Source organism: Pantoea sp. Fr+CA_20 (assembly GCF_024520835.1).
Classification (GTDB): Bacteria; Pseudomonadota; Gammaproteobacteria; order Enterobacterales; family Enterobacteriaceae; genus Pantoea; species Pantoea allii.
Genome location: NZ_JALNPN010000024.1, coordinates 1 through 55,973, shown reverse-complemented (window position 1 = coordinate 55,973; position 55,973 = coordinate 1). Strand labels below are relative to the sequence as shown.

The following is a 55,973-nucleotide window of genomic DNA, read 5'->3' as shown; positions in this document are numbered from 1 at the left end:
TGATTTTTTTATCCGCTAATTGTTGAAGGTAATGAGCAGTAATACCGGCATCCGTGATAATGGTATCAACCTTATCCAGGCTGCAAACAACATTCGGACTTTTGCGACCAAACTTGGATGAGTCAGCTAACACAATAATCTTGTCAGCAGCCGCGCACATCGATGTGCTGACGGCATGAACTTCATTAAAGGTGGTGATCCCCATATCCAAATCAATGCCATCGGCGCCAATAAATAACTTATCAAAGTTAAAAGAGCGGAATGCTGACTCGGCAAGCCCTCCATGAAATGAAGCTGACTTTTTTCTTAACGTTCCGCCAGGCATTAAAATGGTCTGATCGCCGTCTAATTCCATCAGCGCATTCACAATGTGTAGGCTGTTTGTCATAACAGTAATGTTATTGAACGGCTTCAGATGCCTGACCATTTGGAGCACTGTGCTGCCGGTATCAAGGATCAGCGAATCACCATCGTTAACCAGTTGTACGGCCGATTCAGCAATGCGCCTTTTCCTGTCACTGTTAATATGTGTTTTATGGTCGATAGGTTGATCGCCTTCTTCATGGCTCAGAATGACGCCACCGTGAATACGAATAACCTCACTGCGCTTCTCCATCTCGGTCAAATCTTTACGAATAGTGGTGCCTGTTGCTTTAAAATGTTCGATCAGATCGCTAATTGTGGTTTTGCCATTTTTTTGTAGATAGGCAAGGATGGCTTCCTGTCTTTGTCGCGGTTTCATTGGTAAAGCCTTATCTGAAAGGTGTTTTTTATCAAAATTAAAGCAGTGCTGTAATTTTCATCCTGCTTTCAATTTAACACATTACTCTTTCATTGATATGGCGGAAAGTAAGGCTTTTTGACACGTTTCACGCTCAGGAAAAATTTTTTTCGCATCTATATCATTAAGATAACAGCCATTTAACAAAGGTAGCGCGCGTGGACGGGCAAAAACGGTGAAACCTTTCATAATGACAGCCGATATGATTCGTCCTTTTGTATCTACAGCGAGTGCGATAATAACGCGTGGTTCAACATTGAAGCGGGTAGATGCTGAACGCCCAATTCCGACTCTGCCTTGCTGAAATAAGCCCTCTAACATGCGGTTAAAGCTTCGTAGCTGATACCAGCCAAACAGCGTATGTGCCAGCCATGCTAAAAGTGCTACAGCAATTATCCCGCTACTCATCGTCTTCTCCTGAGCGATGCCAGCTAATCATGATCGGGTCGATCAGAACATCACCTGACCGCCCGTGATGTTGATAGACTGTCCAGTGCAATACGAGGATTTATCACTGGCATAAAACAACAAGACATTCAGGACATCCTGATACTCGCATCCGCGTTTGAGTGGCACTTTCGCAATATAACTGGCTTCAACTTCGTCGGGCGAGATGCCCAATTTTTTTGCATACTGGGGGAGCAGAGATTGAAACATCGGCGACTTGAGCAAATTACCCAGCATCAGTGAATGTACCGTGATGCCATAATCCGCTAAATCAAGTGCCAGGGACTGTGTTAATCCTACCCCGCCAAATTTAGCAGCACTATAGCCCGAATTATGTTTACTGCCTGTTTTACCCGACTTTGAATTAATCTGAATAATGCGGCCTGGAATATTATCGCGAATCATCAGCCTGGCAAATTCACGCGCGCAAAGAAAATAACCTACGAGATTGACCTGCAAAGATACTTCAAAATCTTTTAACGCAAAATCAGTGACGAAGGAGGCTTTTGCCATGCCGGCACTATAAATCATCACATTGACCTGTTTAAAGATCGTATCGATATTGCCAGCAAGCTCAATAACACTTTTCTCATCTGTCGCATCAACCTCAAAACCCACGGCCAGATCAGCGCCATATTCGGCGTTAATTTCTGAGGCAACTTTTCTGGCGTTTTCACCCTTCAAATCTGCTACGGCAACGCGGTAGCCCGCTTCGGCCAATCCTTTCGCCAGAAACGCACCCAGCGTTTGCCCTCCACCGATTACAACAGCAACTTCAGACATAACAGGCTCCTAAGCAAAGAGTTTGACGGATGTTTCAGGGGTGATCCTTTCGGGCGCTTTTCCACTGACATGGATTGAGCCAGGTAATTGCGCTATTGACTGCCCATCGAAAACGACGGTGATATGTCCCAGCTCGCGTAGGTTCTCAATCGCGACCTCACCGATAGCGGTCACTGGATAACACCTTTCTCCCAGCTGTAGGGTTGAACCCGTTACAGGATGTCCCATCAGCATGCCATGCTGATGAATAAAGCAATAATCCTGAATATCGGCTGGTGCGCCTTCCCGAAATAAAATCATCATGTTTTCAAGCAGCGCATCGTGGGCATTTATTCCAACTTTGATTATTTCAGTTTCAAAGTGCGTCATGACTTTTCTCCAGAAGGTTAACGTTCAGTGATAAATAAAAGCAGAGACGGCCCAGGCAATCAGCACAGTCGGTGCACCGGTCAGAAAACGGCCTACCAGTACAGAAGGAACCCCCACGCGCACGGTGTCCTGTTTCGCCTCCGCCAGCGATAAACCGACAGGAATAAAATCCGCAGCAGCTTGTGCATTGATGGCAAACAGGGCAGGCAGGGCAAGATGGGGTGGAATATGACCCAGCCCGATCTGAACGCCAATAAGTACACCGATAACCTGGGCAATCACCGCCCCCGGTCCTAAGAACGGCGACAGTAGCGGGAACGAACAAATTAACGCCAACGTGATTAATCCAAGCGGATTGGTGGCTAGTGGGGTCAGCCCGTGGGCAATCATATCCCCCAAACCTGAGGCCATGATGATTCCAATGATGGCAGCAACGAATGCCATAAAAGGGAGAATAGTCTTGAGTACGGTATCGATTGTATCGCGGCCGGCCTGGAAAAATTCGGCAACGATGGTCCCCATTCCCGTGCCGATTTTTGCCAGTAAACCGTCGCTTTGCTCGGTGATTTTTTTACTCGGATCGTAATCTTTACCCGTACCTGAATCACACGGTGCCAGGGCAGCAAATTTTGCGTCATGCTCGTTTACCCGCTCTTTACTGTCATGCTGCTCTTCATTGACGATGCTTATATTCTCAGGCTTAACGCCAGAGACATAAATGTTCTCCAGAATATATTGCGCCAGCGGTCCGGATTTCCCCGTGGCATGGATATTCACAGTGGGAATACCTCGTTTGGGATAAAGACCACAACGTAGCGTGCCACCACAATCGATGATTGCCAGGCCAATCTCATCAGCGGGTGGTTCACCTTGTTTAAAACCATCTACGGCTTCCCAACCTGTGATTTCGCTGAGCCTGTCCACAATTGACGGTCGGGTGCCTGCTGTGATGTAAACAATTTTTTTCCCGGGTGTTATATCAAGTTGTAAAGGGCCGCCCCAACCACTGCTTCCTTTTTCGATACGGATTTGTGTCGTCATTTTATTTTCCGCCTTTATTAAAGCTGAACGTTTTTGTCGAGCTTAATGCCCATCTTTTTTTCAAACAGGCTGGTGGTGAGATCGGTAATCCAGCCCCGAAAAAAATTAGTAAAAAGTCCAACCAGAAAATAGCTAACAGCAAGGGGACCTAAGGGCAAACCTAAGGTTGTCAGGCCACTGGCAACGCCTAAATAAACAAAAAGTTCGCCTGGATTAACATGAGGAAATAATCCATTCATGGAATGGCAACTGTACGAAGAGGCCGCGTAGTATCCTGGCTTGTATTTTTCGGGCATAAATCGCCCCAGGCTGAGTGTCATAGGGTTACAAAAAACGAAGGTGCCGATAAGCGGTAAAAGCAGATAGCGTGAAACAGGATTGCCCGCACATTTTTGTGCCAGTCGCTCAATTCGATGTTGCCCTACGAATCTGATCAACGCGTTCATTACGACTAATAAACTAATTAACAAAGGTAAAATTCCTGTCACCATGCCGACAAAAACTTCACCTCCTTTCTGGAACAGTCCAATAAACCATTCCGCACCAAAGGTGATTGCATCAATCATGTTGCCACTCCTTTAAGGTTGCCTGGATTTTCGCGCTTGCTACGCCTTAACTCGCAAAAAATATAATCGTTTTGAAGGGTTAAATATTTTATATAGATCACAAATAAATTATTTAACTTTCAATTTGAACTATTTTTTGTTTTGAAGTGAATATTTTTTGCTGGGGGCATCGCATTCTTTATTTGCCGTTGCGACAGGGTTAGCTGACTCTGTAAAGGTTTATGCTTATGATTTTTAAGTTTTTTATACCTACTGAGTTTCAGCTGGCAAAGACAGGATCAATGCGAACGCGGAGCGTTTCTACGAAAGAGGAAGGGCTGATAGGCATCAAGATAGCGTGTTGAGACGCGGATGCAGGATAGGGCACTCAATGCTGAATAGAAAAACCAGTCAAAATCATTCCTCATCAATGCAGTCCGGTGGTCTGCGGCCCAACGAAAAACGACTCTACGTAGAGTCGTTTTATGGGGTTACTGTACAGCCACAGGGCTTGTGGACAGGCCGCTATTCCTTCTGCATCACCGCTGCACCAGAAGCCATTGAGCGATCTTTCTCAACGGTCTGCTTTTCGCGTGCCACCATCCAGTAGCCACCGGCAGCCAGCGCCACACCAATAAACCAGCTAAAGTTGGCCACCTGATGCAGGGCAGGGATAAAACTGATCACCAGGCAGATTGCGACCGCAGGCAATAATGCACCAATGGCTTTTGGATTAAATCCACCGCGATACCAGTAGCGCCCTTTTGGCGTGTCATCGAACAGGTCATCAACATAAACGCGGCCGCCTTTAATCAGATAAAAATCCGCTAATAAAATGCCAAACAGTGGGCCGATAAAAGAGCCCAATACATCCAGTGTGTAGTGAATCAGTTCCGGCGACTGGAAAAGATTCCAGGGCGTTAACAGCACCGAACCTACTGCCGCAATCATTCCACCTGTACGGAAGCTAATTTTCTGCGGTGAGCAGTTTGAAAAATCGAAAGCGGGTGACACAAAGTTCGCAACAATGTTGATACCAATCGTGGCGGTAATCATCGTCAACAGGCCAATTGCCACGGCTAAATCACTCCCCACCATGCTGACGGTTTCGATTGGATCGGTGATCATTTTACCAAACAGCGACTGTGTGCCGGAGACAATCACCACGGTAACGATGGAGAACAGCAGAAAGTTGAACGGCAGCCCCCAGCGATTACCCCGACGAATGTCGCCCATGCTTTTGCTGTAACGCGAGAAATCGCCAAAATTCAGCAGCGGACCTGAGAAGTAAGAGACAACCAGCGCCGTGGCGGTAATCATTTGCCAGGTCTGTTCACCTGCCGTCAGTTGTTTGCTGGCAAGCGTAAACGAAATACCGTCGAAACCTGTTTTGTATACAATCCAGCCGGCCAATGCCAGCATCACCACGTAAACTGCAGGACCGGCAATATCAATAAAGCGTTTGATCGCGCTCATGCCGTGCCAGAACACCATGGCCTGGAGAATCCACATCACCCCAAAGCAGCACCATCCCAACTGAGACAGGCCAAGCCAGTGGCTGTGTGTCAGACTTTCGAGCGCAGGATAAAACTTTAACAGCACCAACATCAGCGCATTGGCCGCCAGCCAGGTCTGAATGCCGTACCAGGCGAAAGCAATCAATCCGCGAATCACCGCCGGAATATTGGCGCCAAAGACACCAAATGCCTGACGGCAAATAACCGCATAAGGCACGCCCGCCATTTGACTCGGCTTAGCCACCAGGTTGGCGCAAAGCTGCACGATACAGATCCCTGCCAGCAGACACAGCAGCACCTGCCAACTGGTCAGCCCGAGCGTAAAGAAGCTTGCCGCTACCACATATCCACCCATGCTGTGTACGTCCGACATCCAAAACGAAAAGATGTTGTACCACGACCAGTTTTGATTGCGGGTGGGCGCCAGGTCTGCATTACATAGCCTTGGACTGTACTTTGCTTCGGCTTCAGAGGCCGATGTGTTACCCACCGTTGAATGATTTGGCATGAAACCTGCTCCTCTCAAAGACATGAATAAATGACCCTATGTGTAAACGTTGCAGGATCCAGGCCAAATTTGATTTTTGTATACAATATTTATTTTTAACGTATACGATAAGTTACGCAAAGATGTTTACCGGAGCGGGTAATGAAGAGTGAAACAGGCCAGAGAACGGCGGCCGATCTGCATGATAAAGATGAGCCAATCTATCAGGCGTTGATGAACGCCATTGTCGAACATCAGTTGCCACCCGGAAGTAAATTACCGGAAGAGGCGCTTTCAGACGTATTCGGTGTCAGCCGCACAGGCATTCGAAAAGTGTTGCAGCGCCTTGCTGCGGTGCAAATGGTGACGCTTACGCCCAAACGTGGTGCACATGTCGCGACGCCCGGAGTGGAGGAAGCGCGTGACATTTTCCGAACCCGCAGTCTACTCGAATGCGCCAACCTTCCTGCCGTACTGGAACATATGCAGGCACCTCACCTTGCCGCGTTGGCTGCGCTGGTTGAGCAGGAAAAGGCGGCCATCGAACAGCATGACGGCCCTGCGGCAATTCGTCTGTCGGCGGCGTTTCATATCCAGCTGCAGGCTATTTCCGGCAATCAGGTGTTAACCGATCTCGTTACGCGACTGACCCAACGATCTTCCCTGGTCATTGCCGCCTGGGGCGCTCCCTGGCAGCGCGGTTGCCGCTGTGATGATCATGAGCAACTGTTAAAACGTTTACGAGATAAGGCGTTAGTACCGCTAACCAGCTCGATGCAGCACCACTTTGAACATATTGTTTCCAGCCTGCACTTTGAACGCGGGGGCGAAACGTTGCCGGATTTCACCCGGTTATTTTCGGGTCATAAAGGAGCCTTATCATGAGCCTGATTCAGGTAATTAATCCCAATACCAGCCAGGCGATGACGGAAACCATCGGTCAGGCGGCGCGCGCGGTGGCAGCGCCCGGCACGGAAATTCTGGCCGTCTGTCCTACACAGGGCGTGCCTTCCATTGAAGGGCATTTCGACGAAGCGATCGCGGCGATTGGCGTGCTGGAACAGATTAAGCTCGGCAAAGCGCAGGGCGTCAGTGGCCACGTCATTGCCTGCTTCGGCGATCCGGGGTTGCTTGCGGCACGCGAACTGGCCAGCGGGCCGGTGATTGGTATTGCGGAAGCGGCCATGCACACCGCAACCTTACTGGCGACGCGCTTCTCCATTGTCACCACTTTGCCCCGAACGTTGGTGATCGCCCGTCATTTGCTCCAGCAGTATGGCTTTACTCATCATTGTGCAGGCTTACATGCCATCGATTTGCCGGTGCTGGCATTAGAAGATGGAAGCGGGCTGGCACAGGAGAAAGTGCGTCAGCGTTGCCTCCAGGCGAAGCAGGAAGACGGCAGTGGTGCGATTGTTTTAGGCTGCGGCGGTATGGCAACGCTGGCGGCGTCGCTCACCCAGGAGTTGGGGATGCCGGTGATCGATGGCGTCAGTGCAGCAGTAAAAATGGTGGAATCGCTGGTGGCGCTAGGGTTTGGCACCAGCAAACAGGGCGATTTGGCTTATCCTTTACATAAACCACTCTCTGGTGCCTTTCAGCACCTAAACTAAGCAGATGTTCCCGTTCACCGACAGGATGCACGTTATGACTGAAAGCCAGGATAAGAAAACCTACAGCTTCAATAAAAATTACCCGCGCGATTTGATCGGTTATGGCGCTAATCCTCCTCATGCGGCCTGGCCGAAGAAAGCCCGTGTCGCGGTGCAGTTTGTACTTAACTACGAGGAAGGGGCCGAGAACAGCGTATTACATGGCGACACAGGTTCAGAACAGTTCCTGTCTGACATTATCGGTGCAGCCAGCTATCCCGATCGGCATATGTCGATGGAATCACTGTACGAGTACGGTTCCCGTGCCGGTTTTTGGCGTATTCATAACGAATTTCAGAAACGGGGTTTGCCCCTCACCGTTTTTGGTGTGGCGATGGCGCTGGCGCGTCATCCGGAAATCGTTGACGCGATAAAACAGGCCAATTACGACGTGGTCAGTCATGGCTGGCGCTGGATTCATTACCAGGGCATGGATGCCAAAACCGAACGCCAGCATATGCAGCAGGCGGTAGATGTCTTGTCCGATCTGTTTGGCAAAGCACCGACGGGCTGGTACACCGGCCGTGACAGCCCCAATACGCGCCGTTTAGTGGTTGAGCAGGGTGGATTTAGCTACGACAGTGACTACTACGGTGACGATCTGCCGTTCTGGACCCAGGTGACCTGCCAGGACGGCACGGTAAAACCGCATCTGATCATTCCTTACACTCTGGAATGCAACGATATGCGATTTGCCTCGCCACAGGGATTCAACACCGCAGAGCAGTTCTTTACCTATTTGCGTGACACGTTTGACGTGCTGTATGAAGAGGGCGAAACCTCACCCAAAATGATGTCGGTTGGGATGCACTGTCGCCTGTTGGGCCGTCCGGGCAAATTTCGCGCGTTGCAAAATTTTCTTGATCATATCCAACAGCATAAAGAGGTGTGGATCTGTACCCGGCAGCAGATTGCCGATCACTGGAAGAAAACGCACCCCGCGCCAGAGGCGTAACCTCCTTCGGGCGGTAAGCGCGTGACGGCAAAAGAGCGCCGGCGCGCGCTGCCGCTGTTTCTGGCGTTGTTGCCCGCGAGACAGCTACGCAGGCAACCACTCAGTCACACAGGGCGGGATCGGCCTCAATCATCAGTTGCTTCATCTCTTCGAAATGACGGAGAGAGAAGTCGGGAATGCTTTCCCAGTCGCGGGCGGTTTTTTCCGCGACTTCATCACTCAGCACTTTTAAAGGTTGCCCGGTAGACCAGGCGGTGACCAAAATCTGGCAGGCGCGCTCCAGCGTCCAGATGTCATCAAAGGCCTCGCCAATCGTCTGGGCGGTCACCATGACACCGTGATTCCCCATTAACAGACGACGTTTATCGGTCAACAGGCTGGCCAGTCGTGCGCCTTCCTCTTTGGTATCGGCCATGCCGCCGTATAACGTATCCACCGCGAGACGGTTAAAGTAGCGCGCACTGTTTTGATCAACCGGCGGAATGTGTGGCTGTGCCAGACAGGCGACGCTGGTGGTGTAAACCGGATGCAGATGCATCACGACGCGCGTTTCTGGCAGTCGCTGATGAATTTGCCCATGGATAGACCAGGCGGTGGCATCAACATCCTCCTGGTCTGCACAGGATGGGTCCTCTGCATTGAGCAGCAGCAGATCGCTGGCACGAAGGCGTGAAAAGTGTTTCCACTTTGGGTTCATCAGAAACTGCTTACCATCCGGCGAGACAGCGGCACTGAAATGATTCGCTACCGCCTCATGCATGCCGAGATAGGCAATAATGCGGAAGGCCGCAGCCAAATCGATACGCGTTTGTTCTTCGAAAGAAAGTGCCATATTACCTCCTGAAAATGAACGCGTGCCCGGCACGCGTTTGAGATTAAGGCTGTGGCATCAAGGTTTTGAGATCGTCTGCTGTCGGCGCTTCAAAATGGTATTTTTTCAGCAGCGCGGCATACTCTGGCGTTTTACGGTAGGTTTCCAGCGCGGCGACCAGGGCCTGTTTCACTTCTGTATTGTCCTTCTTCACGCCGAACCCGTTTAACACCGGGTAGATGAGCGTTGTGGAGGAAATCTGAATGCGGTTGCCCAGCTTTTGAACGACGCCACGCGCGACCGCTGCATCGGTGATCTGCGCTTCGACTGCGTGGGAGAGCATCGCCTGCGTCGTCTGCGGATCGGTAGCATATTCGCTGATCGCGATAGGCGGCTTACCGTTTTTCACACAGTAATCGTCAGACAGTTTATGTAACTGCTGTAACCAGGAGGTGGCGCCCATCGAGCCAATTTTATGACCGCAGAATGCTTCGGGGGTTTTGGGCTGATAATCACTGCCCTTCAGCGACAGAATAGCTTCGCCGCTCTTCAGATAGGGAATCATATCGATCACCTTCATGCGGTCGGCGGTGATATACATTGACGAGTTAGTGATATCGAACCGGTTACTCTGCAAGCCGGTAATCAGGTTAGGAAAGCGGGTATCAATGTTCACGGCCTGACGGCCCATCACGTTTGCCAGGCCATCAAGAAACTCAATGTCGAAGCCGGCGGGCTTGTTATCCTTCATATATTCATATGGAAAGAAGGTCATATCCGATCCGGCGATGATTTTACCTGGTTGTAAAAAAGCTGAGGCGTTAAATGACGCCAGCACAGCGCCTGCAGCAAGCAGACTTAATACACATGTTTTCATCGTTATTATCTCTCTGTTAGGCGCTATCAGACGTTGGCAAGATCTTGACCGGCCTGCTGAACAAAGAACGACGCACCCCGCGGTTTCTGCGGCAGGCGAAGTTCATTTGCGGTGCTGCGGACCAGGCCGCTCTCGTGACCATAGACCAGCGTTCCGGCATCCGGACTGGGTAACGGGTTTTCACCGAATGGCAGCGCATCTTCCGCCGCGTACACGGCGATAAACAGTGTGCGCGGCCAGGCGGTTTCATTGGGGCTGGAGGCGTGCAGCAGCCGTGTATGCATAAAACACACGGAACCGGAAGGACCAAAGCAGGCAGTAGGCTGCTGACACTGTTCTTTCACCACCGCAGAATCGACAGCACCGGTAAAGCGTCCGTCCTGCCAGTGTGAATAAAGTGGCCCCTGATGGCTGCCCGGCACCACGTTTAACGGGCCATTTTCCGGCGTGACCTCACTGACCATCAGCAGCGCGGTCACAATATCGTCGTTGCTGTGCGGGGTGAACAGAAAATCCTGGTGCCACTCCACTTTGGTTGCGGTATGAGGCAGCTTCGAGTTGATCTTACTGTGATGATAACGTGTGCCGCTGCCACCAATTAATTGCCCGGCAATATGCGCCATACGTGACTGCAGGGCCGCATAGCGATAGGCGGCAGAGATGTCGTTCGGTGAGCTCACACGGCGTAATGAAGGGTGATCGGCACTGTGATCGCTCTCAATGTCGAAACGCGGACGGCCATCCTGCGTATCGCCCCAGGGCGCACTCTGGCTGCGGCTTTCCTCAACCCACTGATCAAAATCGTGTTGCAGCGCTGCGATTTCATCGCTTGTCAGGACATGTTCAACTACCAGAAATCCTTGCTGGTGATACTGATCTATCTGCCATTGTTCAATCATGGTCGTGCCCTCGTGATTAATACATCGTTACGCCAGCGAGACATCCTTCAGAAAAGCTTCCACGCGCGGATGCTGGCCATCGCGTAGCACTTGTGGCGCGTCGTCACACACGACGCGTCCTTTTTCCATAAAGACAATTCGATCAGAGACTTTGAAGGCGAAGTTCATCTCATGGGTCACGATCACCATGGTGATGCCTTCGCTTGCCAGGGCTTCAATGACCTGAAGCACTTCATTCACTTTTTCAGGGTCGAGCGCTGACGTCGGTTCGTCGAACAGCATGATTTGGGGACGCATCATCAAGGCGCGTGCAATAGCGACGCGTTGCTGCTGCCCCCCGGAGAGCTGATGAGGGTATTTCCACGCATGTTCCAGCATCCCGACCTTGAAAAGCAGTGCAGCCGCCTGCTGCTTTAAGGTCTGTGTGGGCGCAAGCTTGTGATAGCGTGGTGCCAGCAGCAGGTTATCCATGACGTTGAGGTGGCTGAACAAATTAAAGCTCTGAAAGACCATCCCAATATTGAGGCGGTGTTCCTTATGCTCAATGAAGCGTGGCTTTCGTTGTTCTCCTTGCTGACTGAGATGAATAAAGGGTTTTCCGTTAATACGGATTTCGCCGTTATCGATCTGCTCCAGACCATTAAGCAGGCGAATCAGCGTCGTTTTTCCTGAGCCTGAAGGCCCGATCACGGAAACCACCTCACCAGGATGAATCTGCAGGTTAACGGCACCCAGCACTTCAACATTGTTGTAAGCCTTATGAAGACGCATTGCCTGCAACGCTGGCCCGCCGGTGTGCAGCGCCTGGCGTACAGGATTCACCGCAGCGCATTGTGCAAGTTCAAACAGGTGCGCATCGGGTTTGCCGGACGGTTGACGCTGCGTCACGTCCAGATAGCGTTCCAGCTGTTTTAACAGGAAGTCAAAGACGGTCACGATCAGCACGTAATAGAAGGCCACGGCAGCCATGGTTTCCATGACCAGAAAGTTTTGCGAATAAAGCCGTTGGCCGACCATCAAAATTTCGGTGAGTGAGATAACAGAGACCAGCGACGTCAGCTTCACGATTGCGATGTATTCATTTGCCAGCGCCGGTAACGCCACACGCAAGGCCTGCGGGATAATAATGCGCCACTGAATACCGGCATAGCGCAATCCCAATGCCCGGGCGGCCTCGCTCTGGCCCTTAGGAATCGACAGCAGCCCACCACGGTGGATCTCCGCGATGTAGGCACTCTCACAAATGGTCAGCGCAATAAACCCGGCCCAGAAGGGATCGCTCAATACCGTCGACGTGGCGGGCAGTGCCTGAGGAAGGTTATAAACAAAGATCAGCAGCACCAGTAACGGCAGGCTGCGAAAGAGCCAGATATAAAAGCGGGCGGGTAGCGTCAATAAGGGATGACGCGACTGCTTGGTCAGCGCCAGGATAAATCCCGCGATAATGCTCATTCCCCAGGTCAGCAGGCTCAGTTTGATGACGGTCCATGTCGCCAGCCAGAAATTAGCGTCGCTAAACAGACTGAACATATAGTTCCAGTTAAATGTCATGGGCTTGCTCGCATTAAACAGAAAAGGGTTAATCATTTCATTCTGTAATTCACTATGGCGGCATGATGGGAACGATAGCAATTAGTAATTTCTTTGGTTCTGATTTTAAAAAAACTATCCAACTCTACTCTCACTTTTAAACGGCGTATTTTGAATGTCACAGGGTAATAATTAGCGTATTGCTTTCATTTTTGCGCTTATTTAGGGCAGCGCGCTGATCATTAGGACGCAACGTGAGAGTTATTGGTGCAATTTCTTTTTTTGACGTTCGCGATCTGTCGAAGATAAAAAAACAGGGTGGCGATATTTTTGAAAAAAAGGCGCTCAGGTCGACTGAGCATGTTGTGGCACAGCATTTGCACCAGTGCTTAGTCCAAAACGAAGCAGTGCTTCTCGCTGACCATAAAAAAAAGAGGTAACGCCATGAGTCGCTTTACACTTAAACAGCTCCGATATTTCGTCGCCGTGGTAGAGACGGAAAGCATTGCTGAAGCCTCGCGTCAGTTGCATATCGCCCAGCCCTCCATCTCTGTCTCGATTAAAAATCTGGAGGACGCCTTCGATCAGCAACTGTTGATTCGCCATCATGCCCAGGGGGTTTCCCTGACGCCCGGAGGCCGTCGTTTTTATGAAAAAGCCCAAGAACTTTTACGCCTGACACACGAGTTTGAGCAAAATTCACGGGCAGATAACACACTGATTTCGGGAACGATTACGGTGGGTTGCTTTGAATCTGCCGCGCCTCTGTATATGCCAAAACTGATTGCCGGATTTAAAAAACACTATCCGGATATCACCATTGAACTTTACGATGGCGAGCAGCATGAACTGATGCACGGACTCCATCGCGGACGTTTTGACCTGGCTTTCCTGTACGATCTTGAACTGGACAACACGATACAAAAAGCGGCGCTGAACGCCCCGCATAAACCCTATGCGCTCTTACCGGTAAACCATCCGCTGGCACAACAATCCCTCGTCACGTTGCGTGAGCTGAGTCAGGAACCAATGATTTTGCTGGATGCTGTCCCCAGCAGGAATTACTTCATCAATATTTTCAAAAGCAAAGGTTATCATCCGCAGGTTGCCTACAGTTCGCCCTCAATTGAAATGGTACGTTGCATGGTGGGGCAGGGGTTAGGCTTTTCAGTACTGGTCACCCGACCTTACACGGATATGACGTATGACGGTAAAAAACTTGCGCAGATTGATATTGAGGATGATATGGAAGCCTCTACGTTAATCATGGCCTGGTTAAGTCATAATGAACCCACGCGTCCGACAAAACTTTTTATGGACTATTGCCAGAATAGTGCCCTGGGACCAATGACCTGAAAAAGGCCGCGCATATCGCCTGCTATTCGGTAAGAAAATGAAATGTATTTATGGCGGAAGGCATCGATAAATTTTACGGTTTATTCGTTGAGTGGCTTTAATAATCAGGTGTGCATCCTCTGCTTATTAATTTCTTATTCAGATATTAGCTTTATAATATTTTACCCATTCATCTGCCTCAAATAGTCTTGGCGCTAGCGCGTGTCAGGAACACGTCATTGAAACGGCGGGCTTGAGGATGATGGAATGACAATAACAGAGCAAGAAACAGACACCCTGGTGATTGGGGCAGGACAGGCTGGCATCGCCATGAGCGAGCATCTGGGGCGGCTCGGCATTCCGCATTGTGTCCTGGAAAAACATCGTATTGCTGAGGCGTGGCGGACGCGCCGCTGGGATTCTCTGGTTGCCAACGGTCCCGCCTGGCACGACCGGTTTCCCGGCATGACGTTTCCGGGCCAGAACCCGGACAGCTTTGTCTCTAAAGAACAGATTGCTGACTATTTTGACGCGTATGCACGGCACATTGACGCGCCTGTCAAAACGGGCGTCGAGGTCCTGAGCGTAGTGCCTCGTGTCGGGCGCAGCGGTTTCGACGTCTCTACCTCTGAAGGCCCGATTGTTGCACAGCGCGTGGTCGTTGCCACCGGTCCCTTCCAGAAGCCCATCATTCCCGCCATTGCGCCCACTGATGCGCGATTCACCCAGTTGCATTCAGCGGACTATCGTAATCCACAACAACTGCCTGAAGGCGGCGTGCTGGTTATCGGCGCGGGCTCATCAGGAGTGCAGATTGCCGATGAGCTTCAGCGTGCAGGAAAAGACGTCTGGCTCTCGGTTGGGCCGCACGATCGGCCACCTCGACGCTATCGCAACCGGGACTTTTGCTGGTGGTTAGGTGTGCTAGGTCTGTGGGATGCGGCAGCCGGTCAACCCGGTAAAGAACACGTCACCATTGCCGTCAGCGGTGCGCGCGGCGGTCATACAGTCGACTTTCGCAGGCTGGCGCAACAGGGCATCAACCTGGTCGGGGTGACGGAACGCTTTTCAGGCGATGAGGTGACTTTCAAGCCCGATCTGGCGCAAAACATTGCCTCAGGTGATGAAAACTATTTATCCCTGCTTGACGCGGCAGATGCCTGGGTTGAGCGCCATGGGCTGGATTTGCCCGAAGATCCTGGCGCGCGCGTGTTTCTGCCCGATCCGGAAAGTGTCTCGCACCCTGTGCAGTCACTCAATCTCGTCCACGCAGGGATCACCACCCTCATCTGGGCGACGGGCTACGCCACCGACTACGCCTGGCTGAAGGTTAATGCCTTTGACGAGAAGAACAGACCGGTCCATCAACGCGGCGTCTCCACCGAGTCCGGGCTCTATTTTCTCGGGCTACCCTGGCAGTCACGCCGGGGCTCCTCGTTTATCTGGGGCGTGTGGCATGACGCAAAATATGTCGCCGACCACATCGCTATCCAACGTCAGTATCAGGATTACCGTGCCGCTTCAGAAAATTGAACCAGGAGATTGTCGTTATGCCGACTCATACTCGTATTCGGATGTTTAATACCAAAGAAACCTATCCCAATCAAACGCTGGACAACGATCTCTGCCAGGCCGTACGTGCAGGTAACACCGTGTATCTGCGCGGTCAGGTTGGCACCGACTTCGACGGTAATCTGGTGGGCCTGGGCGATCCGGCTGCCCAGGCGGCGCAGGCGATGAAAAATGTGCAGCAACTGCTGGAAGAGGCAGGAAGCGATCTGTCGCATATCGTCAAAACCACCACCTATATTACCGATCCGCGTTATCGCGAGCCGGTTTACCGGGAAGTAGGAAAGTGGCTTAAAGGCGTCTTCCCTGTCTCTACGGGCCTGGTGATTTCGGCGCTCGCACAGCCGCAGTGGCTGATGGAAATTGATGTCATTGCGGTGATTCCGGATGACTGGAAACAGGGAGCGATGCAATGACCTTATCGGTAACGGCACGTTGTGAAGAAACCGGTCAACTCGGTATTGCCATCAGCTCATCCAGCATAGCCGTGGGGGCGCGCTGTCCCTGGCTGCAGGCGGGCGTGGGCGCGGTAGCGAGCCAGAACATTACGCTGCCTTCTCTGGGGCAGCAGATTCTGGTGCATCTGGATCAGGGCAGGGATCTGAACGTGGCGCTCAAGCTGGCGCTGGCTGACGACAGATTCAGTGATTACCGTCAGGTCGCCGCGATCGATATTCAGGGCAATACGGCGTTTTTCAGTGGCAGCAAGACGCTGGGCATCGGGAGCGTGACTGAAGGCAAAAACTGTATCGCCGCAGGCAATATGCTGGCGGATAAAGGCGTGACGGCAGCAATGTGTGCGGCTTATGACGCGGCCTCCGGTGAACTGGCCAGTCGGCTTCTTGCTGCCCTCCAGGCTGGCGTGGCGGCGGGCGGGGAGGCCGGACCGTTACATTCTGCCGCGCTCAAACTGGTGGACGACTATACCTGGCCGCTGGTGGATCTGCGCATTGACTGGACTGAGCATGATCCTGTCGGGCAACTGACGCAACTGTGGCTTGCCTATGAACCGCAGATGGAAGCCTATGTCACGCGCGCACTGGACCCGCGTGAAGCGCCAGCCTATGGCGTTCCCGGCGATGAATGAGGATTTACGTGCGCTTCTGGCCTCACTGCTGGCCTTTGACACAACCAGCCGGGCGTCAAACCTGGCACTGATTCAGTTTATTGACGACTACCTGCCGGTCAGAGGCGTTAAGACGCAGTGGCTGCATGATGACAGCGCTAAAAAAGCCAATCATTTGACGACATTGGCGTGGCGACCCTGGTTTGTGGGCCAGGAAGCATGGCGCAGGGACATAAAGCGGATGAGTTTGTCAGTATCGAACGGCTGGAACGTTGTATGACGATGTTGAACAACCTGCGGCAGTGGATGGCGTTAACGCCCACGAACTCAACCGGGTAAGCCATGCGGGGCGGATCGCACCGCATGGCCAGATTATCGGCCCATCCCGTTTTTACAGCCGGCCATAAAAAGTCATGCGCGCGGTCTCTGATAACGCAATGCCGGGCGCGGTGTTATAGGCCAGCACCGCCAGCATACGTGTCACGTCGCCTTCGGTGGGCGTGACGCGATGCAGGGAATTACGCCCGCGAAACAGCACTAAATCCCCGGCTTCAATCGCCAGCTCATCGACCGGCTGCTGTTCATCCAGCACCGCGGCTACGCCCGCATAATTCATCTCACCCGCATCGGCATTCCGCAGGTCTTTCACATACTGAAACCGTCCACCACCCACCGGTTTCTGCACCAGCAACGTGATGGCAAACGAAGAGTTATCAAAATGCCAACCCAGTTCTTTGCCGTGCGGCGCGTAGTGAAGGTTAATGGAAGACAAGGGATCGGCGTACGGATACAACGCTTCTTCTTCAAGCACCTCACACAAAAAAGACTGAAAAAGTGCATCGTCGTAAAGCTGACGCAAAGGGGAATCCGGCGCGATCACATCGTCAGTAATGCACCCTTTGGTGCTACTGACTTCGCGGTTGCGAGGATGCGTATCGCTGAAGTCTGGGTCCGCTTTCATCAGATAGACGTTATGCTTACTTTGGGTATGGTAAGCACGATGGCGTTGCGCATCACCTTCTGCGACGATGGCTTGTAGGGCGGCGGGCTGCAAAAAATCAGGCAGCACCAGTGCACCTTGCTGGTTAAGTTGCGTCCGACAGTGTTGACGCCAGTCATGACTGGACAGAGGATGTAAGTCAGTACGTACCAGAGCTTCAGGCATCGTTTGCTTCCCGCGTTTCAAGAGTGAGATATCACTTTAACGGGGTCCGATCGTACTGAATACCAATAAATATTTAAGACCCTGATAAGGAAGCCTTAATGCCCACGCCGTCGTCGCGCCTGCCTAAAATCAACGTTATTCAGTCATTTAAGGTGGCTGCGGAAACCGGCAGCCTGACGAAGGCGGCAGCGCAGTTGGCGTTAACGCCAGCCGCAGTCAGTCAGCAAATTCGTCAGCTTGAAGAGCATCTTGGATGTGCGCTGTTTTTACGCACCCAGCACGGCGTGATGCTGACGGATATCGGCAAGCAATATCTTCGCTATGTGTCAGAGGCTTTCGATATTCTGCAACTGGGGCAACGAAACATCGGGCGCAAGGACACCGCCGCTCAGCTTACGCTGTATGCGCTTCCCGCGCTGGCGTCAAAATGGTTATTACCGCATCTTCACCACTGGCGCGAGCGCTGCCCACATGTCGGTCTCTCTCTACATGGCACGCACGCCGAAGTGGACTTCAGTAAAACCCCGGCGGATTTTGTCATCTGTTTTGGTGAAGACGCCTGTCCCAAGCTGAACAAACAGTATCTGTTTCACGATGAGGTATTCCCGGTCGCCAGCCCCGCGCTGGTCAACGCGTTTTCTGCAGCACATATCCTCAACGAGGCGCCACTGATTCATCTCGACTGGGGAAAAGAAGGGCGTTTTCTGCCTGACTGGCCAGCCTGGTTTGAGGCAAAAGGCATGGCCGAACCCAGGGCTCAGCCGGGTTTGACGTTTAACCTGACCTCACTGGCGATTGATGCGGCGGTCGCCGGAGCGGGACTGCTGTTGGGACAACGCCAGATGATTGCCCAGGAACTGGCGCGGGGCGCGCTGGTGGTCATTGATGGGTTATGTTTACCGCTCAGTAAGCCCTATTACCTTGCCTGGCCTAATCGCACTGGCAACCAGGAAGGAAGCGAGGAGATGATCGCCTGGTTGCGCGAACGCGCTGCAGGGGAATAAAGCGCATTCGGCTGGCGGTGATCAGTCGTTGCAGCGTTGTGCGCGGGCAGTCACAGCCTGGGCGATCTTAGATAAAGCGAGGCATCCTTGCCTCTGGCGCTACGGGGAGTTTAACGCGGCTTGCTTAACTCATCAGGCTGACCTGGGCCGCGACGATGCGCCAGCCTGCGGGGAATTTCACCCAGGTTTGTTGCTGACGACCAATTTTTTCAGTGCCTGCGCGGGTGAATTCGGTACTGCATACCGCAAAAGCATCGCCAAAGGTCGTGATCACGGTATTCTGCAATGTGCGATCCAGTCCCGCCGAAGGGCGGGCGGCGCGGAAAGCGCGAATCTCATCAATGCCGTATAAATTCTCTCCGGCACCCAGACGCACCGTCCGTGCATCGTGCCAGAACAGCTCATCCAGAACGGCAATATCGTTGCCTGTTAGCGCCTGTTCATAGCGGTAGAAAGCGGCGGTTACGGCGTCCAGCACGTCAGTGCGATTAATCTCTTCGGTGTTCATGAGGCTCCAGCCACGTTGGTGGGAGAAAATGTCAGACCTTGCTGTTCAAGGGCAAAAGCCGCCCGCAATACCGCCTGTTCGTTAAACGGCGCGCCGATTAACTGTATGCCAATCGGCAAGCCGCTTGCCGTTGCCAGCGGAACAGTACAGACGGGCAGGCCGAGAAAAGAGATCGGCTGGGTTAACATGCCCATGCTGGCCTTGGTCGGCAAGTTTTGTCCGTTAATGGCAATCGTCTCCTGACCAATCAGCGGGGCACTGCAGGGTGTGGCAGGGGCAATCAGCACATCAAACCGATCAAATAACGGCAGTATTTGCTGTTGGAAATGACGGCGGAAGCGTTGTGCCTGCACATACCAGGCACCGGGCAGCATCGCGCCCGCCAGCAGGCGTTCACGGGAATGCGGTTCAAACTGTTCGGGGTGCTGACGTAGCGCGGGCAGATAGTGGTTGCCGCCTTCCGAAGCGGTCATGATAAAGGCGGCTGAGCGAGCCAGTTCCGCTTCCGCCATGATCACCTCTTCGTGAGCCTGCAACGCTTTGGCGGTCTGCATCTGGGCGGTGCGCGCATCATCATTACACCACGTTGAAAAGAAACCACCCAGCACGGCACAGCGTAAATCCTGCGCGCCCTGTTCCAGCAAAGGCAAGGATGCAGCCTGCGGCTGATCTGCCTGGAAGGCATCCGCACTGTCCTTACCCTGCAACAGATCGTAGATCAGCGCCAGATCGTCCACCCGACGCGCAAAGGGGCCGATATGATCCAGACTGGCGACAAACGGATGGCTGCCGCTGCGGGACAGACGACCAAAGGTCGGCTTCAGCCCAACGATCCCGCACAGCGAAGCCGGCACGCGGATCGAGCCATTGGTATCCGTGCCCAGCGAGAAATGCACCAGCCCGGCCGCCACGGCTGCCGCCGAACCGCCGGATGAGCCACCGGCGATGCGCGCCAGATCGTGCGGATTGCGCGTCGCGCCATAATGGCTGTTTTCTGTGGTAAAGCCGTAAGCATAGGCATCCATATTGACCATGCCGGAAAGCAGTGCGCCCGCCTGCTGAAGTCGCGTCACGGCAAAGGCATCCTGCTGCGCGGCGGGGCGCTGGCTGAATAATGCGGCCCCTGCCAGCGTCGAATAGCCCTGCACATCAAACAGGTTTTTTACCGCATAGGGAATGCCCGCCAGCGGCGGTAATTTTTCACCGCGCAGTCGCTGTTGGTCGACCGCGTCCGCTTCCTGCCTCATCCGCGTTGCAGTGATATCCGTCCAGGCATTAAGCTGCGGATTCTGTTTCTCTATTGCCGTTAGCGTCTGCTCTGCCACTTCACGGGCACTGATATCCCCGCGCTGAATCGCCTGTTGAAGTGCCTGAATGGAAACCTCGTCCAGTTTCATGCGTGGTACACTCCCGCCACTTCCAGCCGATCGTCTAGCGGATAAGCCATTAGCGGTGCCGCCATAGCGGCAATACGCGTCATCTGGATCAGCAGTGCTGCACGGCGTGCCTCATCCAGCTCCAGATTCAGGATCTGCTCCATCTGGGCGATATAAGCCGCCCACTCAATATCATTCATCATTTACTCCTGTCAGAAACCAGCGGCGCTGCCGTTGCTGCGTGGATCGCTTGCGCCTTCGAACATACCGTTGTTGTGACGAACAATGGCCCCCGCATGGCCGACGGCCTCACTGAATGCCGGAAGGGATTCCACCTCATGGCCTAGCTGGCGTAACTGCTCCAGCGTCTCAGGTGCAAAACGGCTCTCCAGCTTCAGGGAGTCAGAGGTCTGTCCCCACGTACGGCCCAACAGCCAACGGGGTGCACTCACTGCCTGCTGAAGCGGCATTCCCTGTATCACATGTCGGGTAAAAATCGCTGCCTGGGTTTGAGGCTGTCCGTCACCGCCCATCGAGCCATAGACCATTGTACGACCGTCTTTCAGGCGCGCAGCGGCAGGATTGAGCGTGTGGAAAGGCTGTTTGCCGGGTGCCAGCGCCAGCAGATGATCGGGATCGAGGCTGAAAGCCGCCCCACGGTTTTGCCAGACGATCCCGGTGCCGGGCAGAACCACGCCACTGCCAAATTCATGATAAATACTTTGGATAAAGGAGACGGAAAGCCCGCTACTGTCCATCACGCCCATCCAGACGGTATCGCCAGGCCCACGACCGGTTCCCCACGGCGCAGCGCGGTGATCGTCAATCTGGCTGGCGATCGTGGCGAGCAGATCGCTGTCGAGCAGGGCCTGCAGATCTTCAACCACATGACGGGGATCGGTGATGTGCCGATCGCGCAGAGCAAAGGCTTTTTTTGTGGCTTCAACGATGCGATGAATGGTTTGCGCTTCATCGGCATTGGCCATATCCAGATGATCGGTAATGCCCAGGATCGCCAGAGAAACCAGCCCCTGTGTCGGCGGCGTGATATTCCAGATATCCCCTTCGCTATGGCTGACATGCAGCGGCGTGACCCGGCGGGCACGTTGCTCCTGTAAATCGGCCAGGGTGACAGGAATACCCAGATTAACCATTTCGCCTGCCAGATGATGCGCCAGCGTGCCGCGATAAAAGCTTTCCAGCCCTTCTTCACTCAGCAGACTCAGCGTGCGGGCCAGATCGGGTTGGGTAAAACGACTGCCTTCCGCCGGGACATCGCCATCGGGCAAAAACAGGGCGGAAAAGCCGGGTTGATGCTGTAACTCTTCACGCTTGCTGCGAGTCGCCGCCGCCTGTGAGGCCGTAACCGGAATGCCATCTGCCGCATAACGCACGGCGTCACGCAGCAATCGTGGCAGAGACAGGGATGTACCGCCGAGCTCTGCTGACAGCGTTAACGCCTCGTGCCAGCCGCTCACCGTGCCTGCCACGGTCAATGCCGCTTTGGGCCCGCGGTGTGGAATCTGTGTTTCACCCTGATAGAAGTCGATGGTTGCGAGAGAACCGGCTCTGCCGCTGGCGTCGATAGCGATCGGGTCGCCTTTGCCCGGCATAATCAGCCAGAAGCCATCGCCACCCAAGCCGTTCATATGCGGATACACGACAGCGATCGTGGCGGCGGCGGCGACCATTGCCTCAATCGCATTGCCGCCGTCGCGTAGCACTGCCAGCGCACTTTCACTGGCCAGATGATGAGGCGTTACCGCCATGCCCAGCGGGGCCATATTGCTCTGAATCATGCTCTTCTCATTGTGTTATTCAGGGTACAGAGCAAATAACTAAGCAAGAGCCGTTCCAGTTTTTATCACCGCAACGTCTCTGGACAGGTTTACCTGGCCCAAATTATGCTAGCTTCTGTCAAACCCCGCGGTTGAAACAAAAGTTACAGGACCTGAATGAAACAGCTTGATGAAAGGCTCAAAACGCATTATCCCCAGCTTTCGCCGCAAGAGCAGCGCATTGCCGATTTTATCTTTGACCATTTCGACGATCTGATTAGCTATAACAGTGCCGAGCTGGCGCGCCTGAGCGGCGTGTCAAAAGCCACGGTCAGTCGGCTGTTCAGGCGGCTCGGTTATGACAAATACAAAGATATGCGTGATGAGTTGCGCACCCTGCGCCAGAGCGGTATGCCGCTGACGGATAACCGGGATGCGGTGCAGGGCAATACCTTACTGTCGCGCCATTACAAGCAAGAGATGGCCAATCTTACACAGTGGGTGAACAGCATCGATGCCCAGCAGTTTACTGAAGTCATTGCCCAGCTGGCACAGGCTAAACGTATCTATATCGTTGGTATGCGTAACGCCTATCCGGTGGCGCTGCACCTGCGCCAGCAGCTGATACAGACGCGTTCGCAGGTGCATATTCTGCCCCAGCCGGGACAGACGCTGGCCGAAGATCTGGTGGATATTACGCCCGAGGATATGGTGGTCGTCATCGCTTTTCGACGGCGCACCCGCATTATCCAACCGCTGATGCAGCAGCTGCAAAGCGCGGGAATCCCTGTGCTGGCGCTGTGTGAGCCCCAGGCGCAGAGCGTGATTTCCCTGGCGCGCTGGCAGTTTTGCGCCCCGCTGGACAGCGTTTCAGCCTTTGACAGCTACGCATCGGCCATGAGCCTGGTGAACCTGCTTGCCAATGCCTTGCTGCATGAACTGCTGTCAGACGGACGCCAGCGCATCCATCATATCGCCGATCTTTATCACCAGCTTGACGAGCTGGAGCACCGTTAACAGGCACCATTTTGGTGCTTTGCCCCTTTTTGGACCGTCTCCCGAGGCCGCTCGGGATCTGCCCCATCACCACTAATGCCTTCTCTTCGCCCTTCATCCGCTTTTTTAATCGTGCAACCGCGTTGGCACATTAGTTGCAGAATGCCAGCTATAAGAATCTTTTGTTTCACATAATCTCACCGGGGTGCATAATGAAAAAAGTTTTGATGGCGGTCGCAGCAGCGGCAGTACTGATGGTGCAGGCGGGCAACGTGCTGGCCGATCAACTGCAGGATATCCAGAAACGCGGCGTACTGCGGGTGGCGATTCCCCAGGATTTTCCACCGTTTGGCTCAGTAGGGACCGATCTGCAACCTCAGGGCTATGACATCGACATGGCAAAGTATCTGGCTAAACAGATGAAACTTAAGTTGCAGCTGGTGCCGGTCAGCAGCGCGAACCGCGTGCCTTATCTGCAAACAGATAAAGTCGATTTAGTCATCTCCAGCATGGGGAAAAATCCCGAACGCGAAAAAGTGATTGATTTTAGCCGGGCTTATGCGCCGTTCTTCCTGGGCGTTTTTGGTCCCAAAGGCGAACATCTGAAAGATGCGGCGGCGCTGAGCGGTAAATCTGTCGGCGTCACCCGTGGCGCAGTAGAAGATATGGTACTGAGCGAAGTGGCCCCTAAGGATGCGCAGGTGAAACGTTACGAAGATAACAACACCACCTTATCTGCCTATCTCTCTGGTCAGGTGCAGTATGTGGCAACGGGTAACCTGGTGGTTGCCGCCATTACGCGTCAGAACCCGGCTAAAGCCCCTGTTGCGCAGTTCATGCTGAAAGACTCACCGTGCTATATCGGGCTGAAGAAAGACGAACCTGCGCTGAAAGACAAAGTGAATACGCTGATTGACCAGGCGATCAAAGACGGCACGCTGAATAAATTATCCCAAGAGTGGCTGAAAGCGCCGCTGCCAGCCAACCTGGGCGCATAAGGACGGAGCAATGACCGGGCAACTTAATTTCCCTGCATTGTGGCCGTACTGGCCGGAGTTGCTCTCCGGCCTGTGGGTGACGATCCAGTTAACCGTGCTGGCCACGGTCGGCGGCGTCAGCATCGGTATCATCGGCGCGGCGCTTCGCAGTGGTAAACCCAGTTGGCCAAGTCGCCTGTGGGGCCTTTATGTTGAACTGATACGCAACACGCCGTTTGTGGTGCAGCTGTTTTTTATTGTGTTCGGCTTGCCCAATCTGGGGCTGAAGCTGACAGCCGGTGAAGCGGCCTTGCTGGCCATGTTGGTCAACCTTGGTGCCTACAGTACAGAAATCATCCGTGCCGGTATTCAGGTCACGCCAAAAGGGCAGTGGGAAGCCGGACGGGTGCTGGGCCTGACGCGCAGCCAGACGTTTCTGCGTGTGGTGTTGCCACCGTCGCTGCAGCGAATTTATCCGGCGCTGGTGAGTCAGTGCATCATTGTGATGCTGGGATCGTCGGTCGTCTCGCAGGTCTCTTACGAGGAGCTGACGTTCGCCGCCAACCTGATTCAGTCGCGCACCTTTTTGAGTTTTGAAGTCTATTCGGTGACCACGTTGATCTACCTGGCGTTGTCGATTGTGATGCGTCAGCTGTTGCTGGCGATTGGCCGCAAATGGCTGGGAGTGCAGGCATGATGACAACCTTTACTGACTGGGACATCCTGCGCAATCTGCTGCTGGCAGCACGCTGGACGATCGCCCTGTCGCTGGTGGCCTTTTTAGGCGGCACGCTCGTCACGTTACCTCTGCTGTTTTTACGCCTGTTAAAGCGTAAATGGCTGACGCGGGTGATTCGTGCCTATACCGAACTGTTTCAGGGCACGCCGCTGCTGATGCAGCTGTTTTTGGCTTTTTTTGGCGTAGGGCTGTTCGGCATTGACGTGGCACCCTGGACCGCTGCATCGCTGGCGCTGACCTTCTATACCAGCGCATTTTTGCTGGATATCTGGCACGGCAGTATTCAGGCCCTGCCCAAAGGACAGTGGGAAGCATCACGCTGCCTCGGGCTTGGTTTTGGCCAGACGCTGACGCGGGTGATCGCGCCGCAGGCGATTCGCATTGCTATCGCTCCGACGGTGGGATTTGCGGTGCAGGTGATTAAAGGCACGGCCCTCGCGTCGATTATCGGGTTTGTCGAGCTGACCAAGGCCGGCACCATTCTGAATAACGTGACCTATCAGCCTTTTAAAGTCTTTGGGCTGGTCGCACTGGGCTACTTCCTGCTGTGTTATCCGCTGTCGCGTTACAGCCAGTATCTGGAGAAAAAATTTAATGCCGCTCATCACCATTAATCAGGTCCAGAAGTATTACGGCACCAACCATGTTCTTAAAGGCGTGGATCTGGATATCGATATGGGAGAAGTGATCTCCATTATCGGCCGCAGCGGTTCAGGTAAAAGTACGTTGTTGCGCTGCATGAACGGGCTGGAAGGCTATCAGGATGGCAGCATTAAACTGGGCGGCATGACGATTACCGACCGTGATTCTCAGGCGCGGGAAATCAGTCGTTCAGTGGGCATGGTGTTTCAGAACTTCAACCTGTTCCCGCATATGACGGCGCTGGAAAACGTCATGCTGGCACCGCGTCGGGTACTGAAAAAAAGCCAGGCGGAGTGCCGGGAACTGGCGGCCCGTATGCTGGAAAAAGTGGGGCTGGGCGAGCGACTGGATTATTACCCTTCGAGTTTGTCTGGCGGTCAGCAGCAGCGCGTTGCCATTGCCCGCGCGCTGGCCATGGAACCCCGCGTATTACTGTGTGATGAGATTACTTCTGCGCTGGACCCTGAACTGGTCGGCGAAGTGCTGAAAGTGCTGGAGCAGCTTGCCGCAGAAGGCATGACCTTGATTCTCGTCACCCATGAAATGAACTTCGCCCGCGACGTGGGCGATCGTGTGGTCTTTATGCATCAGGGGCGCGTCTGGGAGCAGGGCGACAGTAAAACGTTGTTCGCCTCTCCGCAGACGGCGGAGCTAAAGCAGTTTATTTCCTCTGTGCGTCTTTGAGTGCTTAACAAGGAATTCACTATGGATATCTCTCAATTTCCACAAATTAATCCCCCTCAGCGTCTGTTAATGGGGCCTGGCCCCATCAATGCCGATCCGCGCGTGCTGCGTGCGATGTCGAGCCAACTGCTCGGACAGTACGATCCGGCGATGACGCACTATATGAATGAAGTGATGGCGCTGTATCGCGGCGTGTTTCGCACGGAAAACCGCTGGACGCTGCTGATCGACGGTACTTCCCGCGCCGGTATTGAGGCGATTCTGCTGTCGACAATTCGCCCCGGCGATAAAGTGCTGGTGCCGGTGTTTGGGCGTTTCGGCCATCTGCTGTGCGAAATTGCCCGCCGCTGCCGTGCCGAGGTGCACACGATTGACGTTCCATGGGGCGAGGTCTTCACGCCGGATCAGGTCGAAGACGCCATCAAAAAAGTCAAACCGCGCTTGTTGCTGACCGTGCAGGGCGACACCTCCACCACCATGCTGCAGCCGCTGGCTGAGCTGGGCGCAATCTGCAAAAAATATGGCGTGCTGTTTTACACCGATGCCACCGCGTCGCTGGCGGGAAATGCGCTGGAAACCGATGCATGGGGACTGGATGCCGTGTCCGCAGGTATGCAGAAGTGCCTGGGCGGTCCGTCGGGTACCTCGCCCGTCACCCTGAGCGATGAAATGGCGGCGGTGATCCGCAAGCGTAAATGCGTGGAGCAGGGGATTCGCACCGACGCGCATCAGGATGGCGACGACGAGATGATCTACTCCAACTATTTCGATCTCGGCATGATCATGGATTACTGGGGCCCGGAACGGCTCAATCACCATACTGAAGCCACCAGCGCGCTGTTTGGCGCGCGCGAATGTGCGCGTCTGATCCTGCAGGAAGGCCTGGATAACGGTATTGCGCGCCACAAACTGCACGGCGAAGCCATGCTGAAAGGCATTCAGGGGATGGGGCTGGAAACCTTTGGCGATCTCAGTAACAAGATGAGTAACGTTTTAGGCGTGGTGATTCCACAGGGCGTCAATGGCGATCAGGTCCGTAAACTGATGCTGGAGGATTTCGGCATTGAAATCGGTACTTCTTTTGGCCCGCTGCACGGCAAAGTCTGGCGCATTGGCACCATGGGTTACAACGCCCGTAAAGACTGCGTGATGCAAACCCTGGCGGCGCTGGAAATGGTGCTGGCGCACGTGGGCTACCGTGCGCCACAGGGTGCCGGTTCGCAGGCCGCCTGGGATCACTACGGGAGCCATGCATGATGATGAATGCCAGCGAGGCTCAGATTGCCGCCCGGCGTATCATGGCGCGCTGTGACGCGCTGGCTGAGATCAGCGAAAGCGATCAGGGGCTGACTCGGGTTTACCTGTCACCAGAGCACCTGCGAGCCAATGCGCGCGTCGGCGAATGGATGCAGGCCGCCGGCATGACGGTCTGGCAGGATGCCGTCGGCAATATTTGCGGTCGTTATGAGGCCGCGCAGCCCGGTGCCCCGGCGCTGTTATTGGGCTCGCACCTGGACACGGTCCGCAATGCGGGCCGCTACGACGGGATGCTGGGCGTACTGAGCGCCATCGAAACCGTGCAGTGGCTGAGCGATCATCAGTGTCGCCTGCCGCTGGCGATTGAAGTGATCGGCTTCGGTGATGAAGAGGGCACGCGTTTTGGCATCACCTTACTTGGCAGTCGTGGTATTACCGGCACCTGGCCCGACAGCTGGCCAACGCATCCGGATGGCAACGGCATTACCGTTTCTCAGGCGATGCGCGATGTGGGGCTGGATGCTGCCCAGATCCCGCGTGCTGCGCGTGCCGTCAGCGATATCGTGGCCTATCTGGAGTTGCACATCGAGCAGGGACCTTGCCTGGAGCAGGACGATCTCGCGCTGGGCGTTGTCACGGCGATCAACGGTGCCCGCCGCCTGAACTGCAGCTTTACGGGCGAAGCCGGACATGCCGGTACGGTGCCGATGAACCACCGTAAAGATGCCCTGGCGGCGGCGGCAGAATGGATGGTATTTATTGAACACACGACGCGCGAACAACCGGGGCAGCTAGTGGCAACGGTAGGCACGCTTAACTGTGCACCGGGCGCGGTTAACGTTATTCCGGGCGAGGTGAACCTGTCGCTCGATGTGCGTGGGCCGGAGGACGCGCCGCTTGAGTCGCTGCTGTCCACGTTACTGACCCAGGCGGAAGCCATTGCGCTGCGTCGGGGTTTGACCTTTACGTCTCATGAATATTACCGCATTGCGGCGACAGCCTGCGATGCGAGGTTACAGCAGGCGCTGAGCCACGCGATTGAAACTGTACAGGGGCGCAGTCTGGCACTGCCCAGCGGCGCAGGCCATGATGCTATCGCGATTGCGGAACGCTGGCCGGTAGGGATGCTGTTTGTGCGCAACCATCGCGGCATTAGCCATCATCCGGCGGAATCGGTGAAGGAAGCCGATGTCGGCTCAGCCGTTCAGGCTTATTTGCAGGCCGTTTGCCACCTTGCGGAGCAGCACTAAATGGATCTCGTCACCTTTAATCAGTTACCCGACGCCGCCGCTCAGCTTGCGCTGTCGCACTGCGTCGCGATTCCACGCTGGCAGCAGGCGATGGTGGCGGCTCGCCCCTTTCACAGCCTTGAGGCATTGATTGCCGAAGCACAACGGCTGACAGCTGACTGGCAGACAGAAGACCTCAATTTTGCCCTGTCGGCGCATCCGCGAATCGGTGACAAGGTGCAGGGCAACGGTATAGAGAAATGTTTATCGCGCAGTGAACAAGCCGCCATGCACCAGGCGGACGACGGGCTGCAGCAGGCAATGCTGCGGGGAAATCAGGCTTATGAGGCGCGTTTTAATCGGGTATTTCTGATCCGGGCAAAAGGGCGCAGCGCGCAAAACCTGCTGGACGAACTCACACGGCGGCTGGACAACGACCACGAAACCGAGCAGCAAGAAGCGCTGGAACAGCTGCGTGAGATCACCCTGCTACGGCTTAAGGAGAGTTTTTCATGAGCACAATCAGCACCCATATTCTGGATACCGCGCTGGGGAAACCCGCGGCTGACGTGGCAATCTTGCTGGAACAGAGCACGGCACAAGGCTGGTCAACTTATGCCAGCGGCGTCACCGACGGCGATGGTCGCCTCAAGGACTTGACGCCAGAGCCGATCGCGCCAGGCCATTACCGCCTGACGGCGGCGATTGGCGACTACTTTCGCGTGACCGGACGGGATGCGCTGTACGTCAGTGCGCAAATCGATTTCGTGATTGCTGCAAGCGGCAGCCATTACCATCTGCCATTTTTAATCTCGCCCTGGAGCTGGTCTACCTATCGCGGCAGCTGACGGGGTTATCAGGCGCGGCACTTTTCCGCTGCGCTTGAGAGCTACTGGCTATCAAAACCTTCGGCCCATCCGAATATATTCTTGCTAACACCAGGGTTATCTTAAGGATGACAATGTGAAGGCAACGGAGCCGATAATGAGCACGCCAAAAGATAATGATGTAGCCGCTTCAGGAAAATGTCCCTTTCATCACGGTAAATCGGAAGAAGAAAGCGTTCTGGCTCGCGGAGCCGGTAGTGGCACCAGCAATCGCGACTGGTGGCCAAATATGCTGCGCGTGGACCTGCTGAACCAGCATTCCAATCGTTCAAATCCCCTCGGCGAAGACTTTAACTATCGCGAAGAATTCAGCAAGCTGGACTATGCTGCGCTGAAAGCCGACATCCGGGCGTTGCTCACCGACTCCCAATCCTGGTGGCCTGCCGACTGGGGCACCTACATTGGCTTGTTTATCCGTATGGCCTGGCACAGTGCCGGTACTTACCGCACCATCGACGGCCGTGGGGGTTCAGGTCGTGGTCAACAGCGCTTTGCCCCGCTGAACTCCTGGCCAGATAACGTCAGCCTTGATAAAGCCCGTCGCCTGTTGTGGCCGGTGAAACAGAAATACGGCCAGAAAATCTCCTGGGCCGACCTCTATATCCTCGCCGGCAACGTCTCGCTGGAAAACTCAGGTTTCCGTACCTTCGGTTTTGGTGCCGGTCGCGAAGACGTCTGGGAACCGGATATGGACGTGGACTGGGGTCATGAAACCGAGTGGCTGGCACATCGCCATCCAGAAAGCCTGGCGAATGCGCCACTGGGCGCCACAGAAATGGGCCTGATTTATGTCAACCCGGAAGGCCCCAATGCCAGTGGCGATCCGGCCTCTGCCGCGCCTGCTATTCGCGCCACCTTCGGCAACATGGGTATGAACGATGAAGAGATCGTCGCGCTGATTGCGGGTGGTCACACCCTGGGTAAAACCCACGGTGCCGCCGCTGCGAGCCACGTGGGCGTCGATCCTGAAGCCTCACCTATCGAAGCGCAGGGCTTTGGCTGGAGCAATAACCATGGTAGCGGCGTGGGGGCAGATGCGATTACCTCGGGTCTTGAAGTGGTCTGGACGCAGACACCAACCCAGTGGAGCAACTACTTCTTCGAGAACCTGTTCAAATACGAATGGGTAAAAACGCACAGCCCGGCCGGTGCTATTCAGTATGAAGCAGTCAATGCCGACGACATTATTCCGGACCCGTTCGATCCGGCGAAAAAGCGCAAGCCGACCATGCTGGTGACGGATCTGACGTTACGTTTCGACCCAGAGTTCGAGAAGATTTCTCGCCGTTTCCTGAACGATCCGCAGTCCTTTAACGAAGCCTTTGCCCGCGCCTGGTTCAAATTGACCCACCGTGATATGGGGCCAAAAGCGCGCTACATCGGTCCTGAAGTGCCAAAGGAAGATTTACTGTGGCAGGACCCGTTACCGCAGCCTACGCATCAGCCGACGCCAGGCGATATCAGCGAACTGAAAGCGAAAATCGCTGCGTCGGGCCTGACGGTCAGCCAGCTGGTGTCTGTTGCCTGGGCGTCTGCATCGACCTTCCGTGGCGGTGACAAACGTGGTGGTGCTAACGGTGCCCGTCTGGCGCTGGCACCACAGAATAGCTGGGCGGTAAACGCCAGCGTGGTTAACGACGTATTACCTAAACTGCAGCAGATTCAGCAGGAATCCGGTAAGGCTTCGCTGGCTGATGTGATCGTACTGGCGGGCAGCGTCGGTATCGAAATGGCCGCAGCCGCAGCAGGCGTTGCCGCACAGGTGCCGTTTATCCCAGGCCGTGTGGATGCACGTCAGGATCAAACCGATGTGGAATCCTTTAACGTGCTGCAACCGCTGGCCGATGGTTTCCGTAACTACCGTCGCGTACAGGGTGGTTCATCGACAGAAACCCTGTTGCTGGACAAAGCGCAGCAGCTGACGCTGAGTGCTCCAGAGCTGACCGCGCTGGTGGGTGGCTTACGTGTACTGGGCACCAACTTTGACGGCAGCCATCACGGCGTGTTTACCGACCGAGTGGGCGTCCTGAGTAACGATTTCTTTGTGAATTTGCTGGATATGCGCACCGCATGGCGTGCGACTGACGGCAGTGAAGAGATCTTCGAAGGCCGCGATCGTCAGAGCGGAGCGGTGAGATTCAGCGCGACGCGTGCCGATCTGGTGTTCGGTTCCAACGCCATTCTGCGTGCTCTGGCAGAAGTTTATGCCAGCAGCGACGCAAAACAGAAGTTTGTTACTGACTTCGTGGCGGCCTGGACGAAAGTGATGAATCTGGATCGTTTCGACCTGCAGTAATCCTGAATCACCCCCGGCCTGTCCGGGGGTGACGTCATTCCGTTAGCGTAAAGCCATCAGCATCGCGCCAGGCCGGGAACCGTTCGCGGTATGCCCGCAGGTCTGACAGCGATAACGCGGCATCAACGCTGCCTGCTTGGCAGGATTCACCTGCCGCCAGAATCTCGCCCTGTGGCGAAATAATCCGACTGTCCCCACTGTACTCGTGCTGATTGCCATCGCTGCCCACGCGATTGCAGCCTGCAACAAATGCCTGATTCTCAATCGCCCGTGCCAGCAGCAACGCCTGCCAGTGCAGGGTGCGCGGTGCCGGCCAGTTAGCGACATACAGCGCCAGATCGTAATCATCCCGGTTACGCGAGAACACCGGAAAACGCAGGTCATAACAGATTTGCGGCAAAATACGCCAGCCGCGCCACTGAATCACCGTGCGTGCCTTACCGGCAATATAGTGATGCTGCTCGTCGGCCATGCGAAACAGGTGACGTTTATCATACTGATGCAACGTGCCATCCGGCTCAACCAGCAGAAAACGGTTTACGGCGCCTTCTGCAGTATGAATGGCGGCGCTGCCGCCCACCAGCGCATCACAGCGCCGCGCATGCTGTCCCAACCACTCGACCACCTGCGCCTGCGGTAGCGCCGACTGGGCGGCTTCCATCGCAAAGCCGGTGGTAAACATTTCCGGCAGAATAATCACATCCCGTTGCGTGAGGTTGGCTAAGATCCGATCGAAATGGCGCAGGTTGGCCTCGCCATCCATCCACGTCAGGGGCTCCTGTAGCAGCGTTATCGCTAAAGTCGACATAACCGCTCCGCTGCTGCATCGAGTGTGGCTTCCTGTTTCGCAAAGCACAGCCGGATGAGTTTGTGGGGGAAAGGTCCGGCACAAAACACCGACAGGGGGATCGCCGCGACGCCCACTTCGCGCGTCAGCCACTGGCAAAACGCCACGTCGTTCAGATCGGAAATCGCGCTGTAGTCCATCAGCAGAAAATAGGTGCCTTCGCACGGCAACAGGCGGAACCGACTGCTGCTCAGCGCCTGCATCAACCGATCACGGCGCGCGCGATAAAAATCGGGAAGTTCGCGGTAGTGATCTGGATGCTGGCGCAGCATATCGGCAATCGCCAGTTGAGCCGGCGTGTTCACGGAAAACGTCAGATATTGATGGATCTTGCGGATCTCGGCGCTAATAGCGGCAGGCGCAACGCAATAGCCCACTTTCCAGCCGGTCATGTGAAAGGTTTTACCAAAGGATGACACCGCAATTGCACGCTGGCGCAACGCGGGATGGGCCAGCACGCTGGCATGGCCTGCCTCGGCAAAGCAGATGTGCTCATAGACTTCATCGCTCAGCACATAGATTTCCCGGTCAGAGATAGCCTGCCACAACGCGGCATAGTCCGCCTGGTGCCAGACGCTGGCTGAAGGATTATGTGGCGTGTTTAAAATGACCAGGCGGGTTTTGTCACTTAACAGCGCGGAGAACGCCGACCAGTCCACCGCGAACAACGGCGGCTGCAACGTGATGCGTTTCAGCATGCCGCCTGCCAGCTCCACCGCAGGCGCATAGCTGTCGTAACTGGGATCGAAACAGATCACTTCGTCACCGGGCCGCACCAGGGCGGTGATGGCGGCATAAAGCGCTTCTGTCGCGCCTGCCGTCACGGTGATATCGTCATTAACGCAGGGGCGATAGCCGTAGAGCGCGGCGGTTTTATCCGCAATAGCTTCGCGAAGCGGTTGCGCGCCGGTCATGGGAGCATACTGATTCGCGCCCTGGCTGACATGGTAAGCCAGTCTCTCCTGCAGGTAAGACGGACCGTCAAAATCCGGAAACCCCTGGGAAAGATTAATGGCATTATGCTGCTGTGCCAGCGCGCTCATTTGCGTGAATATCGTTGTGCCGAGTGCAGGCAGTTTGCTCTCGGGCGTCAGGTTGGACTGCGTCATGATTAGGTAGCCTTACGCGCAAAAACGGTAGCGGAGAAACCCTTAGTTGATGCCACTATAAACAGGATGCTAGTATTTGGCAATCAAGACGCTTAGACGGCTAAAAGGAACGGTGATGTCCGATTCATCTGCAGTAGAAAACCTGGTGGAAGCCTGTCACTGGATAGGCGCGAAGGGCTGGGCACCGGCCACCGGTGGCAATATGTCGGTGCGTCAGGATGCTCATTTTTGCCTGCTGAGTGAGTCGGGCAAAGATAAAGGCAGCCTGACGCGCGACGATTTTATCCAGGTCGAGATTGCCACCTGTCAGGCACCTTCGGGGCGCAAACCTTCGGCGGAGACCGCGCTGCATACGCTGATTTACCGGTTGTTTCCGGAGGCGGGCGCGGTGTTGCACACGCACACGGTGAACGCCACGGTGTTGTCCCGGGTTGAGCAGGGCGCGGCCTTGTTGTTGTACGGTTATGAGATGCAAAAGTCGCTGAGCGGCCAGACGACGCATGACACTACCGTGGCGATTCCAGTATTCGACAACAGCCAGGATGTGGCGGCGCTGGCGTCAGAGATCGAGGATTATGCTGCCCGCTTTCCGTTGCGCTATGGCTTTCTGCTGCGTGGACACGGCCTGACCTGCTGGGGCAAAGACGTCGCTGAAGCCCGTCGCCATCTGGAAGGTCTGGAATTTTTATTTGAATGCGAGCGCCAACGTCGCCTGCTGGAGAAAGCATGATAAAGGCTATTGTTACCGATATTGAAGGCACCACCAGCGATATCCGCTTTGTACACAACGTGCTGTTTCCCTATGCCCGTGCGCATCTGGCGGACTATGTTCGCCAGCATCAGGCGCAGACTGACGTGCAACAGGCGCTGAACGCGGTGCGTGCCGAAGCGGGGCAACCCGATGCCGATATAAACGGCGTTATTGATATTCTGTTTTCTTACATGGATGCGGATCGCAAATCGACCGGTTTAAAGGCGCTGCAGGGGATGATTTGGCGAGAAGGCTACCTGAACGGCAGTTTCACCGGACATCTTTATCCTGACGTGCTGCCTGCGCTCACGGCCTGGCACGCGCAAGGTATTAAATTATATATATATTCCTCTGGCTCGGTTGCCGCGCAGAAATTGTTATTTGGCTACAGCGATGAAGGTGATATTACTGGTTTGTTCAGCGGCTACTTTGATACTCACGTAGGTGCCAAGCGCGAGATGACGTCGTATCAGAACATCGCCGCGCAAACAGGCTTGCCGGCTGATCAACTGCTGTTTCTTTCTGATATTCATCAGGAGCTGGACGCAGCAGAGCAGGCCGGCTGGCACACGCTGCAGCTGATTCGTGACGCGGCAGATGATGACAGCCATCATCGTCAGGTCACTAATTTTTCCCAGATTAACCCGGAGTCGATTTGAGATGAGTGCACTGACCATTTTTAGCGATAGCGATCCCAGCCAGCCGATATGGCACAGCACCGATGCCGAAGCAATTCGCGCGCGGTTGAATGCCAAAGACGTCCGTTTTGAACGCTGGCAGGCCGACCGCGATCTGGGGGAAAACCCGGATGCAGAAACGGTTATCAATGCTTATCAACATGCCATTGATCGCCTGGTGGCCGAGAAAGGTTATCAGAGCTGGGACGTGATCAGCATGCGCGCCGATAACCCGCAGAAGGACGTTCTGCGCCAGAAGTTTCTGTCGGAACACACGCACGGCGAAGATGAAGTTCGCTTCTTTGTCGAGGGCGCAGGGCTGTTCTGTCTGCACCTCGACGGTGAAATTTTGCAGATCCTGTGCGAAAAGAACGACCTGATCTCGGTGCCTGCTGGCACACCGCACTGGTTTGATATGGGATCGTCCCCGCACTTCACTGCGATCCGCATTTTTGATAACCAGGAAGGCTGGATTGCCAATTTCACCGGCGACAAGATTGCAGATGCCTATCCACGACTGGCGTAAGTAAGCCGGTATCGTTAAGCGCGCTGCTTCCTGGCGGAAGCAGCATCGCTCATCACTGTGGCTGAAAGAGGCCATCCTGAACCTGCTGTGGGGTGACCACGCCCGTATCCAGTACCCAACCGCTGATAAGCGCCGCTGGCGTGACGTCGAAGGCCGGATTGTATACCCGGGCATCGGCAGGTGCCCATTGCACGCTACCGAAGCTGCCAGCAACGCCGGTGACTTCGCTGGCGGCACGCTGTTCGATAGGAATGGCTGACCCCGTCGGACACAGGCGATCCAGCGTGGTATGCGGGGCGGCAACGTAAAAGGGAATACCGTGATAGTGCGCCAGCACCGCCAGGCTGTAGGTGCCAATCTTATTCGCGACGTCGCCATTGGCAGCAATGCGATCGGCACCGACCCAGATGGCATCGACGTTGCCCGCCGCCATCAGGCTGGCGGCCATCGCGTCGGTAATCAGATGATAGGGCACGCCGAGCTCGCCGAGTTCCCACGCCGTTAAGCGCCCGCCTTGCAACAAAGGGCGCGTTTCATCGACCCAAACCTTACGAACCTTGCCCTGCTGATGCGCGCGCGCGATAACGCCCAGTGCTGTGCCGACGCCCGCGGTAGCCAGGCCACCGGTATTGCAGTGGGTTAACAGCTGGCTTCCGGGTTTGACCAGCGCGCTTCCGGCTTCAGCGATGCGCTCACAGAGCTGTTTGTCTTCATTAACCAGACGCAGCGCTTCGTCCACCAGGCTCGCCACCCTTTCAGGTTTTTCCAGCGCCTGCTTCATCCTGTCCAGGTTATTCATCAGGTTGACCGCAGTCGGGCGGGCGGCGCGCAGGATCGCCAGTGACTGCGCCAGCTGCTCGCGCGTTTCACCTTGTTCCGCCAGCAGCGCCAGCAGCAGCGAGGCAGACAAGCCAATTAAAGGGGCGCCGCGTACCCGCAGCGCATGAATGTGTTCAACCAACTGCGCGACCGAATGGGCAGGCAGCCAGTTTTGTTGCTGTGGCAGGGCCTGCTGATCCAGTATCCAGAGCTGGTTGTTGCGAACCTGTAAGCTGGTGGTTTGGAATGTCTGCATTCTTGGTGAATTCCATGTTGCGTTAATGGCGGATATTGTGCCAACATGCTTAACGGATGTATAGACGTCTGAACGGCTTATTACGAAAGATTAATCAGGTCCGGCTTGCACCGGCGTTTGTTGATGAGGAAAGGTCAATGTCGCAATACCGTACATTCACTGCAGCTGACGCTGTGGAATATGCCAAAACGTTTGGCGGCATGGATGATCCTTCTGTTTTATGCAGCGCGGAAGAGATCGGCGATGGTAACCTGAATCTGGTCTTCAAGATTTACGACAATCAGGGAAAAAGCCGCGTCGTGGTCAAGCAGGCGCTACCCTACGTGCGTTGTGTCGGTGAGTCGTGGCCGTTAACGCTCGATCGCGCCCGCATTGAGGCGCAAACCCTGGTTGAGCACTACAAATATTGCCCTCAGCACACGGTCAACGTGACGCATTACGATGCGGAACTGGCGGTGATGGTGATGGAAGATCTTTCCAGCCACCAAATCTGGCGCAGCGAGCTGGTGAAAGGCGTGTACTATCCTGAAGCGCCTCGTCAGTTGGGTGAATACCTGGCCCAGACGCTGTTTCATACCTCGGACTTTATTCTGCACCCGCACCATAAAAAAGCCGAAGTGGCGCGCTTTATCAACCCGGAACTGTGCGAAATCACCGAGGACCTGTTCTTCAACGATCCCTACACTGACCATGAGCGCAACAGCTATCCTGAAGCGCTGGAGCCGCTGGTCGCCTCACTGCGCACCGACGACGCGTTGCGTATTGCCGTTGCCGGGCTTAAACACCGTTTCTTTAGCCATGCCGAAGCCTTGCTGCATGGGGATATCCACAGCGGCTCCATTTTTGTGGCTGACGGGAGCCTTAAAGCGATCGACGCTGAGTTTGGCTATTTTGGGCCGATCGGCTTCGATGTTGGCACCGCGCTGGGTAATCTGCTGATTAATTACTGCGGTTTGCCCGGCCTGCTGGCACCGCGCGAAGCCGTTGATGCCCGCGAGCAGCGCCTTAGCGATGTGCGTGATGTGTGGAATACGTTCGCAGCACGTTTCCTGGCGCTGGCAGAAAGCAAGACGCAGGATGTGGCCATGGCTTATCCGGGCTATGCCCAGGCGTTTCTGCGTAAAGTCTGGGCGGATACCATTGGTTACTGTGGCACTGAGTTGATCCGTCGGACGGTGGGCATGTCGCACGTGGCGGACATGAAGCTTATCCGGGATGATGAGATGCGCACCGATTGCATTCGTAATGCGATTACGTTGGGCCGCACCCTGATTCTGGCCGCCGGGCACGTTGAGGATGTCGAAGCATTGATTGCCCGCATTCGTCAGGCAGGGTAAAAAAAAGGCCGACATGATGTCGGCCTGATGGATTATGCCGCCTCGCTGGGGAGGGCGGGCTTAGAGACAGTCTGTTTTGCCGGAACGGCCAGCGCATCAGCCTCAAACTCATCCACGTTAATGGAACGCAGACGGCTCTGCTCGGCGCGTTTCAACACCTCTGCTTCTTTGTCGTCAATCCAGCCCTTCTCCAGCGCCTGTTTTGCCAGTGCATCGAGTCGTGTGAACGAGAAGTGTTTTTTATGCTGTTTGCACAGGCGGTCGTGAATCACTTCTGCCGCCATCACATCCTGCAGTGCCTGCTCTAACTGACCTGCTGGGTTATGCTGGCTCGGTTCCAGATACTGACCGCGACCCAGGCGCGAGCGCGTTGCGGAAGGCACCTGCAGCATTTTTGCCAGTTTATGGTCAAGGCGATCGGATGGAGCAAGGCAGTGCTGACCACCGGCGAACACCACCAGTCGGATCACCCCAGCCACCAGACGATTCGGGAAGTTGCTCAGCAGATCGTCCATGGCTTTTTCTGCCTTATTCAGCGCATCCTGCACGCCCCACTGCACCAGCGGTAAATCCGCCTCGTGACGCCCTTCATCGTCATAACGTTTCAGGGTGGCAGACGCCAGATAGAGTTGGCTCAGCACATCCCCCAGACGGGCCGACATGCGTTCGCGACGTTTCAGACTGCCGCCTAACACCGCCATAGAGACATCTGACAGCAACGCCAGGTTGGCACTGATGCGGTTCATGTGCTGATAATAGCGACGCGTAGCATCGCGGGTAGGCGCAGCGCTGGTGCGCCCGCCAAGCAGGCCCAGCCACAGGCTGCGCATCGCATTGCTGCCTACGTGACCAATATGGCTGAACAGCGCTTTATCAAAGGCCGCAACATCGTTGCTGGCAGCGGCAGCCATTTCCTGCAGGACATAAGGATGGCAACGAATCGCGCCCTGACCAAAGATAATCATGCTGCGGGTCAGGATATTCGCGCCTTCCACCGTGATAGCGATAGGTGCGCCCTGATAGGCACGCGCCAGGAAGTTGCTGTCTCCCAGCATGATGCCTTTACCGCCCGCGATATCCATAGCATCAATGATCGACTGCTGGGCGCGGTGGGTACAGTGGTATTTCACAATGGCTGACAGCACGGCGGGTTTCTCACCCTGCATAATCCCGGTGGTAATCAGCGTTGCGGCTGCGTCCATCACATAGGCATTACCTGCGATTCGTGCCAGCGGCTCTTCGATGCCTTCCATTTTGCCGATAGACAACTTGAACTGACGACGGATGTGAGCATAGGCACCGGTCGCCAGCGCCACACTTTTCAGGCTGCCGGTTGAGTTTGACGGCAGCGTGATGCCACGACCGACCGACAGACATTCCACCAGCATCCGCCAACCCTGACCGGCCATTTCCGGGCCACCAATGATGAAATCAATAGGAACAAAAATGTCTTTGCCACGGGTTGGACCATTTTGGAACGGCACGTTGAGGGGGAAGTGGCGATGACCGATTTCCACACCTGGCGTGCTGGTCGGGATCAGGGCACAGGTAATGCCCAGTTCCTCTTTCTCGCCCAGCAAATGCTCTGGATCGGAGAGTTTAAATGCCAGACCCAGCACGGTAGCGATAGGGGCTAACGTGATATAGCGCTTGTTCCAGGTCAGGCGCATGCCCAGCACCTGCTGGCCCTGCCACTCGCCCATGCAGACCACACCCGTATCGGGAATCGCACCGGCATCTGAACCGGCTTCCGGGCTGGTCAGCGCGAAACAGGGAATTTCATCTCCCCGGGCCAGACGCGGTAAATAGTGGTCTTTCTGTTTTTCCGTACCGTAATGTTGCAGCAGTTCGCCCGGGCCGAGTGAGTTAGGTACGCCCACGGTAATCGCCAGAATACCCGATACGCCCGACAGTTTTTGCAACACGCGCGCCTGTGCATAGGCAGAGAATTCCAGCCCGCCGTACTCTTTTTTGATGATCATGGCGAAGAAGCGGTGCTCTTTCAGATATGCCCACAGTTCTGGCGGCATATCAGCCAGCTCATGGGTGATCTGGAAATCATTTGCCATGCGGCAGGCTTCTTCCACTGGGCCATCGATAAAGGCCTGCTCTTCCGGTGTCAGGCGCGGTTGTGGATAGTTATGCAGTTTCTGCCAGTCGGGTTTGCCCTGGAACAGATCGCCTTCCCACCAGGTGGTGCCCGCGTCAATCGCCTCTTTCTCTGTGCGTGACATTGGCGGCATCACTTTCTGGAAGCGTTGCAGCATCGGTTGGGAAAACAGTTTGCGGCGCATACTGGTCAGGTTCAGCGGCAGCAGAATAATCGCCAGCGGTAACAGCAGCCAGGGCGTCCAAAGGTGGGCCGCCGCCATCGCTGCAGTCCACAGCAGGAGAATTGCGCTGCTGAGGGGCAGAGAGAGGCGGTGATAAAACAGCGCGCCAATTAGCACCACTGTCGCAAGAATCGAGACAACCATCATAATGAAGTGCTCCGTTAAGTAGTAAGAGGTCTGACCTGTTATGAGTAGAGGTGTAAATCAGATGCTGGCATTTATCAATTTTTTTACATCGCAATTACAACCTGACTCACAAAATCAGCCAAACAGCGCGTTGGATGAAAACAGCGGGCGCGAAAAAAATGCTGGGCATACGGTATCTGGCTGTGTGGTGCTTTGCGCGCGTCAGCCATTCCGTTAAACTTGCTGCGATTAACCTCCCCTACAAAGGACAAGTCTATGTATCAGGACATTATTCGTTCAGAGCTGAACGAGGCTGCAGAGACGTTGAATAACTTTCTGAGTGACGACGCGAACATTCACACCATCCAGCGGGCTGCGGTGATGTTGGCTGACAGCTTTAAAGCGGGCGGCAAAGTGCTTTCCTGCGGCAACGGTGGCTCTCACTGTGATGCGATGCATTTTGCGGAAGAACTCACCGGCCGCTACCGTGAAAATCGTCCTGGATACCCGGCTATTGCCATTTCAGACGTCAGCCATCTTTCCTGCGTGAGTAACGATTTTGGCTATGACCACGTTTTTTCCCGTTATGTTGAAGCGGTAGGGCGCGCAGGCGATGTGCTGCTGGGGATCTCTACCTCAGGTAACTCTGCCAATATCATCAAGGCTGTTGAAGCCGCGCGCGCGCAGGGCATGAAAGTGATCACCCTGACCGGCAAAGATGGCGGTAAGATGGCGGGCAGCGCGGACATTGAAATTCGTGTACCGCATTTTGGTTATGCTGATCGCATTCAGGAGATCCATATCAAAGTGATCCATATCCTGATGCTGCTGATTGAAAAAGAGATGGTCAGGTAACAGCACGACTGGCCTCCTGGTCGACAGGAGGCGTTTTGACATAAGGCGGTTGCTATGTGCGAATTGCTCGGGATGAGCGCTAATGTTCCCACCGATATTTGTTTCAGTTTTACCGGATTGGTGCAGCGTGGCGGCGGAACAGGGCCGCATAAAGACGGCTGGGGCATTACGTTTTATGAAGATAAAGGCTGCCGCACCTTTAAAGATCCCTTACCGAGTTTTAATTCCCCCATTGCGCGTCTGGTGCAGGAATATCCAATTAAATCTCATTCGGTCGTGGCACATATTCGCCAGGCGAATCGTGGACCGGTCTCCCTGGAGAATACGCATCCGTTTACCCGGGAATTATGGGGCCGTCACTGGACTTATGCACACAACGGGCAGCTTAAAGGCTACAGGCAACTGGAGACCGGGACGTTTCGTCCGGTAGGGGAAACCGACAGCGAGAAGGCATTTTGCTGGATTCTGCATAAGCTGGCCATGCGCTATCCGCGCACGCCGGGGAACTGGCCTGCGGTCTTTCGCTACATTGGGGAGCTGGCGGGTGAGCTACGGCAGAAAGGCGTATTTAATATGCTGTTGTCGGATGGTCGCTACTTAATGGCATTCTGCTCAACCAATCTGTTTTGGATTACCCGCCGTGCACCTTTTGGTCGGGCGCAGCTGCTTGATCAGGACGTGGAGATTGATTTCCAGAAACACACCAGCGCGAACGATATAGTGACCGTCATTGCCACACAACCGCTGACGGGAAATGAAACCTGGCACCGAATTGTGCCAGGCGAATGGGCATTATTTTACCTTGGAGAGCGCCAGGAATGACTGGGATGCCGCTTCAGGTTGGGTGATCACCGGGCTGCTGTTCATCACATATCTGCCGCTGGTCACATTCACGGTCGGCGGCTGATGATACTGCGCAAAGTAGGTGTAGCCGGGCTGAAGTTGCTTCCAGAAATCCGCATAGGTGGAATAGCGATGACGCTGCATATTGCTGTCGGTCATGCGAAACGGATAAATGGCAATATTCACTTCCTGCTGACCATTACGTAATGCCGCATTCACATAGGTGAAAATCTCATCCATATAGGCATTGGTCATGGCATAGCAGCCGATAGACTTACAGTCGCCATGAATCATTAAATAGTTACCGCTGTAGCCCTGGTCGCGATCGTATTGATTGGGGAAGCCAATATTAATCGCGCGATAGAAACGGCTGTCCGGCTTTAGCTGATTCATTTTTACGCTGTAAAAACCTTCCGGGCTTTTAAAATCGCCTTCACGACGTTTTGGCCCCAGGCCGCCAGAAAAGTTGCAGATGCGATAGGTATCCAGCAAGCGATATTCGTTGCCAATCTTGCCGTACAGCTCAAGGGTACGCTCTTCCTTGAAGATCTGAATATAAACCGGCGTACCGATTAACTGTTTCTTTAATTCTTTGCTCACCGGCGCCAGTGGCTGAACCGGCTCAGGAGTCATTGCCATGCTGAGGGCTGGCAGTAAAATCATCGCAAACAGAAGTGCGATTTTGCCCATGCTGTGTACACCTTGAAGTGAAGAAGAACAACGGCGCGATAAGTGCGCCTCTGTTTGCATTATCGGAACTTTCCGCTACCGCAGCGCAACATTAAACATTGTGTGTTTTTTTAGCAATACAGCGCAGAGCAAAATGTCCATTTCTTTGACGGAATAGCGCCGAAAATTTGTAAAGTTTGTTAGCAACTGCAAGAAATATTGCACAAGCCTCTTTGGACTGTATACTTATCCAGTACTGGAGGGGCGATGCGTAAGATCATTCATGTCGATATGGACTGCTTTTTTGCCGCAGTGGAAATGCGTGATGACCCTTCATTGCGCGATATTCCCATGGCGATTGGCGGCAGCCGCGATCGGCGCGGGGTGATCAGTACCGCTAACTATCCGGCACGCAAATATGGCGTGCGCAGTGCGATGCCCACGGGCATGGCGCTGAAGCTATGTCCTCATCTGCGTTTATTACCCGGGCGCTACGAAGTTTACAAAGAGGCATCCAGCCAGATTCGCACCATCTTTTCACGTTTTACCTCCCTCATCGAGCCACTGTCGCTGGATGAAGCCTATCTGGATGTCACCGACAGCACGCACTGTCAGGGATCAGCTACGTTGATCGCCCAGGAAATCCGCGCCACTATCTATCGGGAAACCCAACTCACGGCCTCTGCGGGCATCGCACCGATTAAATTTCTCGCCAAAATCGCTTCTGACTTAAACAAGCCTGATGGCCAGTTTGTCATTACCCCTGCACAGATGTCTGATTTTTTACTGGCGTTGCCGTTGGCGAAAATTCCCGGTGTGGGAAAAGTGTCGGCAAAAAAGCTGGAAGAGCTGGGATTACATACCTGCGGCGATGTGCAAAAAGCCGATTTGGCGTTACTGCTTAAGCGCTTCGGTAAATTTGGTCGGATCTTATGGGAGCGCAGCCACGGTATTGATGAACGCGGTGTGGTGGTTGAACGCGAACGTAAATCGCTGGGCGTTGAGCGCACGCTGGCTGACGATATCGACAGTTGGGAACGCTGCCTGGAGATTATTGATTACCTCTATGCCGAGCTTGATCGGCGCTTAACTCAGATACGGCCCGATAAGCATATTGCGCGTCAGGGCGTGAAACTGAAGTTCAGTGACTTTCAGCAGACGACTCAGGAGCATGTCTGGCCGGTGCTGAATAAAGACGACATGATTGCCGTGGCGCGTAAAACCTGGGATGAGCGCCGGGCTGGACGCGGCGTGCGGCTGGTGGGATTGCATGTGACGCTGGTGGACCCGCAACTGGAGCGGCAACTGCTGCTGGGATTATAGGGGGGGCCGCCGTTGGCGGGGATGGGGTTTGCTCTGGTTCTGCCCGGCTGGCCCGGGCGATGCGGTTTTGCATTGAGCATATTTTGCTCGGCTGGGCGTTATGGTTTTGTTCTGAGCATGTTCCGCCCGCCAGGCGGCAGGGAGTTTCAGCCTGCCCGTGCAGGCGGTCGGGTTAAGGGGCTCGCGCCAGCCCCTTAACAATCCCGGCGTCCGGCAGCCGTCGCTGTCCCTTCGTCATTCACTACGGCCTGACGGACCGTCCGGATGCGCCCTCCGTGGCGCAGCCGTCCTCGTCGCGGCGTCCCTGCCGCGCCGTCCTGGCCTCCGTTCTCTCCTCAGCGCGCCGGATGCCTCCAGCAAACCCCCGCCTGTGAGGGCGTATATTTTTCCCAAAGACCGGCTTCGCCTGTCATGCGTAATCAGAACTGAAGACAGGGAAGCCTGACGAAAATGAAAAAATCAACAGCAATAAGCTGTGATGCTTTTCTGGCATCTGAAGCGATATTTTCTGACATCTGAAGCGACGCGGAAAGTCGTTTTGGCACAGGTATCAAAGCGGGGGAGTTGGGCCGGCCTTCCCGTCCCGCTGAGCGGATGCAGGATTTCCGGATGAGCCGACAGGACGTCGGCGAAAGTCAGGCCGCGCCAGGGAGGGCGCGTCCTGGCGGTCCGGGAGAAATCCTGAAGCCGCGAAGGGACCGCGCAGCGGCGGGTGGGCAGGACGGGAGCCCGGGGTCAAGGGGCCGCGGCGACTGGCGGCCCCTTGTCGGTCGCCCGCACGGGGCGGGCTGAAACTGCCCGCCGCCTGGCGAGCGAAACCTTCTCAGAGTTACATGACTGGATGCCGCCCAGGAAGGCAAAGCCATGTTCATGCAATGAACGCCGCCGCCCAGGCAGCCAACCAAAGCCACGCTCATGCCATGAACGCCACCCGCCCAGGCGCCAGCCCTTACTTCTTATATTTTGCTTCCAGCGTCGCAAACCACGGCTGGACGAAATCCTCATTACTGCCCCAGCCTGGAATGATTTTGTTCAACGACGCCACGTTCACCGCACCAGGATGGCTGTTAAGCGCCTGCTGAGAAATCGAAGCGGCTTTAAATTCATAGGTAGCAGGCGTAGTTTCACCGGCAATCTTGTTTGCCACCAGGCGCATATTGACGGCCCCGATGGTTTTAGGATCGACCGCGACAGTCTGTACCCACGGGCTGCCTTTCTGACGCATCAACTGCAAGTCCTGATTCGAGACATCGATGCTGTACAGTTTGATCTCTGTACGGCCATTTTCCTGCAGCGCTTTGTAAGCGCCCTGGCTGAACGCGTCCCATGCACCCCAGATGGCGTCAATCTTGCCTTTAGGGTATTTCGCCAGGATAGCGCCAACTTTATTGGCGGTGTCGCCCTGGACATCCGTTGATACCGCGCCAATCGACTCAAGTTGATGAATGCCAGGGTTCTCTTTCAGCAATTTCTCATAAACAACCTGACGACGTTCCATCGGCGGGAAACCGGCAACCCATAATTTAACGATGTTGGCTTTGCCGTTGAAATCCTTGATTAACTGTCCCAGCGACAACTGGGCCAGAGACGCATCATCCTGCGCGGTGACCGTGACACCCGGAATCGGGTTGTCCACGGGCGTATCAAATACCGATACCTTAATGCCGGCGTCCGCAATGCGTTTTACCAGCGCACTGGCGTACGGCGCTTTGCCGTGGGACAGCACAATACCGTCGTATTTCTGGCTGATCGCCTGATTCACGAAATCCTGAAAGCGCGCATCGTCGCCATTGCTGAGAAACGTACTGACTTTAAAGCCTAACTGGCGGCCTTGCTGAATGGCCCCCGCAACAAACTGTGTGGTGTTGTCGTCTGAGCCAAGGTTACGGATGACGGCAATGCGTATCGGGCCTTCATGGTTAGCGATAGCGGCAGGAACAGGCGTGACGGTGTCGGCAAACGCTGCACTGGCGTTTAACAGGCTGAATGCCAGCAGCGAGAGTGTTATCTTTTTCATTATTCTTAACTCCAGTTGGGGATGCGCCTTAGCGGCGCTGTACGTAAGTGATAGCCAGTGCTAATGCCAGCACCAGCCCTTTGATAATGTCCATGGCGTAATAGGGTACCGACAGCATCACCAGACCGTTTTGCAGCACGCCAAGAATGACGGCACCCACCAACGTACCCAGCGCATTCGGCTTACCGGAACCGGCCAGAGAAAATCCAATCCAGGCAGCAGCCACCGCATCCATCAGATAACCGCCGCCCGCGTTAACCTGCGACGATCCGATGCGTGATGCCAGTAAAATACCGCCCAGCCCGGCTAACAATGACGCGATGACGTAGGCCAGTACGCGATAACGTGTCGTGCGAATACCGGAAAGCCTGGCTGCCTCGGGATTACCGCCCAGCGCGTACATGCGCCGACCGTGCTTTGTCAGGGATAATGCGAGCTGTGCCACGACCGTGACGACCAGCATGATAATAACGATTGTCGGCACCTGCCCCAGCAGGTTAAACGTTGCCGCAATCGTGCCTTCAGCCATATCACCGCTTGGCAGCACCATATTTTCCGTAATGGAGCCACCAAAACTGTAGGTCATTGCCACGCCCTGAATCACAAACAGGGTGGCCAGTGTCGCCAGCATGTCGGGAATCCGCAGCACCACGATCAGAAACGCATTGAACAGCCCGACCAATGTACAAAGCACCAGCGTGATGGCAATGGCCGCCGTCGTATCAAAGCCGTACCAGACGAATAGCGAAATCACCAGGGCGTTGGCCAGTGAGGCGGTAGAACCAACAGACAGATCGAAGCCGCCGACGGTCAGCGAAACGGATACGCCCACCGCAATGACGGTTACGATGGCGATGGAGCGTAAAATATTGATGATGTTGTTCGGCTCCAGAAAACTGTCGGAAGCCAAACCAAAAGCGGCGATCAATATCACCACCGTTAGCAGCATGCCCCACTTATACAGGAAATCGAACAGCTGATGGCGCAGCGAGGAAGATGCTGGCTTCAGGGATGAGTCTTTACTACTGCTCACGCAGGGGTTCCTCCGGTGGAATAGAGCAAAAGTGTCTCTTCTGTGGCTTGCCGTCCCTCTAACTCCGCCACAATACGTCCATCCCAGAGCACACAAATACGGTCGCATAAGCCGACCAGTTCAGAAAATTCGCCAGAGGCGTAAATAATGCCTTTGCCTTCATGGGCAAGGTTGCTGATCAGCGTGAACAGCTCTGTTTTCGCTTTTACGTCCACGCCCTTGGTCGGTTCATCAAAAATCAGCACATCGGCGTTATTGCGCAACCATTTGCCAATCGCCACTTTCTGCTGATTGCCACCAGAGAGCCGACGCAGTTGCTGCGCCGGGCCCGTGGTACGCACGCTGAGGCGGCGAATCACCGCTTCTGCCCAGCGCCAGGCCTGACGATGGCCAAACAGGCTCCAGCGGGAAAAGCTGTCGTCTGCGCTGATGCTGAGGTTCATCGCCACTGACTCATCAATAAAAATGCCTTCTTTACGGCGTTCTTCAGGCACCAGCGCCATGCGCTGTTGCACCGAGTCGTGTGGCGATCGCGGCTTCCAGCGTTTACCGTGCAGCTCACCGCGTGAAACCCGGCTCTTACTGGCACCAAACAGCGCCTTGCACAGTTCGGTTTTCCCCGCGCCCGCCAGACCGGCAATGCCCAGAATCTCGCCTTTGTGCAAACGCAGTGAAATATCCTGCAGCAGGTGTTCATCATGCAAACCGTCCACCGCCATAATCACGGGCTGCGGCTGAGGTGGACGCCGCGGTGGATAGATATCGGTTAACGGATGCCCCAGCATTTTTTCAACAATCTGCTCACCACTCAGCGCCGCCATCGGGCCGCTTTCAATCAGTCGTCCATCGCGCAGCACCGTCAGGCGGTCGCAAATAGCCTTCAGCTCGTGGATACGGTGAGAAATAAACACGACACCTATGCCGCTGGTTTGCAGACGACGGACGACGGCGAACAGGCGTTCGCTCTCGTGCTGGTCGAGCGGCGCAGTGGGTTCGTCAAGAATCAGAAAACGGCAGTGATGGGAGAGGGCTCTGGCCAGCAGAATTTGCTGCTTTTCCGCCAGCGAGCAGCGCTCTACCGGGCGTTTAACATCTATCGATGCATCCAGCTGGGCCAGCAGATGACGAGCCCGGCGGCGAATATCGCTCCAGCGGAAACCGTGACCTGGCTCTGCTAACTGATCCAACAGAATGTTTTCCGCTACGCTGAGCTGTGGCACTAATGCCACATCCACCTCCTGCTGAACAAGGTGAATACCCAACTGTTTGGCGTCCCGCGGGCTGCGAATCGAAACCGGTTTACCGTCCAGCAGAATCTCACCGCTGTAGTGACTATGGGCACCTGACAGCACTGCCATCAGCGTGGATTTACCGGCCCCATTGGCCCCGGTCAGCGCATGAATCGAGTGACCTTCACTCAGAAAATCCACCGACGTTAACGCGGCAAATCCGCCAAAATCGATGGAGATGTTACGCATCTCAAGGCGATTTAAAGCATGCATTGCAGGGATCTCCATTAAAGTCACTGACCACATTTTTTCCTGAAGCATCAGGCACGGCAACAGCCGAAAGCGCATAAGTTAGCACAGAAACTTATTAGCCATCCAGACATCTGGACATAATGGCGGCTAAAGCTGGTTAAGCGCAGTAAGTTGGTGATTTAGCGGTAGGAAGCGGCATTCCCGCAGCGGATTATGCTGCGAATGACTAACCGAAAATTGTTAAGTCAGTCATGCGCTTTCACGATTCAAGGGAGATTGATTGAATGTGGCAGGCAGGATAAGGCTTCAGATAAGGTCTTAACCTGCAGAACAGGGTGACAGAACCGGTTATTTCAGTGCGTAGACCTCGGCTAAGTCGGCCAGATCCCAGTTTCCGCCCGTCAGCAGGACGCAAACTTTCTCGTCGGGTTTCAGACTCACCGAACCCGCCAGTAGCGCACCGAGACCAATTGAGGCCGCCGGTTCCGCAATTAATTTTGCATCTCTGGCAAGAACGCGCATGCCCTGAATAATGTGTTCTTCATCCACCAGAATAATCTCGTCTACATACTTCTCAATAATCGGGTAGGGATTGCGTCCCGGTACGCTAATTCTTAAGCCGTCAGCGATGGTGTTTTGCAGCGGCAGGGAAGTAGGCTGTTTATTGATCCGGCTTTGATAATATTTAGGCGTCAGGGCAGGCTCAGCGCCAATGACTCTGACCGCCGGACGGGTTTCTTTCAGCGCCGTGGCGACACCAGAAAGCAGACCGCCGCCGCCCAGCGGTATAATGACGGTATCCACATCCGGTAAATCATCTAATATTTCGCAACCGATCGTGCCCTGTCCGGCCATGACCATCGGATCTTCAAAGCCATGCACCACCGCATAGTTATTGGCTTCGGCAATTTCATACACTTCTTTCCAGCGCGAGGCGTTGTCACCATCAAACAAAATAATCTCTGCTCCCAGCGCGCGGGTATTTTCGATTTTGATTTTTGGCGTGGTGACCGGCAAGACCAGAACAACTTTTACACCCAGCATTCTGGCTGCGTACGACAGCCCCTGAGCATGATTGCCTGACGAACTGGAAATAATACCGTTGGCAAAAGCTTCAACGGGCAGGGAGAGCACTTTATTTAGCGCACCGCGAATTTTAAACGCACCGGTAATTTGCAGCGTCTCCGGCTTGAGATAAAGCTGGCAGCCCACCTGCTTTTCGATTTTATCGGCGCGCAACAACGGTGTGTGACGAATATGCGCAGCGATACGCTGTTGCGCTTCATGAATATCTTGCAGGGTCGGATACTGACGCGTCATCACGGTTACCTTTATCTGAAGGAAAAACGTTATTCAAAAAAGGCAAAATACGTACCGACACCTTTTTCGAGGGCATTGCGGTAAATTCTGCCGGCGGTCGTGTTGTCCTGGATGGAAAGGCCCGTGGAGTCAAAAAAGGTAATTTCTTCCTCGCTTTCTCTGCCCGGCTTCTTCCCCAGTAATATCTCACCGATTTCAGCATGAATGTCGTTTTCACGGATGATATTCCTGTTCAGCCCGTGCCAGGTTTCACCCTTTTGCGTGCACTGAGACAGGGAGTCCACGACCACTTTTACCCGGCTGAAAATGTGAGGATCAAATTCCTGTTTACCCTGCTGGTCGGTGCCAATGGCGATGATATGTGTGCCAGGCTTAATCCAGCTGGCTTCGAGCAGCGGCCCTTTGCCCCGGGTCGTTGTAATCAAAATATCGGCTTGCGCTACCGCCGCCTGGCAGGAATCCGCCACAGTGACCGGGATACCAAACTCGCTTTCAATATCATTTTTAAAGGCCAGCCGGGATGCTGGCGTGCGGCTCCAGGCATGGATCTCTTCAATTTGCATAACCCTGGCGATGGCTCTTACCTGCATCCTGGCCTGATTACCTGTGCCAATCATCGTCAATTTTTTGGCGCTTGTGCGTGCCAGTGCCTTCACGGAAACGGCACCCGATGCGCCGGTGCGCAGACCGGTAATCAGGCTACCATCCATCACGCAGCACAGCGCACAACTTCGGGCATCAAACAATATTACCGTTCCCATGCCGCTCGGCAGGCCATATTCCACAGGGTTCTGTGGAAAGGGGCCAGAGGAGGCTTTCATCGAAATCAGTTCGTTGCTTTTGTAATAACTGGTTTTAAAGTCTATTTCCCCACGCGGCGCGGGAAGGTGCAAACCGATATAGGCCGGCTGTTCCACCAGATTGCTGTTGAAGGCTTTATAGGCTTCTTCCACCGCATCAATCACGTCGTCGGTGCTGATGAGCTGACTGACTTCCTGTTTGGTGAGCAATAGCGTCTTCATGCACCCTCTAATCACGTTGTGAAGAACGGCTCTCCGGTACACAGATGACCTGATGCCGTTGTCAGAGAAAGGTTGGCTTTGGGACATTATTGCACCGGCTGCACGACAGAAAATGTCAATCTGCGGGTCGGATAAACGCTTTTTACTGTTTTAGCGGGCGGTGGCGAAAGCTAATGCTTAGTGGCTGGCGATGAAAGGACGTCAGGCCGAAATAGCCGATAAAAAAAGGGTTTATGTTGAACATAAACCCTCAGAGAGATTAACGCGCCTGAATTACTTTTCAGGTATCACGTTCAGCAGCGTTGTCAGCAGTTTCCAGTAAAGCCCCACGCTCTCGATATGCACCTGCTCATCAGGTGAGTGAGGGCCGGTAATCGTTGGTCCAATCGAAACCATATCCATGTCAGGATAAGGCTTTTTGAACAGGCCGCATTCCAGACCTGCGTGAATCACCTGGATGTTAGGCGTCTTATTAAACAGCGCGACATAGGTTTCACGGGTCAGCGCCATAATCGGCGAGTCTGCGTCTGGCTGCCAGCCGGGATAGCCACCTTTCGGCTTCGTTTGTGCGCCTGCCAACTGACCGAGTGAGGTCAGCATCTGCACGACGTAATCACGCCCGGTATCGATCAGTGAGCGAATCAGGCAGTTAATTTCTGCTTTATCTGCCTCCATCGTGACCACACCCACATTCAGCGAGGTTTCGACCACGCCTTTGGCGACGTCTGAGTTACGGATAACACCGTTTGGCGTGCTGTTCAGCAGATTCAGGAAGCGGTCACGGCTCTCTGTGGTTAGCGCGTCACCCTGATGGGCAACCGGCTCGCTGACAAAGGCAATGTTTTTCTCTTTTACGCCGTGTTCATTTTGCAACGCAGCCAGGAAGCCGGCGGCGGCCGATTTCAGGCTGTCTACTTTGCTGCTGTCCACAGACACGGTGGCAAAGGCTTCACGTGGGATTGCATTACGCAACGTACCACCGGTGAATTCAACCAGACGAAGATCCAGCTCTGCCGCATGGGCCGCCAGGAAACGCGCCAGCAATTTGTTCGCATTGCCCAGGCCCATGTGGATATCCGCGCCGGAGTGACCGCCACGCAGGCCTTTCAGGGTCAGCTTCAGGCTTTCGTGGGAAGCCGGCACCGCCTCACGCGTCAGCGGAAGCGTGGTGACGAAGTCGATACCACCTGCGCAACCCATATAGATCTCACCTTCTTCTTCCGAATCGGTGTTGATCAAAATATCCGCCTGCAGCCAGCCTGGCTGTAAGCCAAACGCGCCATCCATGCCGGTTTCTTCGGTCATGGTTAACAACACTTCCAGCGGACCGTGGGTCAGGCTGCTGTCCGCCAGAACGGCCAGCGCAGATGCCATACCAATACCGTTGTCGGCACCCAGCGTCGTACCGCGCGCTTTGACCCACTCGCCATCAACATAAGGCTGAATAGGATCTTTGGTGAAGTCGTGTACGGTGTCGTTGTTTTTCTGCGGCACCATATCAAGGTGGGCCTGCAGCACAACCGGCGTGCGTTTTTCCATGCCTGGCGTGGCTGGTTTACGGATCAGAATATTGCCTACCTGATCGCGCTCACACCAGAAACCTTGTTCTTTGGCCCAGCCAACGATATAGCTTGCCAGCGCTTCTTCATGGAAAGAGGGATGCGGAATAGAGCAAATCTTAGCGAAAATATCCCACAGTGGCTGTGGAGAGAGTTGGGACAATTCAGACACGACAAGTCTCCTGTGTCAGTGCGCCGGCCGGGCCGGACATTGCGAAGTTCCAGTAAAAGATCGCCGTCAGCGAACTGACGAGATAGGGCGAGAATATCACTGTTTCTGACTCGGTGTGTTATTCAACGCGCTAAAAAACCGCAACCAGAAGCCAGGTGCTGGTTTTTAGCGCGTCATGTCCTTATAATCTCGCGCAACCTTTTCCCCGTTGCACATTTTTTAAGCCACACTGACTGGCTGGGATACCTATTTATGAGCGAAAAATACGTTGTTACCTGGGACATGCTGCAGATTCATGCCCGCAAACTGGCTCAACGCCTGCTTCCTGTTGAACAGTGGAAAGGCATTATTGCAGTCAGCCGCGGCGGTCTGGTACCGGCTTCGCTGCTGGCACGTGAACTGGGTATTCGCTATGTCGATACCGTGTGTATTTCCAGCTATGACCACGATCACCAGCGTGAAATGAAAGTCCTGAAACGCGCTGAAGGCGACGGTGAAGGCTTTATCGTTATTGACGACCTGGTTGATACCGGCGGCACCGCACAAGCCATCCGCGAAATGTACCCAAAAGCCCGTTTCTGCACCATCTTTGCTAAGCCTGCTGGCCGCGAGCTGGTGGACGATTATGTTGTTGATATTCCGCAGAACACCTGGATTGAGCAGCCGTGGGACATGGGCGTGGTTTACATTCCACCGATTGTGAAAAGCTGATTGATGTAACACAAACAACGCCCGGTTTTCCGGGCGTTGTGCTTTCTACGCCTCGCGACTTGTTTTGCGGTACAGTACACTTACTTACCGCTGTTAATGCTGTCAGAGAGGTAACATGCCTGGCAAAAACCTGAGCGTTGAGCTGTTCAAGCCTCGTTTTAAACACCCCGAAACCTCATCTCTGGTACGACTGCGTCGTCACGCCACGCATGAGGTGCACTCCGCCCTGGATGGCGATAGCCAGCGTGGCTGGTATCGCATGCTTAATAAGTTGATGTGGGCCTGGCGTGGTTTGCCATCGCAGGAGGTCAGCGAGGTGCTGGCGCGTATCGCAATCAGCGACGCTGAGCACACCCATCCGGCGCTGCTGGATACGGTCATTGGTTACCGTAATGGCAACTGGAATTTCGAGTGGAGCAGGCAGGCGGGCTTCTGGCAGCAGCGGGCGCTTGAGGCGAACGAAAGTGAACACGATCGGGCCGGTCATGACTGGCTTCATGCGTCGCACCTCTATAGCGTGGCGGCGTATCCTTATATCAAAGGCGATGAACTGGCTGATCAGGCACAAACGCTCGCCAGCCGCGCTTATGACGAGGCAACCCGCCGGCTACCCGGAGAACTCAAAACGCTGACCTTCCCCATTGAAGGCGGTAGCCCGGTCAGTGGTTTTCTGCACATGCCGCCTGCTGTGGAGGCACCTTATCCCACGGTGATGTTTTGTGGTGCGCTGGATTCGCTGCAAACCGATCATTATCGTCTGTTCCATGACTATCTGGCACCGCGTGGTATCGCCATGTTGACGCTTGATATGCCTTCCGTCGGGAATTCAATGAAGTGGAAGCTCAGCCAGGACACCAGCTTTCTGCATCAGCAGGTACTGCGCGATCTGGCGTCCGTACCGTGGATCGATCATACGCGCGTTGCCGCGCTGGGCTTCCGCTTTGGCGCGAATGTCGCGGTGCGTCTGGCCTATCTGGAAGCACCGCGGCTGCGGGCGGTGGCCTGTCTGGGGCCAATTGTGCACAGTTTGCTGACGCAGGCCACGCTGCAGAACAAGGTGCCGGATATGTACATGGACATGCTTGCGAGCCGACTTGGCATGACTGGCACAACGGACAGCGCATTACGGGCTGAGTTGCTCAGCTACTCGCTGAAAAATCAGGGGCTTCTGGGACGAAGAACGTCAACGCCGATGCTGTCTGCACACTGGCCGAACGATCTCTTCAGCCCCGAGGAAGAGAGCAAATTAATCGCTAACTCCTCGTCGCAAGGTAAGGCCTTGTTAATTCCCGTAAAACCGGTCATCGCCAGTTTTGATAAAGGGCTTAATGAAATCTGCGATTGGCTGGCCCAGCGTTTGAAAAGATAGCTGGCAAAATTTACAGTGTTTGCTACAACTACTAGCTGGAATCATTCGGATCGTCAAAAGAGAGTGCAGCACGGCTGCTACGGTTCGGAATATCAAGCCTGTCCTTATGGAGAATTAGCATGACGTTACCGAGTGGTCATCCCCGCAGTCGCCTGCTTAAACGCTTCACGGAACTGGGACCTTACATACGCGATGGAAAGTGTAGTGAAACCCGTTTTTTCTTCGACTGCCTGGCTGCCTGCGTGAATGTAAAGCCTGCGCCTGAGTTACGTGAATTTTGGGGCTGGTGGATGGAGTTGGAAGCGCAAGCCGATCACTTTACCTACGTTTATCACATCGGCCTGTTTGATAAAGAAGGCGACTGGTCAGTTGCCACGATCAAAGGCAAAGATAACAATGCCCGCGTGGAAGAAACCTTACGTAATTTCCACGGCCGTTTAAAAACGATGCTGAAAGAGTTTGAACTGGATCTGGTACCAGCCAGTGACTTTGATGAAAAACCGATAAAACTCAGCGCCTGACATCAGGCCCCTGCGGGGTAATGCTGGTCACTTAAGGTGACCAGCCTTTTTTTTATCGGCATATTTCCGGGATCTTATTCGCAGCTCCCGCGGAT

General features: G+C 54.6%; 56 protein-coding genes and 1 pseudogene (1 of these 57 running past the window's edge). 30 read left to right on the top strand and 27 right to left on the bottom strand.

Features of this window, described 5'->3' with window-relative positions; translation table 11 throughout:
- From NR177_RS21090 to NR177_RS21060, 7 genes are all read right to left on the bottom strand, one after another.
- Positions 1 to 742, bottom strand: partial view of a DNA-binding transcriptional repressor gene (locus tag NR177_RS21090; RefSeq protein WP_063878507.1) — the 5' portion only. 32 nt of this gene lie to the left of the window's left edge; the window shows 742 of its 774 coding nt (coding positions 1-742); it begins with the start codon at positions 740 to 742; its stop codon lies off the left edge, out of view.
- An 81-nt stretch (positions 743 to 823) separates the two neighbouring features.
- Complete coding sequence (locus NR177_RS21085) at positions 824 to 1,189, bottom strand: transcriptional regulator GutM (protein WP_109718265.1); 366 nt, start codon at positions 1,187 to 1,189, stop codon at positions 824 to 826.
- A 42-nt stretch (positions 1,190 to 1,231) separates the two neighbouring features.
- Positions 1,232 to 2,011, bottom strand: a complete 780-nt coding sequence (gene srlD, locus NR177_RS21080; RefSeq protein WP_096011042.1) for a sorbitol-6-phosphate dehydrogenase — start codon at positions 2,009 to 2,011, stop codon at positions 1,232 to 1,234.
- A 9-nt stretch (positions 2,012 to 2,020) separates the two neighbouring features.
- Entirely contained in the window at positions 2,021 to 2,380 is a 360-nt protein-coding gene (locus NR177_RS21075) for a PTS glucitol/sorbitol transporter subunit IIA (RefSeq protein WP_063878510.1), read from the bottom strand.
- Between the two features lie 24 nt (positions 2,381 to 2,404).
- Positions 2,405 to 3,421, bottom strand: a complete 1,017-nt coding sequence (locus tag NR177_RS21070; protein ID WP_256853553.1) for a PTS glucitol/sorbitol transporter subunit IIB — start codon at positions 3,419 to 3,421, stop codon at positions 2,405 to 2,407.
- Between the two features lie 17 nt (positions 3,422 to 3,438).
- A complete protein-coding gene (locus NR177_RS21065) occupies positions 3,439 to 3,987 on the bottom strand; it encodes a PTS glucitol/sorbitol transporter subunit IIC (RefSeq protein WP_013024730.1) in 549 nt (182 codons plus the stop codon).
- Positions 3,988 to 4,491: 504 nt separating this feature from the next.
- Entirely contained in the window at positions 4,492 to 5,991 is a 1,500-nt protein-coding gene (locus NR177_RS21060) for an NCS1 family nucleobase:cation symporter-1 (protein ID WP_256853552.1), read from the bottom strand.
- Positions 5,992 to 6,132: 141 nt separating this feature from the next.
- On the opposite strand from NR177_RS21060, the gene NR177_RS21055 reads away from it, so the two are divergent.
- The 3 genes from NR177_RS21055 to puuE are packed head-to-tail and all read left to right on the top strand — an operon-like array spanning position 6,133 to position 8,577.
- On the top strand, positions 6,133 to 6,855 hold the full coding sequence (locus tag NR177_RS21055) for a GntR family transcriptional regulator (RefSeq protein WP_063878513.1): 723 nt from the start codon (positions 6,133 to 6,135) through the stop codon (positions 6,853 to 6,855).
- Positions 6,852 to 7,583 (top strand): allantoin racemase, encoded by a 732-nt coding sequence (gene hpxA / locus NR177_RS21050; RefSeq protein WP_096011040.1) that lies wholly within the window; start codon positions 6,852 to 6,854, stop codon positions 7,581 to 7,583. Before NR177_RS21055 ends, hpxA begins: the two co-directional genes overlap by 4 nt.
- Positions 7,584 to 7,617: 34 nt before the next feature.
- Positions 7,618 to 8,577 carry an allantoinase PuuE gene (gene puuE / locus NR177_RS21045; protein WP_063878515.1) on the top strand — a complete coding sequence of 320 codons (960 nt, stop codon included), beginning with the start codon at positions 7,618 to 7,620 and terminating at the stop codon, positions 8,575 to 8,577.
- Between the two features lie 100 nt (positions 8,578 to 8,677).
- Here the strand turns inward: puuE and NR177_RS21040 are convergent, their stop codons facing one another.
- From NR177_RS21040 to NR177_RS21025, 4 genes are read right to left on the bottom strand one after another with little or no spacing between them, the layout of a single operon-like run.
- Entirely contained in the window at positions 8,678 to 9,409 is a 732-nt protein-coding gene (locus tag NR177_RS21040; RefSeq protein WP_256853551.1) for a class II aldolase and adducin N-terminal domain-containing protein, read from the bottom strand.
- 43 nt (positions 9,410 to 9,452) lie between these two features.
- Positions 9,453 to 10,265, bottom strand: a complete 813-nt coding sequence (locus tag NR177_RS21035) for an ABC transporter substrate-binding protein (RefSeq protein ID WP_109718269.1) — start codon at positions 10,263 to 10,265, stop codon at positions 9,453 to 9,455.
- Positions 10,266 to 10,291: 26 nt separating this feature from the next.
- Complete coding sequence (locus tag NR177_RS21030; RefSeq protein ID WP_256853550.1) at positions 10,292 to 11,164, bottom strand: phytanoyl-CoA dioxygenase family protein; 873 nt, start codon at positions 11,162 to 11,164, stop codon at positions 10,292 to 10,294.
- Between the two features lie 27 nt (positions 11,165 to 11,191).
- The gene (locus NR177_RS21025) at positions 11,192 to 12,715 is read right to left on the bottom strand and encodes an amino acid ABC transporter permease/ATP-binding protein (protein WP_256853556.1); all 1,524 of its coding nucleotides are present in this window, start codon (positions 12,713 to 12,715) and stop codon (positions 11,192 to 11,194) included.
- A gap of 423 nt (positions 12,716 to 13,138) precedes the next feature.
- On the opposite strand from NR177_RS21025, the gene NR177_RS21020 reads away from it, so the two are divergent.
- The 5 genes and pseudogenes from NR177_RS21020 to NR177_RS21000 all read left to right on the top strand — a co-directional run.
- The gene (locus NR177_RS21020) at positions 13,139 to 14,050 is read left to right on the top strand and encodes a LysR family transcriptional regulator (protein WP_256853549.1); all 912 of its coding nucleotides are present in this window, start codon (positions 13,139 to 13,141) and stop codon (positions 14,048 to 14,050) included.
- Positions 14,051 to 14,296: 246 nt separating this feature from the next.
- Positions 14,297 to 15,562 (top strand): NAD(P)/FAD-dependent oxidoreductase, encoded by a 1,266-nt coding sequence (locus NR177_RS21015; protein ID WP_256853548.1) that lies wholly within the window; start codon positions 14,297 to 14,299, stop codon positions 15,560 to 15,562.
- Positions 15,563 to 15,579: 17 nt separating this feature from the next.
- The gene (locus tag NR177_RS21010; protein WP_063878521.1) at positions 15,580 to 16,014 is read left to right on the top strand and encodes a RidA family protein; all 435 of its coding nucleotides are present in this window, start codon (positions 15,580 to 15,582) and stop codon (positions 16,012 to 16,014) included.
- The gene (locus NR177_RS21005) at positions 16,011 to 16,685 is read left to right on the top strand and encodes a DUF1028 domain-containing protein (RefSeq protein WP_063878522.1); all 675 of its coding nucleotides are present in this window, start codon (positions 16,011 to 16,013) and stop codon (positions 16,683 to 16,685) included. Before NR177_RS21010 ends, NR177_RS21005 begins: the two co-directional genes overlap by 4 nt.
- Positions 16,686 to 16,838: 153 nt before the next feature.
- Positions 16,839 to 17,003: pseudogene (locus NR177_RS21000) on the top strand (acetylornithine deacetylase); the annotation flags it as partial.
- Between the two features lie 52 nt (positions 17,004 to 17,055).
- Here the strand turns inward: NR177_RS21000 and NR177_RS20995 are convergent.
- Positions 17,056 to 17,829: a 2OG-Fe(II) oxygenase family protein gene (locus tag NR177_RS20995; RefSeq protein ID WP_063878524.1), complete on the bottom strand. Its 774-nt coding sequence runs from the start codon at positions 17,827 to 17,829 to the stop codon at positions 17,056 to 17,058.
- A 98-nt stretch (positions 17,830 to 17,927) separates the two neighbouring features.
- Between NR177_RS20995 and NR177_RS20990 the strand changes: the two genes are divergently transcribed.
- On the top strand, positions 17,928 to 18,833 hold the full coding sequence (locus NR177_RS20990; protein ID WP_063878525.1) for a LysR substrate-binding domain-containing protein: 906 nt from the start codon (positions 17,928 to 17,930) through the stop codon (positions 18,831 to 18,833).
- 124 nt (positions 18,834 to 18,957) lie between these two features.
- Here NR177_RS20990 and hpxZ read toward each other — a convergent pair whose 3' ends face one another.
- From hpxZ to NR177_RS20970, 4 genes are read right to left on the bottom strand one after another with little or no spacing between them, the layout of a single operon-like run.
- Entirely contained in the window at positions 18,958 to 19,341 is a 384-nt protein-coding gene (gene hpxZ, locus NR177_RS20985) for an oxalurate catabolism protein HpxZ (protein WP_109718275.1), read from the bottom strand.
- Positions 19,338 to 20,738 (bottom strand): AtzE family amidohydrolase, encoded by a 1,401-nt coding sequence (locus NR177_RS20980; protein ID WP_256853547.1) that lies wholly within the window; start codon positions 20,736 to 20,738, stop codon positions 19,338 to 19,340. The genes hpxZ and NR177_RS20980 overlap by 4 nt, the downstream gene beginning before the upstream one ends.
- Entirely contained in the window at positions 20,735 to 20,917 is a 183-nt protein-coding gene (hpxX, locus tag NR177_RS20975) for an oxalurate catabolism protein HpxX (RefSeq protein WP_063878528.1), read from the bottom strand. Before hpxX ends, NR177_RS20980 begins: the two co-directional genes overlap by 4 nt.
- A gap of 12 nt (positions 20,918 to 20,929) precedes the next feature.
- The gene (locus NR177_RS20970; protein ID WP_256853546.1) at positions 20,930 to 22,516 is read right to left on the bottom strand and encodes a gamma-glutamyltransferase family protein; all 1,587 of its coding nucleotides are present in this window, start codon (positions 22,514 to 22,516) and stop codon (positions 20,930 to 20,932) included.
- Positions 22,517 to 22,672: 156 nt separating this feature from the next.
- On the opposite strand from NR177_RS20970, the gene hpxU reads away from it, so the two are divergent.
- From hpxU to katG, 10 genes are all read left to right on the top strand, one after another.
- Positions 22,673 to 23,512 (top strand): MurR/RpiR family transcriptional regulator HpxU, encoded by an 840-nt coding sequence (gene hpxU, locus NR177_RS20965; protein ID WP_096011027.1) that lies wholly within the window; start codon positions 22,673 to 22,675, stop codon positions 23,510 to 23,512.
- 191 nt (positions 23,513 to 23,703) lie between these two features.
- Complete coding sequence (locus tag NR177_RS20960) at positions 23,704 to 24,489, top strand: transporter substrate-binding domain-containing protein (protein ID WP_063878531.1); 786 nt, start codon at positions 23,704 to 23,706, stop codon at positions 24,487 to 24,489.
- Positions 24,490 to 24,499: 10 nt separating this feature from the next.
- A complete protein-coding gene (locus NR177_RS20955; protein ID WP_063878532.1) occupies positions 24,500 to 25,165 on the top strand; it encodes an amino acid ABC transporter permease in 666 nt (221 codons plus the stop codon).
- Entirely contained in the window at positions 25,165 to 25,821 is a 657-nt protein-coding gene (locus tag NR177_RS20950; protein WP_063881111.1) for an amino acid ABC transporter permease, read from the top strand. Before NR177_RS20955 ends, NR177_RS20950 begins: the two co-directional genes overlap by 1 nt.
- Complete coding sequence (locus NR177_RS20945; protein WP_014592994.1) at positions 25,802 to 26,533, top strand: amino acid ABC transporter ATP-binding protein; 732 nt, start codon at positions 25,802 to 25,804, stop codon at positions 26,531 to 26,533. Before NR177_RS20950 ends, NR177_RS20945 begins: the two co-directional genes overlap by 20 nt.
- Before the next feature lie 21 nt (positions 26,534 to 26,554).
- Positions 26,555 to 27,790 (top strand): alanine--glyoxylate aminotransferase family protein, encoded by a 1,236-nt coding sequence (locus NR177_RS20940; RefSeq protein WP_109718278.1) that lies wholly within the window; start codon positions 26,555 to 26,557, stop codon positions 27,788 to 27,790.
- Complete coding sequence (gene hpxK, locus NR177_RS20935) at positions 27,787 to 29,040, top strand: allantoate amidohydrolase (RefSeq protein ID WP_256853545.1); 1,254 nt, start codon at positions 27,787 to 27,789, stop codon at positions 29,038 to 29,040. The genes NR177_RS20940 and hpxK overlap by 4 nt, the downstream gene beginning before the upstream one ends.
- A complete protein-coding gene (uraD, locus tag NR177_RS20930) occupies positions 29,041 to 29,535 on the top strand; it encodes a 2-oxo-4-hydroxy-4-carboxy-5-ureidoimidazoline decarboxylase (protein WP_063878535.1) in 495 nt (164 codons plus the stop codon).
- Positions 29,532 to 29,867 (top strand): hydroxyisourate hydrolase, encoded by a 336-nt coding sequence (gene uraH, locus NR177_RS20925; RefSeq protein WP_063878536.1) that lies wholly within the window; start codon positions 29,532 to 29,534, stop codon positions 29,865 to 29,867. Before uraD ends, uraH begins: the two co-directional genes overlap by 4 nt.
- Positions 29,868 to 30,003: 136 nt before the next feature.
- Positions 30,004 to 32,202, top strand: coding sequence for a catalase/peroxidase HPI (katG, locus tag NR177_RS20920; protein ID WP_256853544.1), 2,199 nt, complete (start codon positions 30,004 to 30,006; stop codon positions 32,200 to 32,202).
- A 34-nt stretch (positions 32,203 to 32,236) separates the two neighbouring features.
- Here katG and NR177_RS20915 read toward each other — a convergent pair whose 3' ends face one another.
- Together NR177_RS20915 and NR177_RS20910 are read right to left on the bottom strand one after the other, a co-directional pair.
- Entirely contained in the window at positions 32,237 to 33,010 is a 774-nt protein-coding gene (locus NR177_RS20915; protein WP_256853543.1) for an amidohydrolase, read from the bottom strand.
- Entirely contained in the window at positions 32,998 to 34,158 is a 1,161-nt protein-coding gene (locus NR177_RS20910; protein WP_256853542.1) for a pyridoxal phosphate-dependent aminotransferase, read from the bottom strand. Before NR177_RS20910 ends, NR177_RS20915 begins: the two co-directional genes overlap by 13 nt.
- A gap of 115 nt (positions 34,159 to 34,273) precedes the next feature.
- On the opposite strand from NR177_RS20910, the gene NR177_RS20905 reads away from it, so the two are divergent.
- The 3 genes from NR177_RS20905 to NR177_RS20895 are packed head-to-tail and all read left to right on the top strand — an operon-like array spanning position 34,274 to position 36,112.
- Complete coding sequence (locus tag NR177_RS20905) at positions 34,274 to 34,888, top strand: methylthioribulose 1-phosphate dehydratase (RefSeq protein ID WP_063878540.1); 615 nt, start codon at positions 34,274 to 34,276, stop codon at positions 34,886 to 34,888.
- The gene (mtnC, locus tag NR177_RS20900; RefSeq protein ID WP_063878541.1) at positions 34,885 to 35,568 is read left to right on the top strand and encodes an acireductone synthase; all 684 of its coding nucleotides are present in this window, start codon (positions 34,885 to 34,887) and stop codon (positions 35,566 to 35,568) included. The genes NR177_RS20905 and mtnC overlap by 4 nt, the downstream gene beginning before the upstream one ends.
- A gap of 1 nt (position 35,569) precedes the next feature.
- Positions 35,570 to 36,112 (top strand): acireductone dioxygenase, encoded by a 543-nt coding sequence (locus NR177_RS20895; RefSeq protein ID WP_014606507.1) that lies wholly within the window; start codon positions 35,570 to 35,572, stop codon positions 36,110 to 36,112.
- 52 nt (positions 36,113 to 36,164) lie between these two features.
- Here the strand turns inward: NR177_RS20895 and mtnA are convergent, their stop codons facing one another.
- The gene (mtnA, locus tag NR177_RS20890) at positions 36,165 to 37,187 is read right to left on the bottom strand and encodes an S-methyl-5-thioribose-1-phosphate isomerase (RefSeq protein WP_256853541.1); all 1,023 of its coding nucleotides are present in this window, start codon (positions 37,185 to 37,187) and stop codon (positions 36,165 to 36,167) included.
- Positions 37,188 to 37,324: 137 nt separating this feature from the next.
- Between mtnA and mtnK the strand changes: the two genes are divergently transcribed.
- Positions 37,325 to 38,524, top strand: a complete 1,200-nt coding sequence (gene mtnK, locus NR177_RS20885) for an S-methyl-5-thioribose kinase (protein WP_256853540.1) — start codon at positions 37,325 to 37,327, stop codon at positions 38,522 to 38,524.
- Between the two features lie 32 nt (positions 38,525 to 38,556).
- Here the strand turns inward: mtnK and fadE are convergent, their stop codons facing one another.
- Positions 38,557 to 41,004: an acyl-CoA dehydrogenase FadE gene (gene fadE / locus NR177_RS20880; RefSeq protein ID WP_256853539.1), complete on the bottom strand. Its 2,448-nt coding sequence runs from the start codon at positions 41,002 to 41,004 to the stop codon at positions 38,557 to 38,559.
- A 61-nt stretch (positions 41,005 to 41,065) separates the two neighbouring features.
- On the opposite strand from fadE, the gene NR177_RS20875 reads away from it, so the two are divergent.
- From NR177_RS20875 to NR177_RS20865, 3 genes are read left to right on the top strand one after another with little or no spacing between them, the layout of a single operon-like run.
- Positions 41,066 to 41,221, top strand: coding sequence for a hypothetical protein (locus NR177_RS20875; RefSeq protein WP_256853538.1), 156 nt, complete (start codon positions 41,066 to 41,068; stop codon positions 41,219 to 41,221).
- 38 nt (positions 41,222 to 41,259) lie between these two features.
- Positions 41,260 to 41,838: a D-sedoheptulose 7-phosphate isomerase gene (lpcA, locus tag NR177_RS20870; RefSeq protein WP_063878545.1), complete on the top strand. Its 579-nt coding sequence runs from the start codon at positions 41,260 to 41,262 to the stop codon at positions 41,836 to 41,838.
- A 54-nt stretch (positions 41,839 to 41,892) separates the two neighbouring features.
- Entirely contained in the window at positions 41,893 to 42,660 is a 768-nt protein-coding gene (locus tag NR177_RS20865) for a class II glutamine amidotransferase (RefSeq protein WP_256853537.1), read from the top strand.
- On the opposite strand, the gene dpaA is transcribed toward NR177_RS20865, so the two are convergent.
- Positions 42,631 to 43,371 carry a peptidoglycan meso-diaminopimelic acid protein amidase gene (dpaA, locus tag NR177_RS20860; RefSeq protein WP_063878547.1) on the bottom strand — a complete coding sequence of 247 codons (741 nt, stop codon included), beginning with the start codon at positions 43,369 to 43,371 and terminating at the stop codon, positions 42,631 to 42,633. The two genes, NR177_RS20865 and dpaA, sit on opposite strands and share 30 nt — an antisense overlap.
- 246 nt (positions 43,372 to 43,617) lie before the next feature.
- Between dpaA and dinB the strand changes: the two genes are divergently transcribed.
- Positions 43,618 to 44,673 carry a DNA polymerase IV gene (gene dinB, locus NR177_RS20855; RefSeq protein WP_256853536.1) on the top strand — a complete coding sequence of 352 codons (1,056 nt, stop codon included), beginning with the start codon at positions 43,618 to 43,620 and terminating at the stop codon, positions 44,671 to 44,673.
- A gap of 949 nt (positions 44,674 to 45,622) precedes the next feature.
- On the opposite strand, the gene NR177_RS20850 is transcribed toward dinB, so the two are convergent.
- The 6 genes from NR177_RS20850 to pepD all read right to left on the bottom strand — a co-directional run bounded on the left by NR177_RS20850 (position 45,623) and on the right by pepD (position 53,277).
- Entirely contained in the window at positions 45,623 to 46,690 is a 1,068-nt protein-coding gene (locus tag NR177_RS20850; RefSeq protein ID WP_063878551.1) for a sugar ABC transporter substrate-binding protein, read from the bottom strand.
- 28 nt (positions 46,691 to 46,718) lie between these two features.
- On the bottom strand, positions 46,719 to 47,831 hold the full coding sequence (locus tag NR177_RS20845) for an ABC transporter permease (protein ID WP_256853535.1): 1,113 nt from the start codon (positions 47,829 to 47,831) through the stop codon (positions 46,719 to 46,721).
- Positions 47,720 to 49,225, bottom strand: coding sequence for a sugar ABC transporter ATP-binding protein (locus NR177_RS20840; protein WP_063881112.1), 1,506 nt, complete (start codon positions 49,223 to 49,225; stop codon positions 47,720 to 47,722). Before NR177_RS20840 ends, NR177_RS20845 begins: the two co-directional genes overlap by 112 nt.
- 327 nt (positions 49,226 to 49,552) lie before the next feature.
- Positions 49,553 to 50,524 (bottom strand): threonine/serine dehydratase, encoded by a 972-nt coding sequence (locus NR177_RS20835; RefSeq protein WP_109718289.1) that lies wholly within the window; start codon positions 50,522 to 50,524, stop codon positions 49,553 to 49,555.
- 29 nt (positions 50,525 to 50,553) lie between these two features.
- Complete coding sequence (locus NR177_RS20830) at positions 50,554 to 51,546, bottom strand: ornithine cyclodeaminase family protein (protein WP_256853534.1); 993 nt, start codon at positions 51,544 to 51,546, stop codon at positions 50,554 to 50,556.
- 273 nt (positions 51,547 to 51,819) lie between these two features.
- Positions 51,820 to 53,277 (bottom strand): beta-Ala-His dipeptidase, encoded by a 1,458-nt coding sequence (gene pepD / locus NR177_RS20825; RefSeq protein WP_063878555.1) that lies wholly within the window; start codon positions 53,275 to 53,277, stop codon positions 51,820 to 51,822.
- A 252-nt stretch (positions 53,278 to 53,529) separates the two neighbouring features.
- Between pepD and gpt the strand changes: the two genes are divergently transcribed.
- From gpt to crl, 3 genes are all read left to right on the top strand, one after another.
- Positions 53,530 to 53,988, top strand: a complete 459-nt coding sequence (gene gpt, locus NR177_RS20820; protein ID WP_063878556.1) for a xanthine phosphoribosyltransferase — start codon at positions 53,530 to 53,532, stop codon at positions 53,986 to 53,988.
- Between the two features lie 115 nt (positions 53,989 to 54,103).
- The gene (gene frsA, locus NR177_RS20815) at positions 54,104 to 55,357 is read left to right on the top strand and encodes an esterase FrsA (RefSeq protein WP_063878557.1); all 1,254 of its coding nucleotides are present in this window, start codon (positions 54,104 to 54,106) and stop codon (positions 55,355 to 55,357) included.
- A gap of 119 nt (positions 55,358 to 55,476) precedes the next feature.
- A complete protein-coding gene (crl, locus tag NR177_RS20810) occupies positions 55,477 to 55,878 on the top strand; it encodes a sigma factor-binding protein Crl (protein ID WP_063878558.1) in 402 nt (133 codons plus the stop codon).
- Positions 55,879 to 55,973: the final 95 nt, after the last annotated feature.

What these genes read in the sequence shown, in the direction of transcription:
- NR177_RS21005 (WP_063878522.1), top strand. Translation starts at nt 16,011, where the DNA reads ATGACCTTATCGGTAACGGCACGTTGTGAAGAAACCGGTCAACTCGGT.
- hpxA (WP_096011040.1), top strand. Translation starts at nt 6,852, where the DNA reads ATGAGCCTGATTCAGGTAATTAATCCCAATACCAGCCAGGCGATGACG.
- hpxK (WP_256853545.1), top strand. Translation starts at nt 27,787, where the DNA reads ATGATGATGAATGCCAGCGAGGCTCAGATTGCCGCCCGGCGTATCATG.
- NR177_RS21075 (WP_063878510.1), bottom strand. Translation starts at nt 2,380, where the DNA reads ATGACGCACTTTGAAACTGAAATAATCAAAGTTGGAATAAATGCCCAC.
- uraH (WP_063878536.1), top strand. Translation starts at nt 29,532, where the DNA reads ATGAGCACAATCAGCACCCATATTCTGGATACCGCGCTGGGGAAACCC.
- NR177_RS20875 (WP_256853538.1), top strand. Translation starts at nt 41,066, where the DNA reads ATGCTGGCATTTATCAATTTTTTTACATCGCAATTACAACCTGACTCA.
- NR177_RS20940 (WP_109718278.1), top strand. Translation starts at nt 26,555, where the DNA reads ATGGATATCTCTCAATTTCCACAAATTAATCCCCCTCAGCGTCTGTTA.
- mtnK (WP_256853540.1), top strand. Translation starts at nt 37,325, where the DNA reads ATGTCGCAATACCGTACATTCACTGCAGCTGACGCTGTGGAATATGCC.
- fadE (WP_256853539.1), bottom strand. Translation starts at nt 41,004, where the DNA reads ATGATGGTTGTCTCGATTCTTGCGACAGTGGTGCTAATTGGCGCGCTG.
- hpxX (WP_063878528.1), bottom strand. Translation starts at nt 20,917, where the DNA reads ATGAATGATATTGAGTGGGCGGCTTATATCGCCCAGATGGAGCAGATC.
- NR177_RS20970 (WP_256853546.1), bottom strand. Translation starts at nt 22,516, where the DNA reads ATGATTCAGAGCAATATGGCCCCGCTGGGCATGGCGGTAACGCCTCAT.
- NR177_RS20840 (WP_063881112.1), bottom strand. Translation starts at nt 49,225, where the DNA reads ATGCATGCTTTAAATCGCCTTGAGATGCGTAACATCTCCATCGATTTT.
- NR177_RS20905 (WP_063878540.1), top strand. Translation starts at nt 34,274, where the DNA reads ATGTCCGATTCATCTGCAGTAGAAAACCTGGTGGAAGCCTGTCACTGG.
- hpxU (WP_096011027.1), top strand. Translation starts at nt 22,673, where the DNA reads ATGAAACAGCTTGATGAAAGGCTCAAAACGCATTATCCCCAGCTTTCG.
- NR177_RS20955 (WP_063878532.1), top strand. Translation starts at nt 24,500, where the DNA reads ATGACCGGGCAACTTAATTTCCCTGCATTGTGGCCGTACTGGCCGGAG.
- NR177_RS21035 (WP_109718269.1), bottom strand. Translation starts at nt 10,265, where the DNA reads ATGAAAACATGTGTATTAAGTCTGCTTGCTGCAGGCGCTGTGCTGGCG.
- puuE (WP_063878515.1), top strand. Translation starts at nt 7,618, where the DNA reads ATGACTGAAAGCCAGGATAAGAAAACCTACAGCTTCAATAAAAATTAC.
- srlD (WP_096011042.1), bottom strand. Translation starts at nt 2,011, where the DNA reads ATGTCTGAAGTTGCTGTTGTAATCGGTGGAGGGCAAACGCTGGGTGCG.
- NR177_RS21070 (WP_256853553.1), bottom strand. Translation starts at nt 3,421, where the DNA reads ATGACGACACAAATCCGTATCGAAAAAGGAAGCAGTGGTTGGGGCGGC.
- uraD (WP_063878535.1), top strand. Translation starts at nt 29,041, where the DNA reads ATGGATCTCGTCACCTTTAATCAGTTACCCGACGCCGCCGCTCAGCTT.
- gpt (WP_063878556.1), top strand. Translation starts at nt 53,530, where the DNA reads ATGAGCGAAAAATACGTTGTTACCTGGGACATGCTGCAGATTCATGCC.
- NR177_RS20835 (WP_109718289.1), bottom strand. Translation starts at nt 50,524, where the DNA reads ATGACGCGTCAGTATCCGACCCTGCAAGATATTCATGAAGCGCAACAG.
- NR177_RS21010 (WP_063878521.1), top strand. Translation starts at nt 15,580, where the DNA reads ATGCCGACTCATACTCGTATTCGGATGTTTAATACCAAAGAAACCTAT.
- NR177_RS20990 (WP_063878525.1), top strand. Translation starts at nt 17,928, where the DNA reads ATGCCCACGCCGTCGTCGCGCCTGCCTAAAATCAACGTTATTCAGTCA.
- hpxZ (WP_109718275.1), bottom strand. Translation starts at nt 19,341, where the DNA reads ATGAACACCGAAGAGATTAATCGCACTGACGTGCTGGACGCCGTAACC.
- mtnC (WP_063878541.1), top strand. Translation starts at nt 34,885, where the DNA reads ATGATAAAGGCTATTGTTACCGATATTGAAGGCACCACCAGCGATATC.
- NR177_RS20950 (WP_063881111.1), top strand. Translation starts at nt 25,165, where the DNA reads ATGACAACCTTTACTGACTGGGACATCCTGCGCAATCTGCTGCTGGCA.
- NR177_RS21060 (WP_256853552.1), bottom strand. Translation starts at nt 5,991, where the DNA reads ATGCCAAATCATTCAACGGTGGGTAACACATCGGCCTCTGAAGCCGAA.
- NR177_RS20945 (WP_014592994.1), top strand. Translation starts at nt 25,802, where the DNA reads ATGCCGCTCATCACCATTAATCAGGTCCAGAAGTATTACGGCACCAAC.
- NR177_RS20845 (WP_256853535.1), bottom strand. Translation starts at nt 47,831, where the DNA reads ATGCGACCGTATTTGTGTGCTCTGGGATGGACGTATTGTGGCGGAGTT.
- NR177_RS20995 (WP_063878524.1), bottom strand. Translation starts at nt 17,829, where the DNA reads ATGCCTGAAGCTCTGGTACGTACTGACTTACATCCTCTGTCCAGTCAT.
- NR177_RS20895 (WP_014606507.1), top strand. Translation starts at nt 35,570, where the DNA reads ATGAGTGCACTGACCATTTTTAGCGATAGCGATCCCAGCCAGCCGATA.
- NR177_RS20915 (WP_256853543.1), bottom strand. Translation starts at nt 33,010, where the DNA reads ATGTCGACTTTAGCGATAACGCTGCTACAGGAGCCCCTGACGTGGATG.
- NR177_RS20850 (WP_063878551.1), bottom strand. Translation starts at nt 46,690, where the DNA reads ATGAAAAAGATAACACTCTCGCTGCTGGCATTCAGCCTGTTAAACGCC.
- NR177_RS21085 (WP_109718265.1), bottom strand. Translation starts at nt 1,189, where the DNA reads ATGAGTAGCGGGATAATTGCTGTAGCACTTTTAGCATGGCTGGCACAT.
- frsA (WP_063878557.1), top strand. Translation starts at nt 54,104, where the DNA reads ATGCCTGGCAAAAACCTGAGCGTTGAGCTGTTCAAGCCTCGTTTTAAA.
- lpcA (WP_063878545.1), top strand. Translation starts at nt 41,260, where the DNA reads ATGTATCAGGACATTATTCGTTCAGAGCTGAACGAGGCTGCAGAGACG.
- NR177_RS21065 (WP_013024730.1), bottom strand. Translation starts at nt 3,987, where the DNA reads ATGATTGATGCAATCACCTTTGGTGCGGAATGGTTTATTGGACTGTTC.
- crl (WP_063878558.1), top strand. Translation starts at nt 55,477, where the DNA reads ATGACGTTACCGAGTGGTCATCCCCGCAGTCGCCTGCTTAAACGCTTC.
- NR177_RS21040 (WP_256853551.1), bottom strand. Translation starts at nt 9,409, where the DNA reads ATGGCACTTTCTTTCGAAGAACAAACGCGTATCGATTTGGCTGCGGCC.
- NR177_RS20865 (WP_256853537.1), top strand. Translation starts at nt 41,893, where the DNA reads ATGTGCGAATTGCTCGGGATGAGCGCTAATGTTCCCACCGATATTTGT.
- mtnA (WP_256853541.1), bottom strand. Translation starts at nt 37,187, where the DNA reads ATGCAGACATTCCAAACCACCAGCTTACAGGTTCGCAACAACCAGCTC.
- dpaA (WP_063878547.1), bottom strand. Translation starts at nt 43,371, where the DNA reads ATGGGCAAAATCGCACTTCTGTTTGCGATGATTTTACTGCCAGCCCTC.
- NR177_RS21015 (WP_256853548.1), top strand. Translation starts at nt 14,297, where the DNA reads ATGACAATAACAGAGCAAGAAACAGACACCCTGGTGATTGGGGCAGGA.
- NR177_RS21025 (WP_256853556.1), bottom strand. Translation starts at nt 12,715, where the DNA reads ATGACATTTAACTGGAACTATATGTTCAGTCTGTTTAGCGACGCTAAT.
- NR177_RS20960 (WP_063878531.1), top strand. Translation starts at nt 23,704, where the DNA reads ATGAAAAAAGTTTTGATGGCGGTCGCAGCAGCGGCAGTACTGATGGTG.
- NR177_RS20830 (WP_256853534.1), bottom strand. Translation starts at nt 51,546, where the DNA reads ATGAAGACGCTATTGCTCACCAAACAGGAAGTCAGTCAGCTCATCAGC.
- NR177_RS20910 (WP_256853542.1), bottom strand. Translation starts at nt 34,158, where the DNA reads ATGACGCAGTCCAACCTGACGCCCGAGAGCAAACTGCCTGCACTCGGC.
- NR177_RS21030 (WP_256853550.1), bottom strand. Translation starts at nt 11,164, where the DNA reads ATGATTGAACAATGGCAGATAGATCAGTATCACCAGCAAGGATTTCTG.
- NR177_RS21055 (WP_063878513.1), top strand. Translation starts at nt 6,133, where the DNA reads ATGAAGAGTGAAACAGGCCAGAGAACGGCGGCCGATCTGCATGATAAA.
- katG (WP_256853544.1), top strand. Translation starts at nt 30,004, where the DNA reads ATGAGCACGCCAAAAGATAATGATGTAGCCGCTTCAGGAAAATGTCCC.
- NR177_RS20980 (WP_256853547.1), bottom strand. Translation starts at nt 20,738, where the DNA reads ATGAAACTGGACGAGGTTTCCATTCAGGCACTTCAACAGGCGATTCAG.
- dinB (WP_256853536.1), top strand. Translation starts at nt 43,618, where the DNA reads ATGCGTAAGATCATTCATGTCGATATGGACTGCTTTTTTGCCGCAGTG.
- NR177_RS21020 (WP_256853549.1), top strand. Translation starts at nt 13,139, where the DNA reads ATGAGTCGCTTTACACTTAAACAGCTCCGATATTTCGTCGCCGTGGTA.